Below are 57,671 nucleotides of genomic sequence, written 5' to 3' on the forward strand. Positions count from 1 at the left end.
AGGTCGGCGCGTGAGCGTCGCTCGACGCGGTCCGCGCGCACACACATCCCGCCACCGCGGCGGGCCGCGGCCGCGCGGCGAATTCCGCGGATCGGGGGTCCGCAACACCTCCTGCCAGAAGCCCGCCTCGTCCGCCGTGTCGGCGACGGCCGCGTGGAGCCGGTGCGACCAGTCCCGCAGCGAGGTGGGGACCGGCGGCAGCCCGGGCCGCCGGCCTGCACGCACCGCGTCCCACGCGGACGCGAGGTCGGCGAGCAGGATGCGCCAGGACACCCCGTCGACCACCAGATGGTGGGCCATGAGCAGCAGCCTGCCGTCCTGCTCGCGGCCGTTGTCGAACCAGACCGCCCGGAGCATGTCGCCGTGCCAGGGGTCGAGCAGGTCGCGCGCGAGGGCGGTCTGCTCGTCGAGGGCCTCCGGCGTCGCCGGCCCGGGGACGGTGGTCAACCAGTCGGTGACGTCGTGCCGGCCGGTCTCGCGGACCAGCAGCCGGGGCGTGTCGCGGTCGCCCGCGACCAGGACCGCGCGCAAGGCATCGTGCCGGTCCACCACGGCCTCGAGCGCCGCCCGCAGTGAGGGCAGGTCGGCCTCCCGGGGCACCCGCACCACCACGGACTGGTTGAACCCGCGCACCCCGTGCTTCCACCCGGTCACCTCGCCGAACCAGGCGAGGGCCGGGGTCGGCGGGACGAGCCCGGACGGCTCGGCGACCGGCTCGGCCGGGGCTTCCTCGGTGTGGGCGACGGTTGCGAGCTCGCGCGGGGTCCGGTGGCGGAACACATCGGTGGGTGACAGGCCGACCCCCGCCTCCCGCGCCAGCGAGACGACCTGGAGGGCCATGATGGAGTCGCCGCCGTGGTCGAAGAAGGATTCGTTCACGCCGAACCGCGGCACGCCCAGCACCTTGGCGAAGACCGCACACAGTGCCGTCTCGGCCTCGGTGACCGGCTCCGCGCCCTCCGTCTCGGGGTGCGCGAAGTCGGGCTCGGGCAGCGCGACGCGGTCCACCTTGCCGTTCGGGGTGAGCGGGAAGGCGTCCAGGACCACGATCGCGGCTGGGACCATGAAGTCCGGCAGCGAGCCGGCCGCGCGGCGCCGCAGGGCCGCCCGGTCCACGGTGGTGCCGGGCTCGGGCACCACGTAGGCGTGCAGCCGCGTCCCGCCGGCGGCGGCGACCACCAGTGCGCCCGCGACGGCTTCGTCGCGGGCGAGGACGGACTCGATCTCGCCCGGCTCGATACGGAAACCGCGGAGCTTGATCTGGGCATCGACGCGGCCGAGGTACTCCAGGGTGCCGTCGGCGCGGCGGCGGGCCAGGTCGCCGGTCCGGTACATCCGGGTGCCGGCCGGGCCGATCGGGCAGGGCAGGAACTTCTCCGCCGTCGCCGCCGGGCGGTCCTGGTAGCCGCGTGCCAGGCCGACACCCGCCACGTACAGCTCACCCGGTACCGAGGCGGGCACCGGCTGGAGCTCGTCGTCGAGCACGAACATCCGGGCGTTCTGGATCGGCATACCGATCGTCGGCTTCACGCGGCCGAACAGCGGCACGCTGCACGAGGCCGTCACCGTCGCCTCTGTCGGGCCGTAGGCGTTGAACATCCGGCGCCCGGCCGACCAGCGCTCGGCCACCTCGGGCGCGCAGTCCGCGCCGCCCACCACCAGCACCCGCAACTCGGGCAGCGGGACGTCGGGCAACGTCGCGACGACGACCGGCGGCAGCGCGGCGTGCGTGATCCGCTGCTCGCGCAGGAAGTCGTGCAGGTAGCCGCCGGAGAGCGTGCGGCCCACCGGGGCCAGCACCAGGCAGGCGCCCGAGGCCAGCGTGGGCCAGATGTCGGCCACTGCGGCATCGAAGCTAGGGGAGACGAACTGCAGGGCCCGGCTGCCGCGTTCGAAGCCGAACCGGGTGATGTGGTCGTCGACGAGGTTCGACAGCCCGGCGTGCGAGACAACGACGCCCTTCGGCCTGCCCGTCGAACCAGAGGTGTAGATGACGTACGCCGGGTGCTCGGCCAGCACCTCGCGTCCGGCCGCCGCGCTGCCGCCGCGCCCGGTCACCGCGCCGGTGCGGTCGATGACACAGGCCGGCCGGGAGTCGGCGATCAGCAGGTTCCGGCGCTGTTCCGGGTACTCCGGGTCCACCGGGACGTACGCGGCCCCGGCCTTCAGGACGGCGAGCATCGCCACCACGAGCTCTGGTGAGCGCGGCAGCGTGATCGCGACACGGTCCTCCGGCCCGACCCCACGCTCTGCCAGCTCACGGGCCAGTACCCCGGCCCGCTCGTCGAGCTGTGCGTACGTCAGGGTCTCCGGACCCGCGACCAGTGCGAGATCGGACGGGTGCGCGGCGGCCCGCTCCGCGACGGTCCGCGCGACGAACCGGATGCCCGGCTCCCGCGCGGTGTCGTTTCCCTCGCCGAGGACCACCCGTCGCTCCTCGTCGGAAAGGAGTGGCAGCCGGCCGACCGCCAGGGCGGGCCGGGCCGCGGCGGCCTCGGCGAACCGCAGGAAGCGGTCACGGTGCGCCCGCACCTCCTCCTCGGTGAAGTAGTCAGGGCTGGCGTCGCAGGCGATCCCGACGCCGCCCTCGGCCGGGCTCCCGATCCCGAAGGTCAGGTCGGGCGCGGGACCGGCCGACAGACTGTGCACGGTCACCGGGTGCCCGGCCCACGCGGTGGTGGGCAGCGCGGGCAGGAAGTTGACCATCGCGCCGAGCAGGCCGAACTCGTCCCCGGCGAGGCCGAGAGCTCGGGTGAGGTCCTCGTGCCGGAACCGCTGGTGGCGCAGCGCGGCCGTGAACTCCTCGCCCACCTGAACGAGCAGGTCGGCCAGGCTTGCCCCGGCCGGTACGGTGATCCGCAGCGGCACCGTGTTGCTGGCCATGCCCGGAGAGCGCCGTTCGCCCGGGGACGTCCGGGCCGCCACCGGCAGGCCCAGCACGACCTCCTCACGGGCGGTCATCCGGGCGAGGTAGGCCGCGGTTATCGCTGTGACCACCACGGGCCAGCCGGTGCGCCGCTCGCGGGCCAGGTCGCGCAGCGCGCGGACCGACTCGACGGCGAGTACGCCGGTGCGGCTGATCCGCTGGGGGTGGGCGTCGGCACCGGCCGGTGGGCTGGTGCGGACGGTGAGCCGGCTCGGCAGCGGCCGGTCGGCGAAGTGCTCGGTCCAGTACGCGGAGTCCAGCGCGTACTGCTCGGACCCGCGGTACACCGCGTCCGCCGCGGCGAGCGCCGGGAACGGCTCGAAGCGTCCTGCGCTGGGGGCCTCCCCGGCGGCGAGCGCCGAATACAGTTCGCCGAGCCGGCCGAGGACCATCGCGTACGTGGTCGCGTCGGCCGCGCAGTGGTGGTACCGCTGGTAGAAGAAGTGCAGGTCGGGCGCCAGGCGCAGCAGCGCGGCGCGGGACAGCGGGCCCTGTTCGAGGTCGGTGGGCCGGCGCAGATCCGCCCGCATCCAGTCCGCCGCGGCCGCCCGGGGGTCGGCGGCCGCGGTGAGGTCCACCAGCGCGAAGCCGTCCGCCTCATTGGCCGGGGCGGTCACCCAGGTGCCGTCCTGCTCTACGGCGCGCAGCCGCAGCACCCCGCACTCCTCGGCCAGCCGCCGCCACGCCTGCCCGAGCACCGCCTCGTCGACCGGGCCGCCGACCTCGGCGTAGCCCGCGATGACGAAGCGGCGCCCGGTGGCATCGAGGCGCTGCGCGGCCCAGGCACCGAGCTGTGCGGCCGACAGGCGCTCCGCCGGCAGGCTCATCGCTGCTCCCCGGCCTCGATCGCGGACCCCTCCAGGGAGCCCTCCGCCGACTGCGGCGGGAAGACCTTGCGGAAGGTGAAGGCTTGCGGGGTCGGCCCGTGCTCGCGCAGGTGCAGGAGCCGGGCATGCGCCTCCTCGACGGTGGGCACGGTCCAGGCCGGGACCCACCAGAGCACCTGGAAGGCCTCCGGCATGGAGACGAAGAACTCCTTGCGGCGCCGCATGAAGGCCGCGTGGTCCCCCTGGTAGACGAAGTCACGGAGGTCGTCCAGCGTCTCCCAGACGGAGAGGTTGACGATGACCCGCGAGTCGTCGGGCCACACCGCGTCCACCACCCGGCGCCCGTCCGAGGACCCGCCGAAGAGCCGCCACACATAGCCCTTGCTGAACTGGGCCTGGCGGTTGATCGGGTCGAAGTTCTCGACGAAGTCACGGAACCCGGGCGAGTCGACGGGCACCGCGGGCAGGCCGATGTTGACCTGGGCGATATGGAATTCGGCAGGCATGGGACTCCACTTTCGGACGGGGTCGGCGGCTGCCAGGCTCGCCGACGCTCCGGTATTCGGCCGGTGCGGCTCAGGGCACTGTGCGGCTCAGGGCACGCGGTGCTCGCCGGGCCGACCGGAGGCCGCGCCGACGAGATCCATGTGGGCCGGCGGCGCCGCGGCGGCTTGGCCCGACTGCCAGGTCCGGCCGACGAGCAGGGTGAGAGGCGGTCCGGTAGCGATGGTGGTCAGGAGCGCCATCGCGACGGGCCGAGCCGGACAGCCGGGACGAGACCGTGGCCGGGCGGTTCCGGGGGCCGGCCACGGCGCCAGGTCGTTGTTCATCCCACTCCCATGGGCCAGGACGCGAACTGCCGCCTGCCGTAGAGCAGTGGCGCCTCGTCGAACAAGGTGATGGCCTCGACCTGGCCGAAGACCACGGCGTGGGTGCCGACCACCTGGACGTCGCCCAGCTGGCACTCGGCCACAGCCAGCACGTCGTCGACGAGCCACGGCATACCGCAGTGCTGGGTGCGCTGCCAGCGCACCTGGGCGAAGCGGTCCACGTTCCGGGTCGAGAAGAGCCGGGCCGTGCTGGCCGCGCGGGCGTGCAGCAGGTTCACCGCGAACGCACCGCAGCGGGCCGCAACCGCCAGGGTCACGCTGGAGACCTCCACACAGACCAGCAGGGTCGGCGGGGACAGGGTCACACTCGTGAGGGACGAGCACGTCAGCCCCTGCGGCGCGCCGTTCTCCAGCGAGGACGTGATCACGGCGACACCGGTCGGGAAACTGCTCATCAGCGACCGGTACTCGTCCACGAACGGCTCGGTGCCGGTCGCGCCGGGGGTGCCGACGCGATCGGGCCCCGTCACGGCGTCGGCACGGAGCCGGGTGCCCGGTCCTGGCGCTCGCGCAGGCTGCTCAGGTACTCACGAGTGCCGGGCAGCGCCTTGGCCGGATCGGCCGCCTCGGCCGTCAGGGAGCATCCCTCGTCGAAGCTCTTGGACCTGCCGCCGATTTGCAGCCACCAGTCGGCGAGGTGGAAGCCGTCGGAGACGCGCGGCCGCTCGAACGGGTGGTGGAAGTGCGTGCCGTCGCCGCGCAGGTTCTCGAAGCGGATGCCGTGCTTGGCGGAGCCGGAGGCCGTCGGCATCCACTCCGTCTCGTCCAGGCCCAGGAAGTCGACGGAGTGCCGGACCGTACTGGAGGTCGCCTCGCCGACACCGATCGTCCCGACCCGGTTCGACTCGACCGGGGTGCCGTCCACCTTGTCGCCGAACGTGGCCTTGGGGTACGACGCGCTCATCCATCCGGATGTGCCGCCCCCCACGATCAGGACTGGATGAACCATCCCGTGCCTCCTTGAGAACGCGGAGCGGTTCGAGTGCCGAACCGACCCGACCACCCTGGAGGCCGCGGCTATAGCCGACCCATCGATGACCATGCGCTCCGCTCCGCACGCCGTCGGAGGCGCCCTGCGTTTCTCGCAACGAGCCGAAGTCGCTGATGTCCGGCGTGGACCTCCTGCGGCAGGCGGTAACCCACCGCCGAATGCAGGCGTTTGCGGTTGTACCGGAATTCGGTGTATTGCCGAAATGTCCTGCCGGGCAACGTCGGGCGTGCCGAGGGAAGCAGGTCGGCGGAAGCGGGCTGACGGTCGAGGTGGCGGCGGGCGGGCAAGCCGCCTTCCGTGCGGTCGGTGCGCTCGTCCGGCTGCCCGCCTCCGACCGCCCGAAGTCTTCCTGCGCGCCCTCGAGGCGGCCGGAGTTGGCGCTCATGTGGCGCTCCGGCCGCACGGAGAGCTCGGCAGCAGGGTGAAAAGGGTTGCTGACCTGCGGGTTCTGCGTGTCTCGCCATTCCGTACATCTTTCCGATGAAAGTGGAGTGCGTGGCGATTCTCGAACTGGCCGGTAAGGGCAACTGACCTGCGGTTTTGCACAGCCCGAGGTACGGAGCCTCAGCTGTTCTGGAAGCGGCGGGCCGCAGCCACGAGCTCGGTAGGCAGCTCGGGACCAGCACACGCGTGATCAATCAGCGGGTCCCGGTATGAGTCGTTCGGCAGGCGAGCCGGTCAGCCGTGCCCGCTGGGCGGCCTCGGCCGCGCGGAGTGCGAGCTCAGTCGACTCGTGCTTGATACCCCGATCGATCACGGAGGATACCCACATCCCCGAATCCGGCCGGGGCGTCGATGTCAGTGGTGACCACTAGTTTGGAGTCGCTGGAGATCGGCCGCACTGGCCGACCGGGCCTTTGGGGAGGGGTGGGCTGTGTCCGCTGCGCAGGCACGACAGTCGGGGAACACAACTTATCTGGAGCTGTCCCAGGAAAGCGGCGGTGCCCACAAGTTCTATGAGGTGACCGTCCAGGGGACCACCGTCTCCGTGCGGTACGGACGGATCGGTGTGGACGGGCAGCGCCAGACCTCCACCTTTCCGACCGTCGACAAGGCGGAGGCAGCGGCGGCGAAGAAGATAGCCGAGAAGGTGCGGAAGGGGTACGCGCCCGCCGTTCAGGGGCAGCGCGCAGCCCGCCCGGTGACGCGCCGTCAGGTGACGTCCGCCCCGTCCACGGCACGGGCGACGGCACCGGTGCTGTGGCGGTTCTCCACGGGCGCCTCGGCGTTCGGCATCCATGTGGACGAGGACCGCTGCTGGGTCGGCAACCAGCACGGCAGCGTCTACAACCTGAGCCATGACGGCGAGGTGCTGGCTCACTACTCCCTGCCCGACGGTGTGAAGTGCCTGGTGGCGGACGACTTCTGGATCTACGCGGGCTGTGACGACGGCCGGGTGTACGACCTCTCGGCGAAGGTGCCGTTCGCCGCTTACGAGATAGCGGCAGAGGTGGACATCTTCTGGCTGGACATCCACGCCGGCGTGCTGAACGTCTCCGACCGCAACGGCGGTCTGACGGTCATCGACCACGAGGACGAACTTCAGTGGTCACGCAACTCGTCCGGGGAACACGGGTGGATGGTGCGCGCCGACGACCGCGCCGTGTACCACGGGCACAGCCGCGGTGTGACCGCCTACGCGGCGGACGGCACCAGCCAGCTCTGGCACACCGCGACCAGTGGCAACGTGCTCTTCGGATGGCAGGAGGAGAACGCGGTCTACGCCGGGACGGGGCGGCGGGTTGTCCAGCGGCTCACCAAGTCCTCCGGGCGTATCGAGGCCTCCTACCAGTGCGACGCCGCGGTCTACTCGTGTGCCACGTCCCCCGGCGGGCGGTATGTCTTCGCGGGCGACTCCGCTTCCTCCGTCTACTGCTTCACCGCCGATGGCGCCCGGCTGTGGAAGCTCGGCACGGGTGGCGGCTCGGCGCTCTCCATGCAGTACCACGACGAAAGGCTGTACATCGTCTCCACCGATGGCTCGCTCGCCTGCATCGACGCGAGCGAGGCCGCGATCAACGCTGCTCAGTCGGGCACCGTCCCGGTCGCCGCGGACATCAAGCTGGCGGCTGCCCTGCCGACGTACGCACCGCTGACCACCGCCGCCTCCGTCGCCACGGTCAGTGCTGTCCCTGCGGCGGGGAGCGGAGTCGTCGTGGAGTGCTTCGACCAAGGAGGCCGGGTGCGCGTGCGTGTGCTCTCCGAGGGCTATGAGCCAGGTTGGAACGTCCAGTTCCCGCGTGCGATACGCCAGCCCGGCGCACGCTATGTGGTGGATGCGTTGCACTCCTCCTCGGGTGGCTTCTACCGAGTGCGCGGCGAGATCAGACGACTGGTGTGACCGCCGCCGGCGACCGCGCAGCCTGACAGCGAGGCGTGCCGTGGCCTCGGGTGAGGTCCGGGTGCGCCGGGTCCGGGCCGTCCGTCCTCGGGGCGTCCGCGGGGCTTGCTCGGGGCCTGGGCACCCCGCCTCTCCCGCCCCTGTCACAGAGCCGGCAGGCGCAGGGCGAGGAGGGCCACGTCGTCGGTGCTGCCGGGCGGCATGCGGGCGAGCAGCTGGTCGCACAGCGTGTCCAGCGGTGCCTGGGCGAGTGCGAGAGCGTGGTGGCGCAGCCCGCCCAGGCCGGTGCTGAGGTCGCTGCCGGGGACCTCGACCAGCCCGTCGGTGTAGAGCAGCAGCGTGGAGCCCGGTGGCAGGGACTGCGTGGCGTCGGGTCGGCTCGTTTCGGTACCCAGGGGGGCGCCGAGGAGGATTCCCTGTCCGGCTTCGAGGTAGCGCGCGTGTCCGCCCGGGGTGAGGAGGAGGGGCGGCGGATGTCCGGCGCTGGTCCACCGAAGTGTCCACGGCCCGGTGTGCGGGTGGCCTTCGATCCGGGCGAGGACGAGGGTGGCCATGGAGACGGTGGTGATGGCGGACATGGCGTCGTCGAGACGGTCGACGACGGCGCCGGGCGGTCCGGTGTGGTCCCAGGCCAGTGAGCGCAGGATGCCGTGCAGTTGAGCCATCCCGGCCGCCGCGGTCAGGTCGTGGCCCACGACGTCGCCGATGACCAGCGCGAGCGTGCCGTCCTTCAACTCGAACGCGTCGTACCAGTCACCGCCGACCTGGGAGCCGGCCGGGGCCGGCTGGTAGCGGGCGGCCAGCCGCAGGCGGCCGGGCTGGGGGAGTGGGGCGAGCAGGTTGCGCTGCATGGCCTCGGCGACGGCGCGCTGGCGGCCGAACCGCCGTGCGTTGTCGATGACCAGGCCGACCCGGCGACCGATGTCGCTCACCACCTCCAGGTCGGCGCTGTCGAAGGGGTGCGCCGGATCGGTGCGCACCAGCGTCAGGGCGCCGGTGATCTGGCGTCCGGAGCCCAGCGGCACCGTGATGACGGACCTCGCGCCCACCCTCCGCAGAAACCCGCTGTGTGCCGCGGCCAGGGGAGAGCCGGGTGGCACGGCCGTCCCGGTCTCGTCCTGAAGTACGGGCTCACCGCTGTTCAGTACGTGGACGAGAGGTGAGTGGTCCCCCTCCCCGGGATCGGGAAGCCGCTCGCGCCCACCCTCCAGCGCGATGTCCCGGCCCGCGGGACCGGTCACCGCCACGCGGTGGACCTGCCCGGAACCAGCCAGCAGGTCGATCGCCGCACAGTCGGCCAGACGGGGAACCAGCAGGCGGCCCAGCCGGGCGAGGGCCTCGTCCGTCTCCAGGGTCTGGCCCAGTACGTCGGTGATCTCCGCGACGAGCGTCAGCCGCTCGTTGAGGTCCTCCAGGGCGCTCGTGTAGGCCGCACGCTCCCGACGCACGCCGTGGTCGCCCGTGACGTCGGTGAACATCAAGGCAATGCCCTCGAAGGAGCCGCCGTCCCGCAGGGGAGAAGCGGACCAGGAGATCGTGATCAGGCGGCCGTCACCGCGCAGATAGCTGTCGCCCTCCCCGCGCGCGGCGGACTCCTCGGCCAGCGCCTGGAGCAGCGGGCACCGCTCCCGGAGGAGCGGGCCGCCGCCCGCGTCCCGGTGCAGCAGATCGTGCGCGTCCCTGCCGCGCATCTCGGTGGCGGCACGGCCCAGCAGTCGCTCGGCGGCCGGGTTGAGGGCGACGATCCGTCCGGCCGGATCCAGCACCATCAGGGCCGTGCTCAGCTGGTCGACGACCTGCCGCCAGAAACCCGGCTCGGCCGCCGGCCCCGCCCGACCCGCATCTCCCGCACCGGGCACCGCCCCTGCACCACGCACCCGTCACCACGCACCCTCCAGCCGTCGCGGCTCCGCACCGGAGACCGCGGGCACGTCAGGGAAACCGACACACCAGTGTCCGATGGTCTCCCGGCCGGAGCCCGCCCGCACGGCCGACACGACGATCCGTTCCCGCACCTCCCGGGTGCCCGCCCCACCGCACGGTCGCCGCCGGCGGCCGGAACGCCGCCCGGCGCGCCGGGGAGAGCCGTACCGCGGAGAAGGTCACGCCGGCCTCTGCGGGCGCGGCCCTGCCGGGTCAGCCGCTCTGCTCCTCGGCCGCTGCGAGCCGTGTCCCCCGATGCGTAGGCATGACCGTCGCCGGTGTGTCTCGCCTAGGCCGCTACTTCGTCAGGGGCGGAGCAGGAGTGCGGAAGGGGCGCCGCCGGTCTCGTCCTTCCCGGGCTCCGGGGTTCCGGTGCGGGCTCGTTCCGCCGTCATGAGCGTGGTCGCGGTCATGGACGGGCCGGTGTCCGCACTCGCGGCGGCCATCAGCCGGGCGGCCGAGAGGGGCCCGGTTTCCGGGGGGATCACCAGGAGGTCCCAGCGGCCCGTGGTGTAGGACAGCAGCAGGATCTCGTGCGGATCCAGCTCCGAGGTGGACCAACCGACCTTCAGCACATGGCCGTTGGCGGACATCCTGGGTGGCAGGACCGGCCAGTGGCGGGGGTTGACCGCGATACGGGTGATCCGTCCCCACAGCGGATCCAGCACATCCGCCAAGGCGGAGAGCTCGCTCGGCAGGTCACGTGAACGGGGCCACCAGGCGCCGTCCAATCCGGCGGCCCCAGGGGAAGGACTCACGGATTTCAGCGCGAGGCGCGCGGTCGGAACCCTGAAGGGACCAGACGGACCAGACGAACTGAAGGGGCTGGGGGGAGCGGGCCGTGGGGAGACACGAGGCGTGGTGGCGGACATTGCGCGGACCCGTCTCCGGACCCCTGCGCAAGGGCAGCCGCCCGGTGTCGTCGCTCACCAGGAACGGCACCGGCATCGGAGTCGGTGTGCGAAATGCTCCCGGTGACTCAACGCTACTCCGCGACGGCGTCGGAGGGACCGTTCCCGGACGCCGTCCCACCTCCGCCGGCGGCCCGCTGCCCGGACTGGCTGGTTTCGAGCCAGGAGCGTGCGGGTTCTGCCGTGCGGGTGGTGTCCACGGTGAGGTCGAGGCGGGTTCCTCCGTCGGGGCCCGCGGGATAGCTGCGCTGCTCCGTGGCGGCGAAGCAGTGGCGCAGTACCTCCGCCACCCTACGGGCGACCTCGGGCGAGGCGGCGACGATACGGACCGCGGCATACCCGTCCGAGGGTGTTTGCATGGACTGCACGGCGACCTCGGAGTTCGGTGTCCCGGTATGAGACGGACTCGGACTGGATCTTCCACTCTACTCCGGCATGTCCCGCGGCCCCGCAGACGACCGGGGGAGCCCCCGGCCTCTGCCGGACAGGCCCTGGCCGGAAACTAGGTGCGCAGCAGCCGTTGGGTGATCTCCCGGTACTGCCTCAGCGCGTCCCGGAGTTCGGCGGAGTCGGTCTCGGGGTCCCGGTCCTGCCAGCCCGTGCGGAGGACCTGCCGCAGCTCCGCAAGGGCGTTCGTGAGCTGGGCGGCGGCCTCGTCAAAGGCGCCCTCGGCCTCCGCCAGAGCCTCGCGCGGGGTGTCCGCGAAGGTGTTGACGGCATGTCCGAGGCGGCGCACGATCTCGTCCCGTTCTTCCGGGGGGAGCAGCGGCTCCGGGCCCGTGGTGCGGCGTCCGCCGGAGGCCGGGGACCGGTCCGCAGGCTGCTGGGCGCGTGTCTGGTCGTACATCGTCGTGTGTACCGCTTCCGTTGCGATGGGGGGGCACCGCCTGAAGACGCCCTCGCGTCACCTTCTCGACGGCCTGCTCCAGGCTTCCGGGGACCCGGTCGACCCTGCCCCTTCATGGCCTGGTCCTCGGTCGTCCTGCCAGTCAATGTCCGGCGACGACCGGTGTCAACGCGACGCCGGCCCGGGCGCGTCCGGCCGGCGGGCGCCGGTCGACGCACTCCTGGTATCCCGCGCACACGGAGTACGAGGGAGTACGTTGGGGGGAGCGAGGGTGCGTCGTGCCTACCGGCAGGTCGTCTCCAGCACACCACCCATCCCCCAGGGGCAGTCCGTGACCCCGGCCGCACCTCCTTTCCAGCGGCCTTCGCCCAGGTCAAGGAGTCCCGCCGTGCCATCCACTCCCATAGCCCCCGTAACCCCCACCGCCCCCGTGGCTCCGAGCCCGCCGGACACTCCCGCGCCGTCCCGGGGCTACGACGGCGTCTCGCCCTTCCCGCCGGACGGACCGGTGCCCGCGCGCGACGGCGGGGAGCGGGTGTACGTGACCGTGACGGCGGTGATCGTCGTCCTGCCGTTCGTGGCTCTCGGCCTGGCCGGCTGGCTGCTGTGGGGCCGTCTCGTCCACCCCGTCGACATCCTGCTCGCCGCCGTCTTCTACACGGTCACCGGCCTGGGCGTCACGGTCGGCTTCCACCGCGGTCTCACCCACGGCAGCTACCGTGCGGTACGTCCCGTGCGCATCGCGCTCGCGGTGGCCGGTTCGATGAGCTTCCAGGGCGACGTCATCGGCTGGGTCGCCACCCACCGCCGCCATCACGCCTTCACCGACCGGCCCGGCGACCCGCACTCCCCGTACCGCTACGGCACACACCTGCGCGGCCAGTTGCGCGGGCTCCTGCACGCCCACATCGGCTGGCTGTTCCGCAACGACCGGACTCCCGCCGACCGTTACGCCCCGGATCTGCTCGCCGACCCCGACATCCGTGCCGTCTCGCGCGCCTTCCCGCTGCTGTGCGTCCTCACCCTGGCCCTGCCGTTCGGGGCGGGCTGGGCCATCGGCGGCAGCTGGGTGTACGGCCTGACCGCCCTGCTGTGGGCGGGACTTGTCCGCATCGCGCTGCTCCACCATGTCACCTGGAGCGTCAACTCCCTGTGCCACATGATCGGGGAGCGCCCCTTCCGGACCCGCCGCCACGACCGCGCCACCAACCTGTGGCCGCTCGCCCTGCTCTCCTTCGGGGAGAGCTGGCACAACCTCCACCATGCCGACCCGACCAGCGCCCGGCACGGCGTCGACCGCGGCCAGATCGACCCGTCGGCCGCCGTCATCCGCCTCCTGGAACGCCTCGGCTGGGTGTACGACGTGCGCTGGCCGACGCCGGACCGGGTCGCCGCGCGTCGCGCCTGACGGCAACCACGCATCCATTTACGGCAGTTGGCAGGAGCCTCATGACCACCGCACTGCAACCCGCGCTTCCCTCCCACCCGGTCCTCCGCCTGCACCTGGCGCCCCACGGCGACCTGCCCAGGCCCATCGACGGAGCATGGTGGCCGCGCTCCTACGACCTCCTCGTGGAACTCCCGCGACTGCTGGCCGGGTTGCCGCACGACTGGGGCCATATCACCAGCGTCACCGTCAACGGGGCGGTGTGGTCCGCGACGCCGGGCCGGATACTCGTCTCCAACCAGGTCGTCCGACTACGCAGAGCCCTGGCGGCGAACGCCCCGCACACCGTAGTCCTGCTCGCCCCCGGCCGCGGACGCTGGGACCTTGTGGTCGTGCCCCCGGACACCGCCGAGGACGCCGCGGAATCGCTCATGGCGGCCGCGGCGGGTGACCTCGGGGACGACCCCGGGGATGACTTCGGGGATGACCTCGGGGAACTCTGACCCGGGCGCCGTGCCACCGCACCTCCCGCCACTTGCCTCGGTTCGCGAAAATATTTCGTAACCGAGGCATTTCCCTCGCTTGTCCCTGCCGTGAATCCCGTGTCAGTGTCCCGGCCAGCAGGCAGGCCGTCGGCAACGTGACGTACGAAAGCCTTTCGTACGAGTCCGTACGAGTCCGTACGACTCCGTACGAGTCTCCGATCTGCCTCGCTCACCGACGGTATGGGGAAACAAGAGAGGCACGACCATGCGGAGAACACCGGTCAGCGGACATCTCGAAAGCCCGCGCATTCGTCGCGTCGTGGCGTCCGCCGTCACCCTGGCGGCGGCCATGGCCCTTGCCGCGTGCGGGACTTCGGGACCGTCCGGATCGTCTGCGGACTCGTCCGCGAAGGGCCTGACGATGTGGGCGCTCAACGACCAGACGATCCTCAAGGAGTCCGTCGACGCCTACAACAAGGACCACCCGGACGCACAGATCACCCTGCGGCTGTTCGCGAACGACGACTACAAGCAGAAGCTGCGCGTGGCCTTCGGCGCGAACCAGGCCCCGGACATCTTCTTCAGCTGGGGCGGCGGGGCCCTCGACGACTACGTCAAGGCCGGCAAGGTCGACGCGCTGACGCAGGCCCAGGCGAACACGGACCGGTACACGCCGAGCGTGATGCAGAGCGCCACCTTCGACGGCAAGGTCTACGGCGTCCCCGCCAACGGCCTCGCCCCGGTCGTCCTCTACTACAACAAGAAGGTGCTGGCCGACGCGGGCGTCCAGCCGCCGAAGACGTACGACGACCTGCTGGCGGCCGTGAAGAAGCTCAAGGGCAACGGCGTCACCCCGCTCTCGCTCGCCGCGAACTCCAAGTGGCCGACGCTGATGTACCTGGAGTACCTGCTCGACCGGCAGGGCGGCTCGGACGTGTTCACGAAGATCGCCTCCGGTGACTCCGCGGGGTGGCAGGACGCGTCGGTCACCAAGGCCAACCAGTACCTCCAGGACCTGGCGAAGGCCGGTGCCTTCGGCGACAACGCCTCCTCCGTCAACTACGACCAGGGCGCATCCACGGCCCTCCTCTACACCGGCAAGGCGGCGATGGAGGTGATGGGCACCTGGGAGTACGCCAACATAGCCAAGGCCGCGCCGGACTTCCTGAAGAAGGGCGACCTCGGTTACACCGCCTTCCCGTCGCTGTCCGGCGGTGCCGGCGACCCGAAGAGCATCGTCGGCAACCCCTCGAACTTCCTGTCCCTGAACTCCTCGTCGAAGAACAAGTCGGCCGCCCTGACCTACCTCAAGGACTACGTCCTGGACGGCTCCCAGGTCGACGCCTACCTCGCCGCCGGCAGTGTGCCGCCGGTCAAGGGCCTGGAGTCGAAGCTGGCCGCGGTGAAGTCGTCGTCGGACAAGCAGTGGCTGACGTTCGTCTACGACCTGGTGCAGAACGCCCCGGGCTTCCAGCTCTCCTGGGACCAGGCACTGCCCTCCGACCAGGCGGACCCGCTGCTGACCAACACCGACAAGTCGTTCCTGCGGCAGATCCCGCCCGCCGAGTTCGGTGCGAACATGAGCAAGGCGGGGTCGTGACCACCGCTGTCGCCGCCGGCCGTAAGGCAGGCCGCCGTTCGAGCGGCCTCCTCATGGCCGCCCCCGCCCTCCTCCTCTTCGGCCTGTTCGGTCTTGTCCCCCTCGTCGGCGTGCTGGCGCTCAGCCTCGCCGACTGGGACGGCCTGGGCTCCGTCGGCTGGGCCGGCTTCGCCAACTGGGGCGACGTCCTGACCGACGGTGCGACCTGGCAGTCGCTCTGGCTCACCGTCAAGGTGATGGCGGTGAGCTGGCTGGTCCAGACGCCGATCGCGCTGGCCCTCGGCGTCTTCCAGGCGCCGAAGGGGAAGGTGCGGGCGCTGTTCGCCGTGCTGTTCTTCCTCCCGCTGCTGCTGTCCGCGGTGGCGATCGGCCTGACCTGGCAGGCGCTGCTCGACCCGGCGTTCGGCATCGGCGCCACGCCCGGCCTGCACTGGCTGGCGAAGCCGCTGCTCGGCTCGCCCGACCTGGCCCTGTACACGGTGATCTTCGTGATCGCCTGGCAGTTCGTGCCGTTCCACGCGCTGCTCTACCAGGCCGGGATACGGCAGATCCCCACCGCGCTGTACGAGGCCGCCGCCCTCGACGGCGCGGGACCGGCGGCCCGCTTCCGGCACATCACCCTGCCGCAGTTGAAGTACACGATGGTCACCTCCAGCACCCTGATGCTCGTCGGTTCGCTGACCTACTTCGACCTGATCTTCGTGCTGTCCGGCGGAACGGGCGGCCCCGGCACCGCCACCCGGGTCCTTCCCCTGGCCATGTACATCACCGGATTCCAGACCCATGACATGGGCCGGGCCAGCGCCGTCGCCACCCTCCTGGTGGTCTTCGGCCTCGGCCTGTCGCTGCTGACCACCCGGCTGTCCGGCTTCACCCGGATGGACAGCCGGCAGGAGGGCATGTGAGCACCACCGTGACCAAGGCCCGTGCCGCCACCGCACCGGACGACGTCCCCGCCCGGGACACGGCGACCCCCGGTCCGGTACGGCCCAACCCCGTACCCGGCATCCTCCGCCGCGCCCTCAGCGGCAGCGCCACGCTGGTGTGGACGGCGATCGTCGTCGTACCCGTCTACTGGCTGGTCGTCACCAGCCTGCGCAACCGCACCGACTTCACCACCGACAGCCCCCTGGCGCTGCCCGGCCACCCGACGTTCGACAACTACCGGACCGTGCTGGACGGTGACTTCACGACCTACCTGCTCAACAGCGTGGTCGTCACGGCGGGGACGGTGGTGCTCGCGGTCGCCTTCGCCCTGATGGCCGCGTTCGCGATCGTCCGCGGCGCCGGCAGCCGCCTGTCCAGGCTGTCGTTCCGGCTGTTCCTGCTGGGTCTGGCGATCCCGTTGCAGGCCGTGATCATCCCCGTGTACCTGCTGATCATCAGGATGCGGCTCTACGACAGCCTGCTCGCGATCGTCCTTCCCTCGGCCGCGTTCGCGCTGCCGATCACCGTGATGATCCTGGTGAGCTTCCTGCGTGACGTGCCCCGCTCGCTGTTCGAGGCCATGATCGTCGACGGTGCCGGCGACTGGCGCATGCTCTGGTCGCTGGCGGCGCCGCTGGCCCGCCCGGCCCTGATGACGGTCGCCGTGTACGACGGACTCCAGGTCTGGAACGGCTTCCTCTTCCCGCTCATCCTCACCCAGAGCGGCGACAAGGCCGTACTGCCGCTGGCGCTGACCCTCTACAAGGGCCAGTTCGGCATCGACGTACCGGCCACCATGGCCGCGGTGGTGCTCTCCACCCTCCCGATGCTCGCGCTGTTCATCCTCGCCCGGCGCCAGCTCGTCGCCGGCCTCACCGCCGGTTTCTCCAAATAACCAAGTAGCCAAGCAGCCCATACCACCGGGCAGTTCACCCCGTACGACGGCCGGGCCCGCGCCCGGCCCCGTCGGCATGCCCGCGCAACTCCCCGAGGAGTCGTGAATGACGACCACCATGCCCGACCACGGCGGCCTCCCCCAGGAGGAGGACGGCCGTCCCTGGACCGACCCCGCCCTCCCCGTCGCCGAGCGGGTCGAGGCACTGCTCGCCCGGCTCACCCTCGCCGAGAAGGTCGCGCAGCTCAGCAGCGCCTGGGAGGACGTCGAACCGGCCGGACCCGAGGTGGCACCGGGCACCAGCATCTTCGACCGGGTCGGCGACCTCGCCGAGACCGCCCGGCACGGCCTGGGCCAGCTCACCCGCCCGTACGGCACCCTGCCCCGGCCCGCCCTGGAACACTCCCGGGCACTGGCCGACCGCCAGCGGCAGGTCATGGCACAGAGCAGACTCGGCATCCCGGCCATGGCGCACGACGAGTGCCTGACCGGGTTCACCGCCTACGGGGCGACGATCTACCCCACCTCGCTCGGCATGGCGGCCACCTTCGATCCGGAGCTGATCCGGCGGCTCGGCGCGGCCATCGGCGCCGACATGGCCGAGGCGGGCGTCCACCAGGGGCTCGCCCCGGTCGTCGACGTGATCCGGGACTACCGCTGGGGCCGCTGCGAGGAGACCTACGGCGAAGATCCCTATCTGGTCGGGGAGATGGGCGAGGCGTACGTCATCGGTCTGCAGAGCGCGGGCGTGTACGCCACCCTCAAGCACTTCGCCGGATACTCCGCCTCGATGGGCGGCCGCAACCACGCCCCCGTCCACGCCGGCCCCCGCGAACTCCACGACGTCATCCTGCCGCCGTTCGAACGCCTGGTCGCCGCCGGTGTCCGGTCGGTCATGAACTCGTACGCCGAGATCGACGGCGAGGCCCCCGCCGCCAGCCGCCGGCTCCTCACCGAAGTCCTCCGGGACGCCTGGGGGTTCGAGGGCACCGTCGTCTCCGACTACTGGTCGCTGCCCTTCCTGGTGAACGCCCACCGGGTGGCCGCCGACCTGCCCGACGCCGGAGCCCTCGCCCTGCGCGCCGGGATGGACGTCGAACTGCCCGACCAGCGCGGCTTCGGCGACGCACTCGTGCACGCCGTGGAGCAGGGCGCGGTCGACGCGGACCTGCTGGACCGCTCGGTGCGCCGGGTGCTGCGACAGAAGGCCGAACTCGGGCTGCTGGACGCGGACGTCGACCCACGGTCCCCCGCCCTGCGCGCGGGCGAACTGGACCTCGACAAGCCGGGCAGCCGTGCGCTCGCCCTGGCCGTGGCCCGGTCGAGTGCCGTCCTGCTCTCGAACGACGGCACCCTGCCGCTCCCGTCCGGCGGCCGGATCGCGCTGATCGGCCCGTGCGCCGACGACGTCCGCACCATGTTCGGCTGCTACAGCTTCCCCAACCACGTCCTCGCCGGCCGCGACGACCTGGGCAACGGTGTCGAGGCCGCCTCCCTCCGCACCGCGCTGGCCGAGGAACTCCCCTCCGTGGAGTGGGAGTTCGCGATGGGCTGCCCGATCCGGGACGAGGACCGCTCCGGTGTGCCCGCCGCCGTGGACGCCGCGGCCGCCGCCGACCTCACCGTCCTGGTCGTCGGCGACAAGGCGGGCATGTTCGGCATCGGCACCTCCGGCGAGGGCTGCGACGTGGAGGATCTCCGGCTGCCGGGCGTCCAGGAGGAACTGGTCGAGGCCGTTCTCGCGACCGGGAAGCCCGTCGTACTGGTCGTCAGCAGCGGCCGGCCCTACGCCGTGGGCCGGTTCGCGTCCGCCGCCGCGGCCATGGTGCAGGTGTTCCTGCCGGGCGAGGAGGGCGGCCGGGCGGTGGCCCAACTTCTGGCGGGGAGCGCGAACTTCAGCGGCAAGCTGCCCGTGCAGATCCCCACCTCGCCCGGCGGTCAGCCGTACACCTATCTCCACCCGCCGCTCGGCGACCGGCAGAGCTTCCTGTCCAACCTCGACCCGACCCCCGCGTTCCCCTTCGGGCACGGGCTGTCGTACACGACGTTCGAGGTCGACCAGATGTCCGTGGATCGTGAACAGGTGCCCACGGACGGGGAGTTCACCGTGCGGGCGCGGGTGCGGAACACGGGGGCGGTCGCGGGCGCCGAGACCGTCCAGCTGTACACGATCGACCCGGTCGCCCAGGTGACCCGCCCGGTGCGCGCGCTACTGGCCTTCGCCAAGGTGGCCCTCGAACCCGGTGAGGGAGCGACGGTCCGGTTCCACGTCCACACCGACCGGCTGGCCTTCACCGGCCTGGCCGGCCACCGCATCGTGGAGCCCGGCGAGATTCTGCTGGAGGCGGGCTCCTCCAGCCTGGACACCCCGGTGCGGGCCGCGATCCGGCTGGTGGGCGAGGAGCGGGACGCGAGGGTGCTGCGGCAGCACGGGGTGCCGGTGACCGTCGAGAGGGAGTAGCGACGTGTACGAGAAGGCGGCGCCACCGGTGGCCGCCTCTTCGGCTGCGCCCCAGAAAAGCGGGGCGCAGCCCCGGCTTTTCAGGGGCGCGGGGAACTGCGCGACGAGCCACGACGCACCGGCCCCCTTTCCCCGCTGACCGGCTAGCCTCGGGTCCACTGCTGGGTCGCGTTGCCCAGCCCCGTCCACAGCTCCACCTTCGAGCCGTTGGGCGTCCCCCAGTCGGTGACGTCGATGACCAGGCCGTTGGAGCGGTTGACGACGGTGCCGTCCACGCGGAACGCCCACTTCTGGCTGGACTTCCCGTTGCAGGCCCAGAGGATGAGCGTGGTGCCCGTGGTCGTACCGTCGCCGTTCGCGGCCAGGCAGTTGCCCGAGACGCGCAGTTCGCCGGCCGTGGTCTGGGTGATGGTCTGGTTGGCGTTGCCCGAGCAGTCGTAGATCTGGACCTGGACGCCCGTCTGGCCGTTCGGGACGTCGAGGCAGCGGCCGGAGTAGGCGCCCTTCAGGGTGAACGTCGAGGCCGTGGGGAGCGGGTCCTGGACCAGCTGCCAGTCCTGTGAGCCGTCGGTGGTCGCCGCCGCCACGGTGACGGAGCCGCCCGCGGTCGAACCGGTCATGTAGAGGCCGGTGTTGAGGACCGAGCGGAGCTTGTAGTACCCGCTGGTCGAGGGGGAGGCGAGGGTCCACTGTTTGTCGGTGGCGCCGTCGTCGACCCACTGGGCGAGCTTCTGCCCGGCCGTCGCGGTGCCGGTCCAGATGGCGACCGAGCGGCCCCCGGCCTTGTTGAGCAGGGTCACGTTGCTGCCCTTGGCGGTCAGGTGCCAGCGCTGGGTGTCGGCGGTGGAGCCGGCCGCGAGGACGAGGTCGGGGGTGTTCCCTGTGAGGTTCGCGTCCTGGGTCTTGCCGGAGGCGGTGGTGAGGACCTGGCCGGTCAGCCGGTTGACGAGGCTGTAGTAGGCGCCGTCCGAGCGGCCGAGGTCGACCTCGGCGTACTTCACGGGGCCGACGCTGGTGCCGCTCCAGGACGCCTGGAGGATCAGGACGCGTCCCGTGCCGTCGACGTACTGCAGGTTTCGGCTGTATCCGGCGGCGACCGGCGTCTTGTACTCCTTCCAGGTGCCGGTGGACAGCCCGGACTCGTTGACCCAGACGTCGCCGCTGCCGGCCGCGTTGTAGACGATCCGGCCGTCCGGCATGGGCAGCAGGACCGGGCTGCCGCCGGTGGACGGGGCGGCCCCGCCCGAGGGCACGGGCAGCGAGGTGATGGCGGCGTCCGTGGCGGAGAAGAACTTCGTCGGGTCGTCGGAGATCCGGTAGCGGACGTTCGTCCCGCCGCCCCAGTACTCGTACGTCAGCAGCCACTTGCCGTCGGTCGTCGGGGCGATGGTCGTCATGCCCGGGCGGCCCCCGCCGATCTCCGTCTTTCCGCTGCCCATGCTCACCGTGGAGCCCGGGACGTCGACGACCGGGCTGCTCCAGGCCGAGCCGCCGGTGCCGTTCCAGGTGCGGTGGAGGAGGACCTGGCCGCCGGAGTCGGTCGCGGTGTCGTTGGCCGGGTCGAGGGTCGGGGCGCCGGTGGTGGTGTTGTAGCCGGTGTAGTCGTCCTCGTCGGAGTAGTAGGCGATGAGCTGCCCGTTGTGGGCGAGCAGGTGCGGCTCCCAGACGGGGTCGACCTGGGCGTGGGTGTTGGCGGTGGAGACCCGGCCGAGGCTGCCCGCGCTGCCGCCCTGCCAGCCGCCGGCGGCGATGATGTTCTGGAAGCTCCAGGTCGCGCCGTCGTCCGTACTGGCGTACAGGGCGAGCGCCACGTCCTTGCGGTCGCCGTCACTGGTGGGCGTCCAGCTGGAGTTGGCGGCCTTCTGCTCCTCGTAGTAGTAGTCGTCGCCCGAGACGATGCTGGCGAGCAGCAGGGTGCCGGCGCTCAGGGAGCCGACGCTCTGCGGGAGGACGTACAGGTACGGGTTGGTCCAGTTGCTCGTGTACTTCGCGTACGCGGAGTCGGTGGAGAGGTAGGCGGGGGCCTTGACGTCGGCGAGCTTCGCCCACGTCGTGCCGTGGTCGTCGCTCTTGTAGATCGGCAGCGTCTGGCCCACCGGGGCGCTCTGGCTGTTCTCGAACGTGGCCACGATCCGGCCGTCCGCCAGCTGGGCCGACTTCGGGTAGAGCACACAGGGGCTCTTGTTGCAGGCGGCGGTGTTGTCCGCCGTATACAGATTCGCGGGGCTCGGCTGGTACGCCGACGCGGCCGTCGCGGAGGCGATGGCGACTGCCACGCCCATACAGAGGGCCGTCGCCGAAGCGAAGGCCTTTCGCGCCCAGGATCTATTCAACGGCGTTCCTTTGCCACGGGGGTGCGGGGAGGAAGCCAGTATTCGCAGGCGGCGCGGCACTGTCACCGGCACATTGCGAAAGGGTTTCGCGCGGCGGCGGGTTACGAGGTATTGACGCGGTGGCGAACGGACGTCGAGGTCCGCACCACGAGTTCCGTGGTCAGCTCGATCCTCGAGGACGCGGGCGGCCGGCCCTGGGCGAGGTCCATGAGCACCCGGGTCGCCTCGCGTCCCAGTTCCTCGAACGGCTGGCGCACCGCGCTCAGCGGCGGGCAGGCCATGGCAGCCACGAGGGTGTCGTCGAAGGACATGACCGACAGGTCGCCCGGCACGGCGAGCCCTTGCTGCCGGGCCGCCTCCAGCACGCCGAGCGCCTGTGCGTCGCTGGCCGCGAAGACGGCCGTGGGCGGGTCGTCGGCCCGCAGGATCTGCAGGCTGGCGGTCAGCGCCTCGGCGTAGTCGAAGTCGGTCGCGCGGACGATCGCCGGATCGTAGGAGACCCCGGCTTCCTCCAGCGCGGCCCGGTAGCCGTGCACGCGGGCCGCCCCGGCCAGGGAGTGCGAGCGGCCGGCGACCATGCCGATCCGGGTGTGCCCCAGGTCCAGCAGATGCTGGACGGCGTCCCGGGCGCCGCTCCAGTTCGTCACGCCGATGCTCGGGATGTCCTCGGACGGCGCGCTGAGCGGGTCGATCAGCACGACCGGCAGCCGCTGCTCGACGATCCTCCGCTGGTCCTCCTCGGCCAGCATCGAGATCACGATCACCAGCCCCGCAGCGCCGAGGGCCACGCACTCCTCCAGCCACGCGGAGATCGACCGCCGGCTCGTCGTGCCGGTGACCACGTCGATGCCGAGTTCACCGGCCGCGTCCACGATCCCCCGGGCGACCTCCAGGGTGTACGGGCCGGACAGGTCGCGGAAGACGACGATGATCTGCCGGGGCGTCTCGGGATCCCGCTCCCACGGGCGGACGTACCCGTGCCGTGCCAGCAGTTCCTCGACCCGGTCCCGGGTCGCCGCGCCGACGTCCCGGCGCCGGTGCACCACCTTGGACACGGTGCTGAGCGAGACCCCCGCCTCGGCGGCGATGTTCGTGAGCAGGCCGTGCTGCGCCTCCTGCCGGCCCTTGCCTCGACCTGTCACCCGATGTCCGTTCCGTACGCCGCGCGTTGATGCGCCGGACGCATCGCGTACCTGGCCGCAAGCCCCGCCGCAAGGTAACGGGGGCCGGTACGGGGAGGCAAGACCGGTGACCGCCGCCCACGGCGAACCCGCCGGGTCTCCTGGTCCCGCTGCCCCTCGGGCATGATGAGTCCCCGCCGCGCGGGAGGGTGTACCAGAGGCGAGTGTGGCGCAGGTCACGGGAAGTCGGTGCCGGGTGCCGCACAGCTCAATGAGGTGAGCACTCCTATGCGAACCCGGATACGGGCCGGGGATTCGAGCGCGTTCGCCGAGCTCTTCGACGCGTACGCCCGCGCGGTCTACAACCATGCCTTCCGGCTGACCGCCGACTGGTCGACGGCCGAGGACGTGATGGCCGCGACCTTCATGGAGGCGTGGCGGCTGCGCGAGAAGGTCGATCCGACGGGTGGTTCCCTGCGGCCGTGGCTGCTCGGGATCGCCACCAACACCGCACGCAACCAGTACCGGAGCAACCGGCGCTACCGGGCGGCGGCGACGGCGGCCGCCGCGGCCGAGCTGTCGGTGCCCGACCACGCGGAGGAGGTGGCGGACCGGCTCGACGACCGGGAGCGCCTCGCGACGGCGCTCACCGCGCTCGCGTCGCTGCGCCGCCCCGAGCGCGAGGTCATCGCGCTGTGCCTCGGGGAGGGCCTGGACTACGAGGCCGCGGCGGAGGCCCTCGGCATCCCGGTCGGCACGGTCGCCTCCCGGCTCTCCCGCGCCCGCAAGAAGCTCCGCAAGCTGGCCGAGGCCGCGCAGGCCAGACATCAACCACCGTTCCAGCCAAGGCAGTTGAGGGATCCGGCAGCGGCAGCGGCGGCCGGGAAAAATATCGGAACAAGTCCCGGGAAACGGGAAGGCGGCCGCTCCGGCCGACAGACAAGAGGCGATCACGCACACGCGATCCGGCCCGCACAGGAAGGAAACCGATGAACGCGAACACGTCCCGGCAGAACGCTGCCGAACGGGACGAGGGCGACCGTCTCTTCGACCGGACGACGCGCGACCTGCCACCGGGCCGTCACCGGTTCCACAAGGAGCGCATGATGGCCCAGATTCACGAGACCCAGGCGGCGGAGCGCACCGCCGAGCACCCGGCGGGGCAGCCGGCGGACCGGGCACGGACCCGGCGGCTGCGGCTGCCGCGCCCCGCGATCGCCCTGCCCGCGCTGGCCGCCGCCCTCGCCGGGGTGGTTGTCGCAGGGGTGGCCGTCTCCGGTGGCGGCGACGGCGTCAAGGACGAAGGCGTCGCCACCGGACCGGCCCTGACCACCACTGTCGGCGCCGCGACCAGCAAGGGTGTACCGCAGCTGCTGGACCGGATCGCACTGGCGGCGGCCGACACGTCCCATCCGGACGTCAAGCCCGGCCAGTACGTCTACATCGAGTCCAAGTCGGCCGACACCTTCCTGAAGTCCACCGACGACGGGACCACCCTGGCCGGCCACGAGCTGCACACCCGCCAGGTGTGGAAGTCCGCCGACGGCACCAAGGGCTGGCTGATCGACCCGGCCGTCAACGACAGCCCCGAGGGCGAGACCCTGAGCCTGCCCGACGAACAGGGCAACACCCCGAAGGCAAACCTGAACGCTCCGTCGTACGACTACCTGGCCAGGCTGACCACCGACCCCGACGCCCTGCTGGCCAAGATCTACAAGGAGACGAAGGGGCAGGGGAACTCCCCCGACCAGGAGGCGTTCACCACCATCGGCGACCTGCTCGGCGAGAGCTACCCCCCGGCGGAGCTGTACTCGGCCCTCTTCAAGACCGCCGCGAAGATCCCCGGCGTCGTCGTCGTGGACGACGCGGTGGACGCGGCCGGCCGGCACGGTGTCGCGGTGGCCCGGCTCGACGAGACCAGCGGTCAGCGCGAGGAGTGGATCTTCGACAGGAAGAGCGATGTGTTCCTGGGCGAGCGCACGGTCCAGGTGAAGCGGAACACCGGCACCGAGGCCCTCATCAAGCCGGGCACCGTGACGTTCACCAGCGCCGTCATGATCCGCGCCGTCGTCGACGGCATCAAGCAGACCCCGTCCCAGACCGGCTGACCCATCCACGGTCTTGCCCCGGGAGACCCCTGGGTGAACAATCCGGGGGTCTTTCCTGAACGAGGCCGGAACCTGGCGGGCGATCTTTCCGTCTTCCCTCATCGGACAGGGTGTCGTCGTCTAGCAAATCGGCCGGGAATTGAGATCCATACCAACGCGGGGTCCTTCGCGAAGAAGCGACGGAACACCCCCCTCCCCGTGGCCTCGACCGGGGCTGAGACTCTGGGCCGTGGCGGGCGTCACGGCCCTCGGGTTCCTCCTGGCACTCGAGATCGCCGCACGACGCTACGGCCTGCCGGGGCCGATCACCAACCAGGCGCGGGAGGTGGTCTTCGCCCCCAAATCAGGCTTCCTGCTGTACGCCGGCCTGGCGCTGATGATGACGGTGCTCACCTGGCGGCAACGGTTCGCCGCCGCCGCTGCCGCGATCGGCATCGACATCGCCATCGTGGCGGTCCGGTGGGCACTGAGCGCCCAGGTGACCGACGGCCACCAATTCGGCAACGGCGCGCTGTGGGTGATCCTGGGCCACGCGGCCATAGCGGTCACCCGCCGCACCGGCCGGGAACGCGTCCTGCTGCTCAAGGGCGTAGGGCTGGGCCTGCTGCTGGTGACCGGACGCAAGACCGGCGACACCTGGCTGCTCCTCACCTCGAAGACCCGTCCGACGGTACTCGACCAGTACGTGGCCACCGCCGATCACGCGCTGGGCGAACCGTCGTGGCTGATGGGCAGGTTCGTCACCGCCACCGGTCCGGTCGGCTTCAACCTTCTCAACATCGTCTACGGCCAGCTCGCCGTGGCCGCCGTCGTCGTCGCGCTGTACCAGCTGCGCCACGTGGCGGCCGAACGGCGCTTTCCCCGTCATCACCTGGTGCGCACCTTCCTGGTGATCGGCCTCATCGGGCCGGCCGTCTACATGATCTTCCCGGTGGTCGGACCGGTCTTCGCCTATGGCACCGGCGTCGAGCACTGGTCTTCGGTCATCCTGTGGCCGGACGCGCCGCCCGGCGGGCACGGCTTCGACGGCGGCCACTGGGAGGTGGCCGACCTGTGGCCGCGGGCGACGCCACCCGTCGATTCCCCGCACCCCATGCCGTTCGACGCGTTCACCCCGCGGAACTGCATGCCCAGCCTGCACACGGCGTGGGCCGTCGCGATCTTCATCCACTCCCGGAGCGGTCCGCGCGTGCTGCGCTTCGCCGGCGCGTTCTGGCTGGTCGCCACGCTCACGGCGACGCTGGGATTCGGCTACCACTACGGCGTGGACCTCGTCGCCGGCGTGGTGTTCACGCTCACCATCGAGGCGGCGCTGCGCTCGTTCGACCGCGGCTGGGACCGGTCGGGTCTCCGGTTCGCCGCCTACGGCGTGACGGTCTTCGCCGCGCTCCTGGTGTCGTACCGCTGGCTGCCGTTGGAGATGGCCAGGCACCCGTGGGCGTCCGGCCCGCTTCTCCTGCTGGCGATGGCCTCGGTGGTCTACGGCTACCTACGGACCCAGCGCCGGCCCGTGGAAGAACCCCTCCTGACGCCCCGTCAGTCCGTGCGGCCCGGGGTGATGCGGTAGACCGGCAACGGCGGACGGGCACACCCCGCCGGGTGTGCCTCCGCCGGGCGGGTGCGGCCCTCTGCGCACGGCAGGCCGGTACGGCTGCGCCCAGACGGATTCCCGGTGCCGGAGTAGCGTGGAATTCATGGCCGAAGACACGCTGATCGCACATGAGTCAGGGACCTTCGAGATAGCCGGCAAGCAGGTGGCCCGGCTGGGCTTCGGGGCGATGCGGCTGACCGGACCCGGCATCTGGGGCGAGCCGGCCGACCGCGAGCAGTGCCGGCGGGTCGTCCGCCGCGCGGTCGAGCTGGGCGTCCAGCTGATCGACACCGCCGACTCGTACGGTCCCCATGTCAGCGAGGAGATCATCCGCGAGGCGATCCACCCGTACCCCGACGACGTCCTGATCGCCACCAAGGCGGGCCTCACCCGCTCGGGCCCGGACGAGTGGGCCCCGGTCGGACGGCCCGAGTACCTCCGGCAGGAGGTCGAGATGAGCCTGCGGCGGCTCGGCCTGGACCGTATCGACCTGTTCCAGCTCCACCGCATCGACGCGAAGGTGCCGCTGGCGGACCAGATCGGCGAGCTGAAGCAGCTCCAGGACGAGGGCAAGATCGTGGCCATCGGACTCTCCGAGGTCACGGTGGACCAGCTCGAGCAGTGCCGGCGGATCGCGGAGATCGTCACCGTGCAGAACCGCTACAACCTCACCGACTCCACGTCGGAGGACGTGGTCGACCACTGCACGCGTGAGGGCATCGGCTTCATCCCGTGGGCGCCCGTCGCCGCGGGCGAGCTGGTCGAGCCGGGCCGTCTCGTCGACACGATCGCCAAGCGGCACGAGGCCACCCCCGGTCAGGTCGCGCTCGCATGGCTGCTGGCCCGCACCGAGGTCATGCTGCCGATCCCCGGCACCTCCCGTGTGACGCACCTGGAGGAGAACGTCGGCGCCGCCCGGGTCACCCTCGACCCCGAAGAGGTCGACCAGCTCACCCGGGCGGCGCGCGAAGCGGCCTGAGCCACCGGTCCACGGGGCGTACACCGGCGGGCGTGGGTCGCGGCGTGTGCTTATGGTGGGCAGGTGACGGGCGTTTCGCCGTGGACGCGGGTGCGCTCCAGGCTCCGGGCGCAGGGGCCGACGGCGGCCCGCATTCTGGTGATCGCGGTGGTCTGCTGGCAGGTCGCGCTGTGGGCCGGTGCCGTTCAGCCGCCGGTGTTCGCCGCCATCGTCCCGGTCCTGAGCCTGCGCGGTGACTCCGCCTCCTCCCTGACCGCGCTGCTGCTGAGGATCCTCGGCGTGATGGCCGGAGTGGCCCTGGGCGTCACCGTGGTCCACTTCTTCCAGCCGACCACGGCCGTCCTTGCCGTCGTGATGGGCCTGGCCCTGCTGTGCGGGACTGTCATCACCTCCGGCACGGCACTGAACGTGCAGGTCGCGGTGACCTCACTCCTGGTCTTCGCCAACCCCTCGCCGGACTCCTACGGCTTCGCCCGGCTGTGGGAGAACGCGCTGGGCGGCGCGGTCACCGCCGTCCTCGCTCCGCTGCTCTGGCCGCGCAACCCCCACCAGGAGGCCGCGACACTGGCACGCGAGTGTGCGGGCGATCTGACGGAGGGCCTCGTACGCAGCACACACGCGATCGGCTCACCGGACGCCGCGTACGCGAACCGGGCGCACACGCAAGCGGAGGCGGACCGGCTGCCCGGCTACGCGGACAAGGCCCGGGAAGCGGAAAAGGCCATGCGGTTCAATCCACTTCGACGGCGCCAACGGACCGAGGTGACCGAACTGAGGGACCGGATCGACCGCACCGCCCAGGCCGCGCCTCATCTCCTCGCCCTGGCCGCCGAGGTGGACTTCTTCACCGCACGCGACGGACCCACCCCGGCCCTCTCCCGGGCCCGGACCGCCCTCCTCCCGGTCGCCGAGGCCACCGGACGAGCCCTGAAAGCCCTCCTCGAAGGACGGGACCCCCACCAGGACACGGCCACCGCCCGCGCCGCACTGGCCCGGTACAGGAAGGAGGACGTCGCTCCTGTGGCCGTACTGCTCCGCAGACCGTTCACCAAGATCCTCGACCTCTGTGACCGTCCCCGGAGCTGAGGACGGGCCGGAGGGGCCGTCGGCGCTCACCGAGGGGGCATCGTGTCCTCATGGCCCGGTGACAGCCCGTCCTGGTCGCCGGGTCCGGCGGTCCAGGTGATGTGCGGGGGCTCGACGCGTGCGTACCGGGGGCCGCCGTCCGCGTCGGTCAGCCCGACACGGCCGACCAGCAGGCCGTGGTGCGCGGCGGCGGCGAGTACGTCGGCGGGGACGGCGTCGAGCATGAGCTTGGTGCGGCGGAACATGGAGAAGACGCCCGAGTCGTCGACCGTGCACCAGGACAGGTACACGAACCGGCGGCCCAGGCGGTCCTGCACATATGGGCCTGTCACCTCGATGCCGGCGGGGGTGGCGGTCGCGGTGCACTCCAGGGTCCATGTCGCGGACGCGGCGTCGCCGGGCTGTGGTGCGAGAAGTTCGGCCGGACGGTCACGGCGTTGCACGGCGACATGGATGTCGGCGTACGCGGGGCCGTCGGTGCCGGCGGGGGCCGGGCGGGTGCGGCCGGGCAGGTCGACGGCGTCGATACGGATGCGCATACCGGCCATCATCCGCCCGCGGCCACCGTGCTGACCGCAGCCGCCCGCATCCGCCCGCGCTCGGCACGGTGGCCGGGAAGGTGGTCGCTGGGGGCCGTTCGTCGTTCTTCTCCTGGGCGAACAGCGGGGCCATGGGGGCTGGGCCGCTCGATCCGGTGCTCATGTGGTGCGGCCGAGTACGTCGTCGACGCTTCGGGGCTCGGTGCGGGGCTGCTGGTTGAGCTTGTGGCGCTCGATGGAGGATCGCCGGTAGACCTCCTTGCGGACCCGCATGATGTTGCCCAGGGGCGCGTGCTCGGCGGTGACCCGCCAGGGCGTGAAGGACAGCGAGTCCATCTTCTCCAGGTTCTCCGGCTCGGAGATGTCCTGCTGCGGCAGCCGCAGCTTCGCCACGGTGAAGGCCGGCGAGAGCTGCTCGGGCCACTCCACGGTGGTGTCCTCCACCGGCATGCGCTCCAGGTCGGTGCAGAGCTGGACCTGGATGTCGAAGACGTAGGGCCCCTCCTGCAACTCTGCTTGCAGGGCCGGCCGGAAGACCTCCGCCGCCGAGGTCGGGTCGAGGGTGCGCCGGACCACCCCGGCGGCGGACGTCGGGTCGGGGGTGATGCGCACCTTGGCGATGTAGTCGCCGTGCCGGACCGCGCCCATCGTCCAGTAGCTCGACAGCAGTATGTTCACCGGAGGCGTCTTCGACAGGCGCAGGAAGGCCAGGAACTCGTCCCACGCCCAGTTGTCCTGGTCCAGCGTTCCTTTTCCGGTCACGAATTCGGTGTAGAAACGATGTGCTCCGGGGCGGCCCTGGGAGAAGTAGGCCGGCGCGTTCAGGAACAGCTCCTGGATGAACAGGTAGTGCTCGACCGTGTTGCAGAAGAAGACCGGTCCGTTGATGTTGGCGTAGTCGAAGGTGCCCGAGTCCGGTTCGTCCTCCAGCAGGGTCGGGCCGGGGATGCCGAACATCTTCAGTGCCAGTCCGGTGGCGGCGCCCAGTCGCGCGTCGGCTCCGGCGTGGGGCGAGCCGTTGGAGAAGCGGATCAGCGCGTCGTGGGTTCCCGGGGTCGCGTAGATGCCCTGGGCGTACTCCGGAGGCAGCCCGTCCAGGATCTCCACCTCCCCCCGGACCAGCCCGTAGCCCTTGGCATGGGCGTCGCGAAGGGCCCGCCCGGTGCCGCCGGCCTCGACGGACTCGGCGATGTAGCCCTCGGTCTTCTCGATCACCGTCTGCACGTCGCGGTCGAAGTTCGGGGCGTAGTCTTCGACGTCGGGCGTGTAGCGGACGAACTGTGCTGCCATGGCTGCGGCCTCTCCTCGGAGAGCGTGATCGGACCTCAGGGGCTTGGAGCGGCTGTCAGCCCTCCAGTTCGGCGAGCCAGCGCAAGGCACGCAGCCCCGGCACGAAGCAGTACTCGCCGCCGCGTGTGACCACGAAACTGGGCAGGTTCTGCAGGCGACGCCGGACCGGCTTCTCCGGGATGGTGACGCTGCCGGTCCCGCCGTGGTGCCCGGCCACCGGGTCCTGCTCGCCGGGGTAGCCGATGAAGTTGCCGTCGTTGACCCACTCGGCCTTGATGAACTCGAACTGCCGTTCCAGGTGGGCCCCGAGGAACACGCCGACCAGGCCGCGGTCGGCGCCGTCGTCCTCCAGCACGCCCTCGGGCAGCGGCGGGCCGTAGGTGGTGCCGCGACGGATGAGGCGGTGCATCCGCGCGTCGCCGATGATGGTGGCGTCGCGGGGGTTGGTGCGCCGGATGTGCGCACCGGCGGGGCACCGGTAGCCCCGGTCGTCGTTCTCCCGGTACAGGAAGTTGTTGACGCGGTGCGGATCGGCAGCCAGTTCCGGATCGTCGTGCTCCGGCGCCAGCGCCAACGGCGCCCCGCTGGGCCAGCGCCCGACCATCTTCGCCGCGAGAAGTGCCTCATCCTCGGCGCCGGCGCTGTTCGCGCGCAGGTAACGGCGCCAGGCCGCCACGTTGGTGTGGACCTTGCGCACGGCCGCGTAGGTGCCGTTGCGCCCCAGCACATCGGGGCTGGGCATGGGCGGCAGATTGCCGGTTTCGTCGGGGTAGCCGAGGATGAACTCGCCGGCCTTGATGGGGGCTTCCTGCGGGTTGGAGCCGGGCAGTCCGACGCCTTCGATGTTCGGATGGCTGATGCCGTCGCGGAATCCGAAGGTGGTGCGCCCGGTCGGGAGCTGGTGGACCTCCTGCTGCCAGATCACCTCGACACCGGGCGTGTCCTCGTAGGCGGCACGGGCCCGCGCCAGCTCCCTGTCCAACTGCGCCGCATCCGAGGAGAGGGCGCTCAACGCGATATGGACGTCGCCCGTTCCGAACGGTGCCTCCCAGTGGGCCGGTGCGCTCTCGCCCACGTCGCCGATCAGCTCCGCGCGCGCGGCCATGCCCTCGCGGAACGCCTGCGGAAAGCTGTCCAGCGACTCCTGGGGCGCTCCCAGAGCTTTCAGCCCCTGGTAGGTGAGCGCCACAGCCACCCAGGCATCCTGGCTCCGGTCCTTGCCGGGCAGGCCACCCGAGGCAATCGGGAGCAGCCGCCGCAGCAGGTCGCGCCCGGCATGGCGGTCATCGACACGCAGGAAGACGAACTCCCCCTGATAGGGCACGGGCCGTGGGCGCAGTGCCCCGCTCTGGACGTCGTCGATCTCCACGCGTACGCCGACCGCGCTGCTGCTGTCCGCGGGGTTCATGATCGCTTGTGCCTCCACATCGGTCTCTGCCTGGGCAGCCCTGCTGTTGGCGGCCCGCGCCCGCCGACGCGGGCCACCGAAGTTCGGGTCGGTCCTTGGGGTCGGCCGTGTCCGGTTCTAGGCCGAGGCTTCCTCCAGCAGCTTCTGGAAGGCCGGCGTGGACACCAACTCCGCGTTGGCCGGGTTCTCCAGCGCCGCCCGGAACTGGGGGGTGTCCAGCACCTCCTGGAACGCGTCGTCCACGCGGTGGTCCTTGTAGATCTGCTGAACGGTCAGGTCGGGATAGGCGCTGACGAAGACCCCCGCGGGCTCCTGGTGGGCGACGAACCAGTCCTTCGCCCCTGGGTCGGTGACGCCGGGGAACCCGACGCTGTGCGAGAAGACCCTGTCGAAGCGGTCCCCGACCACCGTCTTGGCGAAGTCGTCGATGTAGTTGTCCCAGGAGCCGTCGAAGACGCTGGCGAACATGAACCGGGTGTCGTTGTCGAAGATCACATGCCGTGCGTCGTGCAGGGTGCCGATCTGGCGCACCGCCGCATGGACCTTCTCGTCATCCGCCGCGGCGGAGAGCGCGGCGAGGTCCTCACGCAACGCGTCCGCATGGCCCGGCTTGATCTCGGTGAAAACGGTGAACTCACTGCAGACCCCATCCGACCTGCCCGGGCGCTCGGGGTGAGCCGGTTGGGTTGCACCTGTCGTCGCAGTCATCGTGGAACTCTCCTGCCACGGATCGGTGCGAGGGTCACCAGGAGCCTGAACATGAGGCACCGTCGCCCTCACACGTCAATCGTCACCGCGAGCCCTCCGCCTCGCATCCCGGGCCCGGGCACAGTGGTCGGCAGCTCCCGAGAAGCCCCCGAGAGGCTCCCGAGGACAGACCCGGCCGGGCGCAGGAAGATGGAACGGCGGGACGTGCCGAGTTGGTCGTACGTCGTCTTCGTTCTCGGGCAGCCACTTCCGCACGCCCGTGAAGACAGTGGCGCGGCCGGTCGCACCCCGGCCCAGGCACCGCCGAGGCGGTCGAGGGCCCCTCTCGCGCCGAGCCCCGACTCGACCGGATCGCCCCCTGACCCCCGCGGAGGCAACCATGGGCAAAGTTCTCGGTGACGTATTGGGTTTCGCGGCCGCCGTCGCGGTCAGCCCGCTCCCGATCATCGCCATCATCCTCATCCTCGCCACGCCCAGGGGCCGTCTCAACGGCGTTCTCTTCACCGTCGGCTGGATCCTGGGACTCGCGATACTGGGCGCGGTGATGCTGGCGATCGCCTCCCCGGCGGGTGCCTCCACCCACAAGCACCCGGCCACCTGGGTGGGAGCCCTCAAGCTCGCCCTGGGCCTGTTCCTCGTCCTGTTCGGCACCCGGCAATGGCACCGGCGTCCGAAGGATCCCTCGCAGGCCCAGCTGCCGAAGTGGATGAGCGCGATCGACCGCCTCACGCCGGTCAAGATCTTCGCACTCGGGCTGGCCCTGGCCGCGCTCAACGCCAAGAACGCCCCGTTGACCATCGCCGCGGGCGCCGCGATCGGCTCGGCCGGAATACCGGTCGGGCAGCAGATCGGCTCCCTGGCGATCTTCGTCGTGGTCGCCACCCTCGGCCTGCTGGCGCCGCTGGGAGTCTTCCTCCTCGGCGGAGAGAAAGCCAAGACCACGCTCGGCAACTGGAAGGACTGGGCAGCCCAGCACAATGTCGCCGTGATGGCCGTCCTGTTCTTCGTCCTCGGGCTGAAGCTGCTCGGAGACGGCATCTCCATCCTCACCTCCTGACCCGCCGGTCAGACGTACGGCTTCGGGTCCGGCAAGCGGAGCGCACTGTGGGCCGTGTGCTGGCTGGGGATTCCACGAGGACGGCTGCCGTTTCGGCGTCGAGGCCGCCGCGGCGCTGGGAGTGCGCTGGTGAACGCCGTACCCGCTCTCTACTCGTGCACGATCGGGCACGTGCGGACCACTCCCTGGCGATACGCGCTGCGCCACCGCACGTACATGTGGCTCATCGACCCCGACAGACCGCCCCACCTGCCCCTTCCGCTGCGGCCGTTGGCCCGTTTCGACCCACGCGCCCACTTCACCGGCGACCGGCCCTCGATCCGGGCCGGCCCGGCCGACTTCCTCGCCGGTCACGGCGTACACCTGGACGGCGGCCGGGTGGTGATGCTCACCCACGCGCGCATGCTCGGACACGTGTTCAACCCGCCCACCCTGTGCTGGTGTCACGGCCCCGCCGGGGAACCGCGCCGTGCGGTCGCGGAGGTGCACAACACCTACGGCGGGCGGCACTGCCACCTGCTGCGGCCGGACGCGTCCGGGACCGCGCGCACCGCGAGGGAGTTCCGCGTCTCGCCGTTCTTCCCGGAGGCAGGTGCGGGCAACGCGGCTGACCCGCCAGGGTCCGCTACCGCCCCCGCGACGGCGGGGTCGCCGGGCCGGCCGGCTTGGCGAGTTCCGCGGCGAACTGCGCTCCGGTGAGCAGCGCCAGATTCGACAGCCACAGCCAGACGAGGAAGACGACGCTGCCGGAGAGCGAGCCGTACAGCCTGCTGTAGGCGTCGAGCGTCGTGGCGTACGACGAGAAGCCCGCGGAGACGGCCAGCCACAGTGCGGCGGCCAGCGCGCCGCCGGGCAGGCTGTGCCCGCGTCGGCGCGCGCCCGCCGGGCCGGTGTGGAAGACGACCACGACCAGGAGGGCGACCAGGCAGAGCAGCACGGGCCAGCGCAGCAGGCTCCACGCCCAGGCCGCGGTGGTGTCCATGCCGAGGATCCGGCCGACGGCCTCCGCGAGCGGCCCGGTCAGCAGCAGGGTGAGCGAGCCGACGAGGAGCAGGGCGAGCACCACGAGCGCGGTCAGCACGATGCGGTGCGCCTTGCGCCAGGTCGAGCGCCGGTCCTCGACGCGGTGCATACGGTGCAGGGCGCGGCGGCAGACGGCGAGATAGCTGGAGGCCGACCACAGTGCGCTGGCCGTACTGGTCACCAGCAGCGGCCAGGCCGTGCCGTCCGTGTCCAGGGCGTGGGACAGGACGGCGTGCAGGTCGGCACCGGAGTCGGCCGGGGCGTACGCGGCGACGTGGCCGATGAACTCCTCGGCCGTGTCCGGGCTGATCAGACCGAACGCCAGGACCATCGCCAGCAGGGCGGGGAGCACGGTCAGGATCGCGTAGTACGTCAGCGCAGCCGCGTAGTCCGTGATGTCGTCGTTCCACAGGGACACCGGCGTGCGCCGGAGCGCGGGCCACCAGGCGGCGGGCTGCTGGAACACGGCGGTGCGGCGGGCCCGGTCGGTGTACGGCTCAGTGGACATGCGGTATGCGATGCGAGGCGGCACTCAGACGGACCCCTGTGTGTGTCGTGTACGGCTCCGCCGCCCTGGCGGCTACCGCCATCATCCCGCGGAGGGCGGGCAGCACGGTTACCGGGGGCGTGGCGGGTCCCAGGGCGGGCCGTCGTGCGGCCCCGGCAGTGCCGCCGGACACGGCCGTCGTCTTCCGGGGCGGTCCGCCCGGTTGCGCCCGAGCGCCACCCGGCCCACCAGCTCCTCCAGCTCAGGCCCGTTCGAAACGGGGGAGGACGATCAGGCTTCGGGGATGGCGCGGCCGTAGTTCGCGAGGGTGACGTTCTCCGGTTCGGGGCCGCCGCGCCGGCCGGTCTCCAGGGCGTCGAGGGCCTTCAGCTCGTCCGCTGTGAGTTCGAAGTCGAAGATGTCGATGTTCTCGGCGATCCGGTGACGCCTGGTCGACTTGGGGATCACGGAGCGACCGTGCTGAACGCCCCAGCGGAGCAGCACCTGGGCCGGGCTCTTGCCGTGTGCCTCGGCGATGCCGGTGACGAGGGCGTCCTCCAGGACGCTCCTGCGGTTCTCGCCGTATCCCGGGTAGAAGGTGATCCCGCCGATGGGGGACCACGCCTGGTTGAGGATGCCGTGCTCGTCGTCGAAGTCGAGGACGGCACGCTGCTGGAAGTAGGGGTGGATCTCCAGCTGGTTGACGGCGGGGACGACGGCGGTGGCGTCGAGCAGCGCGGTCAGATGGTCGACCATGAAGTTGCTGACGCCGATGGCCCGGACCTTGCCGTCGGCCAGGAGCTTTTCCAGCGCGCGGTAGGCCGCGAGGGTCCTGTCGAAGTCCGACGGCAGCGCCTGGTGCAGGATGAGCAAGTCGATCCGGTCGACGCCGAGTTTCGCGGCGCTCTTGTCGAAGCCGTGCAGGGTCTCTTCGTACCCGTAGTCGCTGATCCAGATCTTCGTCTCGACGAAGATGTCGTCGCGGGGTACGGCGGATTCGCGGATGGCCTGGCCGACCTCGCGTTCGTTGCCGTACGCGGCGGCCGTGTCGATGTGCCGGTAGCCGAGGTCGAGGGCGGCCGTGACGGCCGCCCTCGTCTCGTCGGGCGGGGTCTGGAAGACGCCGAGTCCGAGCGCGGGCATCGGGACGCCGTTGTTGAGGGTGAGGGTCTGCATCAGGGTGTCCTTTCGTGGTGTGGGGGACGGGGTGGGGACGATGAGGGCCGAGACGGTCACTTACGCCGACGCGAGCAGGACGGCGGAGCCGGTCGGTGCCGCGCCTGGGCGGGCCGCCATCTCGGCGCCGGTGTGTCCGGTGGAGACGGCGGCGTCCACGGCGGTCAGGGTGCTCAGGCTCAGCGCGCTGCCGGTCCGGTGGTTCCGGAGATCGACCGGACCGTGGACGAGGTGCCGTCGAGGCATATGAGTGCTGCGCGCACGGTGTTCCTTCGGGTCGGTTCGGAGTCGGGATCCGGGGTCGGTTCCGGGTGGCCCTGCCTCGGTCCTCTCCAGGAAAGCGCATGCGGGACCGCGGGTGGGAGGCACTGCTTTTCCAGGTACTCGCAGTACCTCGCAGGTCGTGGCACACGGACCTACCGTGGAGGCGCCGGCACAAGATTCACGCCGATCAGGAGGAGTTCCCGTGTCCCTGGCACCCGCCGAAGCCACCGTCCACCTCGCGTCATGTCCGTCGGCAGCGCCGTGGCACACGCCTGGGGAGTCCGATCATGGCCGGCGCTGACAAGAAGGGCCTGGCCGCCGAGGTCCGCGACTTCCTGAGCACCCGGCGGGCACGGATCACCCCGGAGCAGGCCGGACTGCCGGTCTACGGCGGGAACCGCCGCGTCGCGGGCCTGCGTCGTGAGGAGGTCGCCCTGCTCGCGGGCATGAGCGTGGACTACTACGTCCGTCTCGAACGCGGAAACCTCTCCGGCGCCTCGGACTCGGTGCTCGAAGCCCTCGCGCACGCCCTGCGGCTCGACGAGGCCGAGCGCACCCACCTCTACGACCTGGCCCGTGCGTCGACACCGCCGGGCCGGCGGGCCACGGTGACCTCGTCCCGGGTGCGGCCCACGATCCTGCGGCTGCTGGAGTCGATGACCGGGGTGCCGGCGTTCGTGCGCAACGCCCGGTTCGACATCGTGGCCGCGAACGCCTTGGGGCGCGCGCTGTACGCACCGGTCTTCGAATCGCCGCTGTTCGCCCAGCGGGGGCCGGTCAACAGCGCCCGTTTCATGTTCCTGGACCCGGCGAGCAAGGATTTCTGGGTCGACTGGGACAAGGGGGCCGACGACTCGGTGGCCTTCCTGCGCACCGAGACGGGCCGGGCACCGCACGACAAGGCGCTGACCGACCTGATCGGAGAGCTGACGACCAGGAGCGACGCCTTCGCGGCCCGGTGGGCCCGCCACGACGTGAGGTTCCACCGCTCTGGCGTGAAGAACCTCCACCACCCGCTGGTCGGGCCTCTCGCCCTGCCGTACGAGGCGATGGACCTGCCGTCCGACCCCGGCCTCCGCCTCAACTTCTACACCCCCGAACCGGACTCTCCGGAACGGGAGGCCCTCGGCCTCCTCGCCAGCTGGACGACCACCGGCACGGTCGCCCCCTCCGGAACCGACTGACCAAGCGAACCACGCGAACCAACGAACCACGCGAACCAAACGGACCACGCGAACCGCGAGAACCAGGAGAACCCCTCCATGCAGTACCGACCGCTCGGCCGCACCGGCGTCCAGGTCAGCCCGCTCTGCCTGGGCGCGATGATGTTCGGGCCCTGGGGCAACGAGGACGAAGCAGACTCCGTACGGATCATTCACCGCGCCCTCGACGCGGGCATCAACTTCGTCGACACCGCGGACGTCTACTCCGTCGGCGTCTCGGAGGAGATCGTCGGCAAGGCGCTCAAGGGCCGGCGCGAAGAGGTGTTCCTGGCCACCAAGTTCTTCATGCCGATGGACCAGGACGACCCCAACCAGCGCGGCGGCTCACGGCGCTGGATCATCCGCGCGGTCGAGAACTCCCTGCGGCGCCTGGGCACCGATCACATCGACCTCTACCAGGTCCACCGCCCCAGCCCGGACACCGACGTCTCGGAGACCCTCGGCGCGCTCTCCGACCTCGTCCACCAGGGCAAGATCCGTTACCTCGGCTCCTCCTCGTACTCCGGCTCCCAGATCGTCGAGGCCCAGTGGGTCTCCCGGGAGCGGCATCTGGAGCGGTTCGTGACCGAGCAGCCGCCGTACTCGATCCTGGTCCGCGGCATCGAGGAGGACGTGCTGCCCACGGTGCGACGCCACGGCATGGGCACCCTCACCTACAGCCCCCTCGCCGGCGGCTGGCTCTCGGGCCGCTACCGCAAGAGCGCTTCCGAGGGGCCTGCCTCGGCGGCACGCCCCCGGGCCCGCTTCGACATGGGCGCCCCGGCCAACCAGCGCAAGCTCGACGCCGTCGAGCAGCTCGCCGTCCTGGCCGAGAAGGCCGGACTCACCCTCATCGAGCTTGCCGTCGCCTTCGTCGTCAACCACCCGGGCGTCACCTCGGCGATCATCGGGCCGCGCACCATGGAGCAGTTGGCGGCGTTCCTGCCCGCCGCCGACGTCACGCTCCCGGCCGACGTGCTCGACGCCATCGACGAGATCGTGGCCCCCGGGGTCACGGTCAACCCGGTCGACAACAGCTACGGCGACTTCGAGCTGCGGCCCGACCAGCGGCGTCGTTGACGCGATGCCCGCCCGCAGGGCCTGAACCCCCAGGGGGCCCGGGGCTCCGGGAACACCTGGTCACAGGGCGACCGTCGCGTGCATCTCCCAGATGAGGATTTCGGCGGGGGCGATGGCGCTGATCCGGCGGCCGCCGGTGGCGGTGAAGCGTGCCGCGTCGCCCTCGTCGAGGGTGCCGGTGCCTTCCAGGTCCACGGAACCGCGTGCGACGAACAGGTGCAGGTAGGGCGCCTCGGGGAGGGTCACCTGCTGTCCCGGGCGCAGCCGGGCCGCGTGCAGGGCCGCGTGCCGGTTCTGGATCCGGATGGCGCTGGCGTCCCGGTGCCTGTCCATGCCGGACGCGACTGTGACCAGTCCGCCGGTCAGCAACTCGGCGTCGATTTCGAGCTGTTCGTAGCCCGGGGTGACGCCGGCCTCGTCGGGTACGACCCACATCTGGACGAAGTGCACCGGGTCGGTGGGGCGTTCGCCGGCCGACCGGTAGGAGTCGTTCTTCTCCGAGTGCAGGATGCCGGTGCCGGCGCTCATGCGCTGGGCCAGGCCGGGGTAGATCACGCCGGAGTGGCCGCTGGAGTCCTGGTGGACCAGGGAGCCCTGCAGGACCCAGGTGACGATCTCCATGTCCTGGTGCGGGTGGGTGTCGAATCCTGTGCCCGGTTGCACCAGATCCTCGTTGTTGACCAGCAGCAGGCCGTGGTGGGTGTTGGCCGGGTCCGGCCGGTGGGTGCCGAGGGAGAAGGAGTGCTTGGAGTCGAGCCATGACAGCCGGCTGGTCAGGCGTCGGTCGGCACGTCGCACGTCCACCGTGGGTGTCAGCACTGCGCTCATCAGGCGCTTCCTTTCACGCAGAGATCCCGCAATGATCAGCATTCAACGTTCACGGTACTCCCGAATCGCGTGAACGTTCAACTGGTGGCGGGTGGGGGTGGGCTGGGTGCCGTGCGTAACGACTTCCTTCGGTCCATTCTCGGCGCGCCGTAATAACTTGAGCACTAAAGTTATCGAGCGTTGAAGTGTCGTTCGTGCCTGGCCCGGTCGGCGACAGAGCCCCGTGCGACGGGCCCTGGCCCGAGCGCTAGGGGATGGCCAGTTCCGCCCAGATGGTCTTTCCGGACGCGGTGTAGCGGGTGCCCCAGCGCTGGGAGACCTGGGCGACGAGGAACAGGCCGCGGCCTCCCTCGTCGTCACGGCGGGCGCGTCGCAGATGAGGCGCCGTGTGTGCGTTGTCGGAGACCTCGCAGAGCAGACTGCGGTCCCTGATCAGCCGTAGCAGCACGGGACCGGTGGCGTACCGGATGCTGTTGGTGACCAGCTCGCTCACCACCAGCGCGGCGGTGAAGGACAGTTCGGACAGCCCCCAGTTCTCCAACTGGCGCTCGGTGTCCGTGCGGGCGTCCGCCACCATGGCCGGGTCCGGCGGCAGTTCCAGGTCCGTCACGCGGTCGGCGCCGAGCCGCCGGGTGCGCACCAGCAGCAGCGTGGCGTCGTCCGCCTGGGGTCCGGGCGGCAGGGTCGACATCGCCCGGTCGCACAGTTCCTCCAGCGGGCAGCGCTGCCAGGTGAGCACGTGGGCGAGACGGTCGATCCCGCTGTCGATGTCGGTGCGCCGGTCCTCCACGACACCGTCGGTGAAGAACGCCACCACACTCCCGTCGGACAGGCTCAGCTCGACGTTCTCGTACGGCAGGCTGCCCAGCCCCAGGGGCGGCCCCGGCGCCGGCGCGGACAGGGCCACTGAGCCGCTCGCGTCGGCCACGATAGGCGGGGGATGACCGGCGCTCGCCCAGACGCAGCGGCCGCCGACCGGGTCGTAGATCGCGTAGAGGCAGGTCACGCCGAGGGCCTCGTCGCTCAGCCCGTCGGCCTCGTCGGGTTCCGCGTCCTGCCCGACCAGGCCGTCCAGCCGGGTCAGCAGCTCGGCCGGGTCCAGGTCCAGCAGAGCCAGGGTCCGTACGGTGGCGCGCAGCCGGCCCATGGTCGCGGCCGCGTGCACACCGTGGCCGACCACGTCGCCGACGGTCAGCCCCACCCTGGCACCGGACAGCGGGATCAGGTCGAACCAGTCGCCGCCCACCCCCACCCGGCTGTCGGCGGGCAGGTAGCGGTACGCCACCTCGACCGCGCTCTGCTCGGGCAGCCGCTGGGGCAGCAGGCTTCGCTGCAGCACCAGGGCGGCCGCGTGCTGGCTGGTGTAGCGGCGGGCGTTGTCGATGCCCACGGCGGCCCGCTCGGCCAGCTCCACCGCGAGCGTCTGCTCCTCGGGCCCGAAGGGGTCCGGGTTGTTGCTGCGCCGGAAGGTGGCGAGACCGAGGACCGCGTCGCGGGCGAGCAACGGGACGAAGAGGTCGGTGTGCCGGGCGGCCGGGACCCCTTCTCCCGGCGGCGGGGAGGCGCCGACGACGGGGCGGTTGGTGGCCAGGCTCAGCGCCTGCGGTGACGACGGCGGATAGGAGACCGGGCTGGTCCGGAACTCCTCCGGGGTACGGCCGTGCATCCGCAGCAGGTTGTGCCCCGGTGCCGAGCGGGTCGGCGGCTGCCGTCCCTCGATGACCGCCGGCGGCAGATCCACCAGAACCTCGTCGGCCAGCTGCGGCACCGCCACGTCGGCCAGCTCCGCGGCCGTACGCCGCACGTCCAGCGAGGCGCCGATGCGCTTTCCCGCCCGTACGAGCAGCGACAGCCGTTCCTGGGCGCGGTAGCGGTCGGTGATGTCCAGGGACTCCTCGAACAGCCCCAGCGGTTCGCCCCTGGCGTCCACCAGCCGGTAGTACGAGCACGACCAGACGTGCTCGCGCACCGGGTCGGCGGGGGCGCGCCCGCGATAGTGCATGCCGAGGACCGGTTCGCCCGTCTTCAGCACCTGCTCCATCACCTGGTCCTCGTCCGGAGGGTGGTGGCGGGAGATGAACTCGCCCTCGGGAAAGAGATCCGCGGCGGGCCGGCCGACGTACGCGGCGACCCCCGCCAGCTCCTGGTCGGTGGAGACGTTTCCCCAGACGACGCGCATGTCCGTGTCGAAGATGGTCAGACCCACGGAGGACTCGGTCGCCAGCCCCTGCAACATCGCCAGCTGCGCCTCCCAGCCGCGCAGGGCCGTCAGCTCAGCCGCGACCACCACGGTCGCGGCGACACCCTGGTGGGTGAGCGGACTGAACGTCACGGCGGCGCGCAGGGTGTGTCCGTCCCGGCAGCGGAGGTCCAGGACCGTGCTGCGGGGGCGGCGCGCCCTGCAGAGAGCGGACAGTCGCGGGCCCGGGGCCGCCGCCAACAGCCGGTCGGCCGACCAGCCGAGCACTTCCTCGGGCGAATGTCCGAGGAGACGCTGGGCCGAGATGCTCCAGCCGGAGACGCGGCCCTCCGCGTCCAGCACGGCGGTGGCGGCCTTGGCGAGGTCCAGAGGACTGTGGAATTCGACGTTGGCACCATTCGGAAAACGATCCATGGCACCGCTTCCCTTCGTGCTCACTCAGCATCCCGTGCCGCACGACGGACTACAACCGCACGCACCGGCGCGGTCGGCGCCGTGATGTGCCGTCGACCGGCTGCGGCACCGTCGTGGCTGGTCGCAGGGCCGGCCCGGGGAAACTCACGCACGAGCAGATGCTCGACGAACTCGGTGCCGGCCGGGTACGGCCGCCGACCTGATCGCAGGGGCACGGCGCCGCGAGCGGCCCGGTGGGCGCCCCTCAGCCGCCGGTGCCTCCCTCCGCGGTGAGGGCGTCCCGGAGCTGCGCCCTGGCCGTGATGCCCAGCTTGGGGAAGATCTTGTGCAGGTGGTAGCCGACCGTGCGCGGTGAGAGATAGAGCCGTGCCGCGATGTCGCGGTTGGTCAGGCCCTGGGCGGCCAGTTCGGCGATCTGGCGTTCCTGTGGGGTGAGTTCACCGGCCGGGGCGGTGGCCCCCGCCGTACCCGCCGCCCGCAGTTCCGCCGCCGCCCGCTCGGTCCAGGGGCGGGCGTCCAGCCGCTCGAAGCACTCCAGCGCCGCGCCGAGATGCCGGCGGGCCTCGGCACCGCGGCGGCGCCGGCGCAGCCACTCGCCGAAGTCGAGGTGGGCCAGCGCCTTCTCGAACGGCCAGCAGTCGGTGCCGGAGCCGTCGAGAGCGGCCTGGAAATGCCGCTCGGCGTCGTCGGTGTCGGTCAGCAGGGCGGTGGCCCGGTGCAGTACGGCGGCCAGCCGCGGGGAGGGGTCGGGCTTCAGCTCCTGCGTCACGCCGTCGACCACCGTGCGCGCGTCGTCCGTCCGCCCGGCGCGGACCGCGGCGGCGGCCAGGTCGCCCAGGTAGTAGAGGGAGGCGTGGTAGTGGACGGGGGCTGGGCGGAAGTCGCGGGTGAAGGCGGCGCGCAGCTGCTCGTAGGCGCCGGCGTGGTCCCCGGCGACGAACGCGGCCATGCCCAGGGCGTGCCGGTGCCGGACCTGGAGACTCAGGGACTTGCGCAGGTCCACCCCGCGTACGGCCTCCGCCGCCTGGGCCCGGGCCGCCGCCGGGTCGCCCCGCAGCGCGCACAGCGTCGCCCGCAGGATGCGGGCGCCCACCGTCACGTTGTCGGCGCCCGCCTCCGTGGCCATCCAGAACGCCTCGTCGGCCGCCTCCTCGGCCGTCGCCCACGAGCCGTTCTCGAACAGGGCCAGGGCGAGTGCCTGGGTCACCGTCGCGTTCGTACCCGCGCTGCCCGCGCGGCGCAGGACGTCGATCGTGCGGCCGAGGACGCGTACGGCCTGCTCGGTCTCGTCCAGGATCCACGTCGTGCCGCCCACCGCCGTGAGGTTCCCGAGGCTCTCCTCGCGGGCCAGCTCGGCCAGCCCGTCCGCCAGGTGGCTCATGAGCAGCGGCCGTTCACGATGGGGGTCGACGACGGCCAGGGCCCACGAGCGGCCGGCCGGATCGCCGTCCCCGTCGATCAGCTCGCCGATCCGGCGGAGTTCCGCGCGGTGGTGGGGCGCGCCTGAGTTGTAGACGGATGTCGCGGCCGTGCTCAGGGCGCCCAGGGCCAGGCCCGGAACCGAGGCGGCGGTGGCCTCGGCGACGCCCAGCAGCAACGCCAGCGCCTCCTCGTGGCGGAGCGTGACCCCGAGGGCCCAGCCGCCCAGCAGCGAGGCCTCGGCGCGCAGCCGGGGATCCTCGGTCAGACCGCCGACCCGGCCGCTCATCTCGCCGACCCACTGCGGGTACCCGGCGAACATCGCCGACTGCGCGGCCGTCAGCAGCCGCCGGGCGCGCAGCCCCGGATCCGGTGTCAGCTCGGCCGCGCGTTCCAGCGCGGTCGCGGCCGCCGCGTAACCGCCCCGGCTTCGGGCCCGCTCGGCGCTCTCCGCCAGAGCGTCGGCGACCTCCGCGTCCTGGCCGGTCGCCGCGGCGGCCAGCTGCCAGGCGCGGCGGTCCGGCTCCCCGGCGAGCGCCCCGGCCAGGGCGAGATGGGCCTGCCGGCGCTCGTGGAAGGAGGCCGCGTGGTACACGGCCGAGCGGACCAGCGGGTGCCGCGGCAGCACCCGGCCGTCCGCCACCCGGACCAGCCCGACACGCTCGGCCGGGTCCAGAGCCCGGACGACGTCCAGCTCCGGGGCGGCCCGGATGAGGTCGGTCAGCTCCGCCGTACCTGCCGCGGCCACCAGCAGCAGGGCCTCCCGGGTGGGCGCGGGCAGACCGGGCAGATCGGCGGCGAACAGGTTCTCCAGCCGCGCGGTGAGCGGAAGGGCCGCACCCCCGGCACCGCCTGTGCCTCCGGCACCTCCTCCGGCGCCCGCCGCTCGCCCCCGGGCCAGGGCACGCGGCAGCTCGATCAGGGCCAGCGGATTGCCGGCCGCCTGCCGGAGGATCTCCGCGCGCGCCTTGCCGCGCGGTGGATCCGGCTGCGCGTCCAGCAGCTGCCCGGCCGCCGTCCGGCTCAGCGGCCCCACGGTGACCTGCGGGAAGTCCCGGTCGAACCGGGCCGGCACGCCCTCCTCACGGGCGGCCAGCAGCAGCACCACCGGCTCGCCCTCCAGCCGGCGGGCCAGAAAGGCCAGCACGTCCACCGAGCCGAGGTCCAGCCACTGGGCGTCGTCCACCAGCAGGAGCAGCGGCCGGTGCGCGGCGGCCCCGGTGATGAGCCCGAGCACTCCGACGCACAGCGACAACTGGTCCAGTCGCAGTTCGTACTCCGCCGTCCCCGGGCCGAAGGCCTGGTCCAGAGCCTCCCGGTGCGCCGCGGGCAGACCGTCACCGGGCAGCAGCGGATGCAGCAGCTGGTGCACGCCGGACAGACCGAGGCCGGTCTCGCCCTCGCTGCCGCGCACCCGCAGGACGCCGAAGCCCAGCGCCCGCCCCCGCTCGGCCGCCCGGTCCACGAGGGTGCTCTTGCCCGCCCCCGGCTCCCCGGTCAGCACCAGCACCTGGGGGCCGCCGCCGGCCACCGCCCCGAGCAGCCGGTCGAGCCGGGCCAGTTCGGCGGCCCGGCCCAGGACGACCGGATGGGTGGGACGGTCGGTGCCGGTGTGCATGAGCGGTCCTTGTCTCAGAGATCGTCAGAGGCCGTCAGAGGCCGTAGGGCTCCTGATACGGCAATCCTGCCAGCGGCGGTCTGCGCGGCAGCGGCCGCGGGTGACTGGTCATGTGACAGAAGCGTGGCTGCGCGGTCGCCCGGACAATGGCTCTGGCCAGGGAGAACGTCCACCGCCACGGGAGTACGTGCATGACGGTCCAGTCACCTCAGCAGTCCGCGATCGCCGCCGAGGCCGCCGTTCTGGGCCGGGACGGCGAGATCGAGCGGATCCTGCGGTACGTGACAGGCGAGCCCGGCACTCCCCAGACCCTGCTGGTCCTCGGCGAGGAGGGGATCGGACGTACGGCCCTGCTCCGGCGCGTCCGTGAACTGGCCGCCGGCCAGGGCGTGGCGGTGCTCTCGGCGCAGGGCTGGGCCGGTGACCCACGGCATGCCCGTGCCTGCCTGCAACAGCTGCTGGCGCGGCCGGTGCCGGCCGAGGTGGCCGCCCTGCCGGCCGTGTCCCAGCGGGTGCTGACGGCCGTACTCCACGGGGACGACCGGCCGGACGAGGGAGAGCTGCGGGCGGCGCTGACCGCGCTGCTCGACCGGCTCGCCGCCGCCCGGCCGGTGCTGGTGTGCGTGGACGACGCCGACCTGTGCGACCGTGCCACCGTGGAGGCGCTGTTCGCCGCCGCCCGGCTGCTGGCCGGCCGCCCGCTGACGGTGCTGCTCGCCGCCCGCCACGAGACCGCCCTGCCCGGCCTGCCTCCCGGCGCCGAGATCCTGAGCCTGGGCCCGCTGGACGACGCGTCGGCCGCCGCGCTGCTGGACCGGCAGCCCGCGCCGCCCAGCGGCCGGCACCGGCTGGAGATCCTGGCGGAGGCCGAGGGCAACCCGCTGGCCCTGGTCGAACTGAGCCGCAGCGTGCCCGGCCCCGCGGGAGCGGTGCGGCGCGCGCCCGCCGAGCCCGTCTTCGGGGTACGACTCGACGCGCTCCCCGCCGGCACCCGGCGCGCCCTGCTGTACGCGGCGGCCGCCGGGCCCGGCGAGACCGTCGCCGCCGTCATGACGGCCCTGGACACCGGCGACCTCGCGGTGTGGGCCCCGGCGGAGGCCGCCGGACTCGTCTCGCTGGTCGAGGACCGGCTCGTCTTCCGGCATCCGCTGGCGCGGTCGGCCGCGTATCTGCGGCACCCCGCGGGGGAGCGCCAGCAGGCCCACCGGGACCTCGCCGAGGTCGCCGTACTGCCGGAGGACAGGGCCCGGCACCTGGCCGCCGTCACCGTGGGCGCCGACGCGTTCGTCGCCGCCGGGCTGGCGACCTCCGCCTGGCGGCGCGGCGACGCCGTACAGGCCGCCCGGGCCCTGGAACAGGCGGCCCGGCTCAGCCCGCGGCGGCCGGAACACGCCCGTCGGCTGGCCGAGGCCCTGACGGCCGCGCAGGCGGTGGGGGACCCCGGCTGGGTACGGGACCTGTACGGCCGGCTCCTCCGGGAGTCCGCCGAGCCGGAGTCCGTCTGTGTCGCGGCCGGCGCCCTGGCCTCCGTCCTGTGCCACGAGTCCGCCCAGCGGGAGGCCTTCGAGCTGCTGGCCGCCGCCTCGGAGCACTTTCCCCGGATCGGCCGCCCGCTCGCGCTCACCCTGGCGGGCCTGGCAGCGGCCGTCGCCGCCCAGTCCGGACTGCCCGAGCACCGGGCGGCCCTGCCCGCACTCCTCGAACGCGCCCGCCGGGCCGACGGGGGCGGGTCGGGGCACCCTGGAGTGACCGGGCCTCTGGGCCGGCTGAGCGCGCCGGGGGATGACGGGGGCGGGGCAGGACTGCCCGGAGCGAACGGGCATCTCGGTGATCTGGACGTGCCGGGCACTCAGCGGGCTGACGGGGGCGGGTCGGGGCACCCCGGTGCGGCCGGGCGTCTGGGCGAGCTGGACGTGCCGGGGGGCGATGGCGGCGGGTCGGGGCACCCCGGAGTGACCGGGTCTCTGGGTCAGCTGGACGTGCCGAGGCACCCCGGTGCGGCCGGGCGTCTGGGCGAGCTGGACGTGCCGGAGGGTGAGGGCGGCGGGGCGGATCACCCCGGTGCGGCCGGGTCCCTCGGGCGGCTGGACGCGCCCGGTACCCGGCTGGCCATGGAAGCGCTGGTCGCCGTTGTGGCCCGGCCCGAGACCGCCACCGGTGCGCTGCGCGCCCTCGGCCGGCCGCCCCGCGCACCGCTCGGCGGTCCGGACGCGCCGGCCGGCCGGCTGGCGGCCGCCGCGGTGGCCCACCACGCCGACGAGGCCGACCTGGACCTGGGGCAGTCCCGGCTGGCCGACGAGCGGCTGCGCACCGCCCGTGCCTTCGGCCTGCGCGGCTGGTCGGTGCTCGGCCTGGTGGACACCCTGCTGGCCGTCGGCCGGTTCACCGAGGCCCAGACCGTGCTCCAGAACGCCATGACCGAGGCGGCCGTGCTGCGCCTGCCACGCCTGCGTGCGGACCTGGAGACCCAGGCGCTGACCCTGCGGGCGCTGCGCGGAGCCCTCCCCGACGAGCCCTGGCAGCTCACCCCGGCCGTCTGGCGCACCGTCTCCCTGGACGAGAACCGGGCCACCCACGCCCGACTGCTGCGCGCCCGCGGCCTCGCCGCCATGGCCCGCGGGCACTGGGACGACAGCTGGCGGCAGCTGCGCGAGCTGTTCACCGCCGACGGCTCGCCGCTGCACCCCCTCCTGTCGCCCCGGAGCATCGCCGAACTCGCCGTCACGGCGCAGCGGACCGGCCGGCCGGCCGAGGCCCTGCCGATCCTGAAGCGGGTGCGCACGGAACAGGGGGACCGGCCCAGCACCCGGATGACGCTGCTGCTGCACCACGCGACCGCCGTGCTCGGCCCGGACGAGGAAGCCGAGGAGCACTTCCAGCTCGCCCTGGTCAACCACGCGGCGAACCGCTGGCCGTGGGAGTGCGGCCACGTCCGCCTCAACTACGCCCACTGGCTGCGCCGTTGCCGCCGGACCCTGGAGGCGCGCGGGCAGCTGACCACGGTCCTGGAGACCGCCGAACGCCTGGGCGCCGGCCCCCTCGCGGCCGCCGCCGGCCGCGAACTGCGCGCCAGCGGAGCCGCCCCCGCCCCCGAGGCAGGCGGCCCGCTGGCGGAGCTGACGGCGCAGCAGCGGCAGATCGTCCAGCTGGTGGCGAGTGGCCTGTCCAACCGGGAGATCGGCGAACGGCTCTTCCTCTCCCCGCGCACGGTCGGCTCGCACCTCTACAAGGTGTATCCCAAACTCGGCATCAGCAGCCGCCATCAGCTGCGCGACCTGGTGCAGGGCCGGTGAGGGGGGCCGGCGGGCCGGACGGAGGCGCGCCCATGAGGCCCGGAGCGGCGGGGACGGCCGTCGTCCTCGACCGGGTGGTGCAGCGCCTGCTCACCGCCTCCGCCGCCCCGCCCGCCCTCGACGACCTCGGTCCGGACACGGCACGGCGGGCGCTGCGCGAGACCCAGGCCGACCGGTTCGGGGACTTCGACGTGGACGCGGCCTTCCAGGCGGCCCCCGTCGGCCCGGCAGGGCTGCTCGGCTTCTGGACCGTCCGGCCCGCGTCGGCCACCGGCCCACTCCCGGCCCTGCTGTACCTGCACGGCGGCCGGTGGACGCTCGGGGACGCACAGACCCACGCCCGCCTCATCAGCGAACTCGTCACCGGCGCGGGCGTGTGCGCACTCGTCCCCGAGTACAGCCGCACCCCCGAGGCCCGTTACCCGCTGGCCCTGGAGGAGTGCTACGCCCTGCTGACCTGGGCGGCCGACCGGGCCGGTGAACTCGGCCTGGATCCGGGCCGGCTGGCGGTGGCGGGCGACTGCGCCGGGGCCACCCTGGCGGCCGCCGTGACGATGCTGGCGAAGGCCCGGCGCGGGCCGCGGATCGCCGCGCAGCTGCTCTACTACCCGCTCACCGACGCCCGCTGCGACAGCGCCTCCCAGCGCCGGTTCGCCACCGGCTACCTGCTCACCCGCCGGGCGCTGCACGCCTACTGGGCCCGGTACGTCCCCGATCCGGCCCGGCGCGCCGAACCCACCGCGGCACCGCTGCGGGCCCGCACGGAGCAACTGGCCGGACTGCCACCGGCCCTGGTCGTCACCGCCGAGGCCGACGTGGCCCGCGACGAGGGCGAGCTGTACGCGCGCCGGCTGGCCGAGGCCGGTGTCGACGCGCTTTCCGTGCGCTTCCTCGGCACGATCCACGACTTCGTGGCACTGCACGCCCTCGCCGACAGCGTGCCCACCCGGGCCGCGATCCTGACCGGCTGCGCCTTCCTGAGCGCCCGGCTGTCCTGACGGGCACGGTACCGGCCGACAGCCGGGCGAGAACCGGCTGAGGACCGGCTGAGGACCGGCTGAGGACCGGCACAGGACCAGTCGGCCGACTGATGCGTCGACGCCCCTCACCCGGCGAAGCTGACGTCATGCCAACCGCGATCGGCTCCTACGAGGAGAGACGCCGGCGTCCGACCGCCTCTGCGGGTACCCGAGCCGGGGTCCTTCCGACCGTCTCGGCGGGTACCCGAACCAGGGTTCTGACCACCCGTTCGGTGCCGCCGGGCGAGAGCCTGGACTACTGGCACGATGCCGTGTTCGACACCCTGGTGGGGATGGACATCGCCACCGCAGGCGGCACCTACGACGCGACCCTGCGGACCGACCGACTCGGGGATCTGCAGGTCACCACGGTGGAGGCCGACCCCGGCCAGGTCCACCGGGCGCCGCGCTTCATCGCCCGCGGCGACGGGCACCAGGTCTTCGTCGCCGTCCAGAGCACCGGCCGGGCCCGGGTCGAACAGGACGGCCGCAGTGCCGAGTTGCGCACCGGCGACATCGGGTTCTTCGAGACCGTACGCCCGTTCCGCACCGCCTTCCCGGAACGCTTCCGGCTGAAGATCTTCGCCGTTCCGCGCCGGCTGCTGGAGCTTTCGGAGGCCGACGTGCGGCGGCTCACCGGCCGTGCAGTACGCCCCAGCGGCGGACTCCCCGCGCTGCTCGCGCCCCTGCTGGAGCGGCTGGCGGACACCTCCGAGTCGTATGCCACGCCGACGGCCGAGCGGCTGGCCGGAAGCGTCATCGACCTGGTCGCCGCCACCGCGGCGGACCAGCTGGGGGAGGACCCCGCCGAACTGCCGGGCGCCGACGGCGTCCTGCTGCTGCGCGTCAAGACGTATATCCGCTGGCAGCTGTCGGACCCGGAACTCACCCCGTCCGTCATCGCCGCGGTCCACGGCATCTCGGTCCGCTCTCTGCACCGGCTGTTCCGGACCGAGAACACCACGGTGTGCCGGTGGATCCGCGAACTGCGCCTGCACGAGTGCCGCAGGGAACTCGCCGCCCGGCCGGCGGGCGCCGTCGACCTGGGCCAGGTCGCCCGCCGCTGGGGCTTCACCGGCTCCGCCGGGTTCGGCAAGGCCTTCCGCAGCACCTTCGGGCTGTCACCCACCGACTGGCTGGACCGGGTCCGGGCGGACGGGACGCCATGCTGACGGCGGTGTCCTGCGCGGTCCCGGACCCGGCACCCGGCGAGCGTCCCGCGGCCTGGCAGCGGGCGCTGTCGGAGATCTTCGTCGACCTGGAGGTCACGGTGGCGCCGGGCCGTCCCTGGACGGGCGAGCTCACCTCCCAACGCCTGGGCGCCCTCCAGATCGCCACCGAGGAGTCCGGCCCCGGAACCGTCCTGCGCAGCGCCCGCGCGGTGGCCGCCGACCCGCGCGGCCACATCCTGGTCCGCCGGCAGCTGGCCGGCACCGCCCTGCTGTTCCAGGACGGCCGCACCGCCGAACTCCGCCCCGGTCGGCTGGCCTTCCATGACGCCCGGCGCCCGTTCCGGATCGTGCTGCCGGAGCGCCAGCGGGCGCGGATCCTCATGGTGCCCCGTGCCCTGCTGCGCCTGGAGGAACGGCGCCTGCACGCGCTGACGGCCACGGTGGTGGACGAGGCAGGAGGGGGCGCGGCGGCCCTGCTGCTGCCGCTCCTCGACGGACTCGTCGACGAGGTCGGACGGACCGGCCCGGCCCGGCGCGAACAACTCGCCCGCACCGCGGCGGAGATCCTGGCCACCGTCGCCCTCGACCAGGCCGGCCGGCAGCCCGAGCCGGCCCTGTGGGAACGGATCACCGCAGCGCTGCGGACCCGGCTGGGCGAGCCCGGACTCACCCCGCAGGACATCGCCGACCAGCACGCCATCTCGCTGCGCTATCTGCACCTTCTCTTCCAGCGCCACGGAATCACCGTCGGCGCCTGGCTGCGGACCCGGCGGCTGGAGGCGGCCCGCGAGGAACTCGCCCGGCCCGGGTCGGCCCACCGGCCCATCGCCGCGGTGGCCGCCCGCTGGGGCTTCACCAGCCCCTCCCACTTCAGCCGGGCCTTCCGGGAGACGTACGGCATGTCACCGGCGCAGTGGCGGCGGACGGCCGCCGAGAACGCCCCCGGGTCGCGGCCGGACCTCCTAACCTTTCCGATGAAGGCCGGATCGAACTGATGGCCCGAGTGACGATGGAGCACGTATGACCGACGAGGCGATGGGTGACGACGTCTACCAGCCGGACGGTTCGGAGGTGCAGGACGACGCGGGTCTGCTGGACGCGTCGGACACCCTGGACTACCGGGCCGGCGAGGAGGCCCTGGACGAGGGCTACTCACCGCCGGAGCGGCCCTGGGCCGTGGAGCACACGGGCGTCACGGCTGCGGAGGGACAGCGCGGGGAGACTCTCGACGAGCGGCTCGCCGAGGAGGTCCCGGACATCGCCGTCCTGGAGGGCGACGACATCGGCGACGCCTGGGACACGGACGGCGAACTCCTCGACGACGAGGTCGGCGACGTCCGCGCCGGACGGCTCGTCGCACCGGACGAGGGCGCCCACGAGAACACCGAGACCGACCTGTTCGCCTCCGACCGTGGCCTGGACGGCGCCGGGGCGTCGGCGGAGGAGGCCGCGATGCACGTGGTCCCCGACGCCGAGACCTTCTGACGGCTCCCGCACGTCCGGGCACCTCGCGGCGCCGAACCCCGCCGCGAGGTGGTGCCGGTGTCCCGTGGGGCCGAGGCCGGTGTCCTGCGGGCGGCACCGAGAGGCCGCGTGCGCGCGGCGCCGGTCTCCCGTGCGCGCCGAGCCGTGGATCCGTGCGCGTGGCGCCCTGCGCGTGGGTCCGTGCGCGTGGCGTCCTGCGCGTGGCGCCGGCCGGAGTGCCGGGTCAGGTCATGTGCCGCAGCAGGGCCGCGACCGCGGCCGGGGGCTCGCCGGGCGGGCGTACCACCATCACCTTCCAGCTCGGCGCGTGACGGGTGAAGCGGTAGGTGATCAGGTCCGGGAAGCGGTGGGCGACGGTCGGCGGCATGATGCAGACGCCGAGGTCGTTGCGGACCAGTTCGGACGCGGCCACGATGTCGTTGACCTCGAAGGTCGCGGTCCGTTCGACGCCGGCCGCCCGGAACGCGCGGTCGGCCGCGTCGCGGATGGCCCAGCCGGGGGTGAACTCCACCTGCGGCAGCTCGGCGATGTCGGCCAGGTCGACCGTGCCCTCGGGGCCGCTCGCGGCGAGGCTCCGGCGGGGCGAGGCCACCAGCACCATCTCCTCGTGGGTCAGCAGCCTGGTCACCAGCCCGCGCTGCTGCTGGCGGTCCAGCGCCACCACCGCCAGGTCCACCGTGCCCTCGCGCAGCGCCTGCCGGAGGTCGACGACCGCGGCCTGCCGCAACCGCACCACCACCCGCGGGTGTTCCGCCCGCAGCGCGGCCAGCGCATGGTGCAGGTTCGCCCAGACCCCCTGCATCGTGCCGACCGTCACCCGGCCGCGCAGCTCCCCCTTGGCCGCGTCGACCGCCTCGCGGGCCAGCTCGGCGGCGCGCAGCGCCTGCCGTGCCGCCGGGACGAACGCCTCGCCGGCCGGGGTGAGCCCGACCCGGTGGGTGGTCCGGGTGAACAGCGCGGTGCCCAGCTCGCGTTCGAGCGCGCGGACCGTGCCGGAGACCGCGGACTGGACCACGTGCAGCCGCCGTGCCGCCGCCGTGAACCCGCCCGCGTCCGCCACCGCGACGACGACTTCCATCTGCCGTAGGTCCATCATCCGCTCCCGCCGGCGCAGCGCCCCGCCTCGGCAGGGCGGCGATCTTCGCTGCATCCTAGGCAGCCGCCGGCTCCCGGCGGCGCGCACCGGGGGAGTGTCGGCCGGGCGCTCGGCGGGGAACCGGACCGGTGGTTCCCCGGTACGGGCCGCACGGCCCTACGCCGGACGCTTCGCGCTCTGCCGCCGCTCGGTCAGCCAGTACAGCAGCGCCAGCACCGGCAGGACCGCCCCGAAGAGGCTGACCGCGCTCCAGCCGCCGGCCCGGTAGGCGATCGAGCCGAGCTGCGAGCCGAGGGCGCCGCCGATGAAGAAGATCGCGATGAAGGCGCTGTTGAGCCGGGCGCGGGCGAGGGGGTCGAGCTGGTAGACGGTGTGCTGGCCGAGGATGAGGCTGGTCTGGACGGCCGCGTCCAGTACGACGGCCCCCAGGGCGATCAGGAGCACGCTGTGCTGACCGAAGCCGGCCATGACGAAGGCCAGCGCGCCGAGCGCGAGCGCGGCACCGGTCATCCGCCGGGTCAGTCCGTGGTCGGCCCAGCGTCCGGCGAGCGGCGCCACGGCCGCGCCGGCCGCTCCGACCAGCGCGAACACACCGACACCGACGGCGGAGTAGTGGAAGTACGGCCCGGTCAGGAGGTACGAGACGGTGGTCCAGAAGGCGCTGAAGGCACCGAACATCGCGGCCTGGTAGAGGCCGCGGCGCAGCAGCGCGGGATGGGTGCGCACCAGCGCCGCCGTGGAGCGCAGCACATGGTGGTACGGCACGGACGTGGTCGGTGCCTGCCGGGGCAGGGCCAGCCGCAGGGCCACGCCCAGCAGGGCCATCAGGACGGCCGAGCCGAGGTAGACGACCCGCCAGCCGGCGACGCCGGAGACCAGGCTGCTGAGCGTGCGGGACAGCAGGATGCCGGTGAGCAGGCCGCTCATCACCCGGCCGACGATCCGGCCCCGGGCGTGGTCGGGCGCCAGGCTCGCGGCGAACGGCACCAGGATCTGCGCGACCACCGAGGTGGCACCGCTGATCAGCGAGGCGATCAGCAGCATCGGGAAGCCGGTCGCGAGACCGGCCGCCACCAGGGCGAGTGTGGTGACCGTCAGCAGGGCGGTGATCAGGCTCCGCTTCTCCAGCCGGTCACCGAGCGGCACCAGGAAGAGCATGCCGATCACATAGCCGACCTGGGTGAGCGTGATCAGCGCACCCGCGGTGGCCTCGCTGATGTGGAAGACGCCGCGCAGCTCGGACAGCAGTGGCTGGGCGTAGTACAGGTTGGCGACCGTCATGCCGGAGGCGACGGCGAACAGCGCGATCAGCCAGCCCGGCACCCCGTGGGCGGGCTCGGCGGCGGGCTTCCGGCGCGGGGAGCGGACTTCGGACGACGACTGGGACACGGGGACCTTCCTCACAGGAGTGACTCTCATCGTGCACAGCGCTCCACCGCCCGCCATGCTTCCCTTCGCACGGCGATGGATCGGGATGTCAGCCATCTCCGTCCCAGATGACCGTCCGCGCACCGCGTCCGAGCGTGCGCTGCGGGGTGGCCGGAAGTGCGCTCGGGGACAACTGCCCGGTGCGGCGGGCTCCTACGGTGAGGCGTGACGGCGCCGGAACGACCGGTGTGCCCCACGCAATTCCAGGAGACTCGCATGTCCGAAGACTTCACGCCCGTCAAGCCGGTGCTCGAACCCGCCGCCCAGGCCTTCGCCGAGGCCACCGCCAACCCGCCGTACCTCTTCGACCTCGCCCCGGCGGAGGGCCGCAAGGCCGTCGACGAGGTGCAGTCCGGCGAGATCGCCAAGCCCGCCGTCGACGAGGAGTGGATCACCGTCTCGGGCGGCCCCACCGGCACGGTCCGGGCCCGCATCGTGAAGCCCGCCGGCGCCACCGGCACCCTGCCGGTGATCATCTACATCCACGGGGCCGGCTGGGTCTTCGGCAACGCCCACACCCACGACCGCCTGGTCCGCGAACTGGCCGTCGGCGCCAACGCCGCCGTGGTCTTCCCCGAGTACGACCTCTCGCCCGAGGTGCGCTACCCGGTCGCCATCGAGCAGAACTGGACCGTCGCCCGGTGGGTCGTGGAGCAGGGCACGACCAAGGACCTGGACAGCACCCGGATCGCGGTGGCCGGCGACTCGGTCGGCGGCAACATGACGGCCGCGCTGACCCTGATGGCCAAGGAGCGCGGCGGCCTCCCGCTGCTCCAGCAGGTGCTGTTCTACCCGGTGACCGACGCCGGCTTCGACACGCCTTCCTACCACCAGTTCGCCGAGGGCTACTTCCTGCGCCGCGACGGCATGTTCTGGTTCTGGGACCAGTACACGACCGACGAGGCCGAGCGCGCCCAGATCACCGCGTCCCCGCTGCGCGCCACCACCGAGCAGCTCACGGACCTGCCCCCGGCCCTGGTCATCACCGGCGAGGCCGACGTGCTGCGCGACGAGGGCGAGGCGTACGCCAACAAGCTCCGCGAGGCCGGTGTGCCCGTCACCGCGGTCCGCTTCCAGGGCATCATCCACGACTTCGTGATGCTCAACGCCCTGCGCGAGACGCACGCCGCCGAGGCCGCCATCTCGATGGCGGTACGCACCCTGCACGCGGCCCTCCACACCGCCTGATCCGGGGCGCGGTGTGAACACCGGCGAGCCGTCGGCAGCGCCCGACGGCCACCCGCACCTCAGGCACCTCAGGGAACAGCTGACCGAGCACCACCGCCGGGTCCGGGCGGAACGCGAGGAGGCCGAGCCGGCGGAGGCGATCGGCTCCGCCGCCTTCGACCTGGGGGCCGACATCGCGCACCCCGTCCCCGACCCCACGGCGGCCGGATACGACGTCGACACGGACCTCGGCGCCGACCCGCGCCGCCCGGCCCCGCCCGACCCCCGTCCGCCCCTGGACAGCCGACAAGGAACTCCCATGACCGACCCCGCACCCACCGTCGTCCTGGTGCACGGCGCCTTCGCCGACGCGTCCAGCTTCGCCCGGGTCATCCCCGAACTGCTCGCCGACGGGCTGAAGGTGCTTGCCCCGGCCGTGCCCAACCGCAGCCTGACCGGCGACGCCGCCTACATCGCCTCGGTGGTCCGCGCCATACCCGGCCCCGTCGTCCTGGTGGGGCACTCCTACGGCGGTGCCGTCATCACCGTCGCCGGTGCCGAGGACAACGTGAAGGCCCTCGTCTACCTGGCCGGCTACGCCCTGGAGGAGGGCGAGAGCCTCGGCGAGCTGCAGGGCCGGTTCCCGGACTCCGAGCTGGCCTCGGCACTGGTGTACACGCCGTTCCCGGTCGAGGGATCGGCGGAGCCCGGCACCGACGTGACGGTCGACACCGACAGGTTTCCCGCGATCTTCGCCGCCGACGTGGACCCGGAGCTGGCCAAGGTGCTCGCCGTCTCCCAACGGCCCCTGGCCGGCGCGGCCTTCGCCGAGCCGGCCCCCGTCGCGGCCTGGAAGGCCAAGCCGTCCTGGGGCCTGGTCTCCTCCTCGGACCGCACCATCAACCCCGACGTCGAGCGCTACGGCTACGAGCGCGCCGGCATGACCACCATCGAGGTCGACTCCTCCCACCTGGTCATGCTCGCCCACCCCGGGAAGGTCGCCGACCTGATCCAGGAGGCGGTCAAGAGCCTCATCGCGGAATAACCCCGCGAGGGCGATACAGAACGGGCCGCGCACCGGTGCCCACCGTGCGCGGCCCCGGTCGTCGGGTTCGAGGAGCAGTTCGACACATCGGTAGGCTGCGTCACCATGACGCGCGCCTGGATCCTGCCGATGCTGTTCGTGCTCTGCGGATCAGTCATGGGGACCGGCCTGATCCTGCGGGGGAGCCCCTCCGCCGCCGTGGCCGTCCTGCTGGTGTTCGTGCTGGTCGCGGGGGTGAACTCACCTCTCGTGTTCCCGCGGTCGATCGGCGCGCTGGAGGCAGCTCGCCGGAGCGCGGCCGACGGCCGGCCGGTCGTCTTCTGGCGGCCGGGCTGCCAGTACTGCATACGGCTGCGCTTCCGGCTGGGCCGCGGCGCACGGCAGGTGCACTGGGTCAACATCTGGCGCGACCCGGCGGGAGCCGCCGCGGTGCGGGCGGCCAACGAGGGGAACGAGACCGTGCCGACGGTCGTCGTGGCGGGCCGGCCGCACACCAACCCCGACCCCGCATGGGTGCGCGGACAACTCTCCCGTCCGGCGTGAAGGACAGGCCAGGAGGCCGTCTCGGCCGAACCTAGCCCTCCGGGGCCGGCTTCCAGTCCTGGGCGAGGAGGCCGAGCAGTA

47 protein-coding genes and 1 pseudogene (1 of these 48 cut by a window edge) are annotated in these 57,671 nt (G+C 72.4%); 24 read left to right on the forward strand and 24 right to left on the reverse strand.

The window, feature by feature from the left end:
- From ACWGJB_RS42805 to ACWGJB_RS42825, 5 genes are all read right to left on the reverse strand, one after another.
- Positions 1–3,753: non-ribosomal peptide synthetase (locus ACWGJB_RS42805; protein WP_453385436.1), on the reverse strand; the 3,753-nt coding region annotated here is incomplete at its 3' end.
- Positions 3,750–4,259, reverse strand: coding sequence for a DUF3291 domain-containing protein (locus ACWGJB_RS42810; protein WP_453385437.1), 510 nt, complete (start codon positions 4,257–4,259; stop codon positions 3,750–3,752). The genes ACWGJB_RS42810 and ACWGJB_RS42805, both read right to left, overlap by 4 nt.
- Positions 4,260–4,346: 87 nt before the next feature.
- Positions 4,347–4,499 carry a hypothetical protein gene (locus tag ACWGJB_RS42815; RefSeq protein WP_453385438.1) on the reverse strand — a complete coding sequence of 51 codons (153 nt, stop codon included), beginning with the start codon at positions 4,497–4,499 and terminating at the stop codon, positions 4,347–4,349.
- Positions 4,500–4,579: 80 nt separating this feature from the next.
- Positions 4,580–5,113, reverse strand: a complete 534-nt coding sequence (locus tag ACWGJB_RS42820) for a flavin reductase family protein (RefSeq protein WP_453385439.1) — start codon at positions 5,111–5,113, stop codon at positions 4,580–4,582.
- Positions 5,110–5,592: a tryptophan 7-halogenase gene (locus tag ACWGJB_RS42825; protein WP_453385440.1), complete on the reverse strand. Its 483-nt coding sequence runs from the start codon at positions 5,590–5,592 to the stop codon at positions 5,110–5,112. The genes ACWGJB_RS42820 and ACWGJB_RS42825 overlap by 4 nt, the downstream gene beginning before the upstream one ends.
- A 916-nt stretch (positions 5,593–6,508) precedes the next feature.
- On the opposite strand from ACWGJB_RS42825, the gene ACWGJB_RS42830 reads away from it, so the two are divergent.
- Positions 6,509–7,975 (forward strand): WGR domain-containing protein, encoded by a 1,467-nt coding sequence (locus ACWGJB_RS42830; RefSeq protein WP_453385441.1) that lies wholly within the window; start codon positions 6,509–6,511, stop codon positions 7,973–7,975.
- A gap of 143 nt (positions 7,976–8,118) precedes the next feature.
- Here ACWGJB_RS42830 and ACWGJB_RS42835 read toward each other — a convergent pair whose 3' ends face one another.
- From ACWGJB_RS42835 to ACWGJB_RS42850, 4 genes are all read right to left on the reverse strand, one after another.
- Positions 8,119–9,834 carry a SpoIIE family protein phosphatase gene (locus tag ACWGJB_RS42835; RefSeq protein WP_453385442.1) on the reverse strand — a complete coding sequence of 572 codons (1,716 nt, stop codon included), beginning with the start codon at positions 9,832–9,834 and terminating at the stop codon, positions 8,119–8,121.
- Between the two features lie 369 nt (positions 9,835–10,203).
- Positions 10,204–10,656: a DUF5994 family protein gene (locus ACWGJB_RS42840; protein WP_453385443.1), complete on the reverse strand. Its 453-nt coding sequence runs from the start codon at positions 10,654–10,656 to the stop codon at positions 10,204–10,206.
- Between the two features lie 227 nt (positions 10,657–10,883).
- Positions 10,884–11,168: a hypothetical protein gene (locus ACWGJB_RS42845; RefSeq protein ID WP_453385444.1), complete on the reverse strand. Its 285-nt coding sequence runs from the start codon at positions 11,166–11,168 to the stop codon at positions 10,884–10,886.
- Between the two features lie 143 nt (positions 11,169–11,311).
- Positions 11,312–11,656 (reverse strand): hypothetical protein, encoded by a 345-nt coding sequence (locus tag ACWGJB_RS42850; RefSeq protein ID WP_453385445.1) that lies wholly within the window; start codon positions 11,654–11,656, stop codon positions 11,312–11,314.
- Between the two features lie 403 nt (positions 11,657–12,059).
- On the opposite strand from ACWGJB_RS42850, the gene ACWGJB_RS42855 reads away from it, so the two are divergent.
- The 6 genes from ACWGJB_RS42855 to ACWGJB_RS42880 all read left to right on the forward strand — a co-directional run bounded on the left by ACWGJB_RS42855 (position 12,060) and on the right by ACWGJB_RS42880 (position 19,411).
- On the forward strand, positions 12,060–13,064 hold the full coding sequence (locus ACWGJB_RS42855) for a fatty acid desaturase (protein WP_453385502.1): 1,005 nt from the start codon (positions 12,060–12,062) through the stop codon (positions 13,062–13,064).
- A gap of 41 nt (positions 13,065–13,105) precedes the next feature.
- A complete protein-coding gene (locus tag ACWGJB_RS42860) occupies positions 13,106–13,546 on the forward strand; it encodes a DUF5994 family protein (protein WP_453385446.1) in 441 nt (146 codons plus the stop codon).
- A 301-nt stretch (positions 13,547–13,847) separates the two neighbouring features.
- Positions 13,848–15,128 (forward strand): extracellular solute-binding protein, encoded by a 1,281-nt coding sequence (locus tag ACWGJB_RS42865; RefSeq protein WP_453385447.1) that lies wholly within the window; start codon positions 13,848–13,850, stop codon positions 15,126–15,128.
- Between the two features lie 53 nt (positions 15,129–15,181).
- The gene (locus ACWGJB_RS42870; RefSeq protein WP_453385503.1) at positions 15,182–16,033 is read left to right on the forward strand and encodes a carbohydrate ABC transporter permease; all 852 of its coding nucleotides are present in this window, start codon (positions 15,182–15,184) and stop codon (positions 16,031–16,033) included.
- Positions 16,030–16,950 (forward strand): carbohydrate ABC transporter permease, encoded by a 921-nt coding sequence (locus ACWGJB_RS42875; protein WP_453385448.1) that lies wholly within the window; start codon positions 16,030–16,032, stop codon positions 16,948–16,950. Before ACWGJB_RS42870 ends, ACWGJB_RS42875 begins: the two co-directional genes overlap by 4 nt.
- 106 nt (positions 16,951–17,056) lie before the next feature.
- Positions 17,057–19,411, forward strand: coding sequence for a glycoside hydrolase family 3 N-terminal domain-containing protein (locus tag ACWGJB_RS42880; RefSeq protein ID WP_453385449.1), 2,355 nt, complete (start codon positions 17,057–17,059; stop codon positions 19,409–19,411).
- Positions 19,412–19,554: 143 nt separating this feature from the next.
- Here the strand turns inward: ACWGJB_RS42880 and ACWGJB_RS42885 are convergent, their stop codons facing one another.
- Complete coding sequence (locus tag ACWGJB_RS42885) at positions 19,555–21,693, reverse strand: RICIN domain-containing protein (protein ID WP_453385450.1); 2,139 nt, start codon at positions 21,691–21,693, stop codon at positions 19,555–19,557.
- Positions 21,694–21,845: 152 nt separating this feature from the next.
- A complete protein-coding gene (locus ACWGJB_RS42890) occupies positions 21,846–22,886 on the reverse strand; it encodes a LacI family DNA-binding transcriptional regulator (protein ID WP_453385451.1) in 1,041 nt (346 codons plus the stop codon).
- Positions 22,887–23,153: 267 nt separating this feature from the next.
- Between ACWGJB_RS42890 and ACWGJB_RS42895 the strand changes: the two genes are divergently transcribed.
- The 5 genes from ACWGJB_RS42895 (at position 23,154) to ACWGJB_RS42915 (ending at position 28,629) form a co-directional block, all read left to right on the forward strand.
- The gene (locus ACWGJB_RS42895; RefSeq protein WP_453385452.1) at positions 23,154–23,858 is read left to right on the forward strand and encodes an RNA polymerase sigma factor; all 705 of its coding nucleotides are present in this window, start codon (positions 23,154–23,156) and stop codon (positions 23,856–23,858) included.
- Complete coding sequence (locus ACWGJB_RS42900) at positions 23,855–24,973, forward strand: CU044_5270 family protein (protein WP_453385453.1); 1,119 nt, start codon at positions 23,855–23,857, stop codon at positions 24,971–24,973. Before ACWGJB_RS42895 ends, ACWGJB_RS42900 begins: the two co-directional genes overlap by 4 nt.
- Positions 24,974–25,202: 229 nt before the next feature.
- Entirely contained in the window at positions 25,203–26,540 is a 1,338-nt protein-coding gene (locus ACWGJB_RS42905; protein ID WP_453385454.1) for a phosphatase PAP2 family protein, read from the forward strand.
- Between the two features lie 127 nt (positions 26,541–26,667).
- Positions 26,668–27,543, forward strand: a complete 876-nt coding sequence (locus tag ACWGJB_RS42910; protein ID WP_453385455.1) for an aldo/keto reductase — start codon at positions 26,668–26,670, stop codon at positions 27,541–27,543.
- 63 nt (positions 27,544–27,606) lie between these two features.
- Positions 27,607–28,629, forward strand: a complete 1,023-nt coding sequence (locus ACWGJB_RS42915; RefSeq protein WP_453385456.1) for an FUSC family protein — start codon at positions 27,607–27,609, stop codon at positions 28,627–28,629.
- Between the two features lie 26 nt (positions 28,630–28,655).
- Here ACWGJB_RS42915 and ACWGJB_RS42920 read toward each other — a convergent pair whose 3' ends face one another.
- The 4 genes from ACWGJB_RS42920 to ACWGJB_RS42935 form a co-directional block, all read right to left on the reverse strand.
- A complete protein-coding gene (locus tag ACWGJB_RS42920; RefSeq protein WP_453385457.1) occupies positions 28,656–29,168 on the reverse strand; it encodes a DUF5990 family protein in 513 nt (170 codons plus the stop codon).
- Between the two features lie 159 nt (positions 29,169–29,327).
- Positions 29,328–30,458, reverse strand: coding sequence for a catalase family protein (locus ACWGJB_RS42925; RefSeq protein ID WP_453385458.1), 1,131 nt, complete (start codon positions 30,456–30,458; stop codon positions 29,328–29,330).
- A gap of 55 nt (positions 30,459–30,513) precedes the next feature.
- Positions 30,514–31,866: a Dyp-type peroxidase gene (locus ACWGJB_RS42930; protein WP_453385459.1), complete on the reverse strand. Its 1,353-nt coding sequence runs from the start codon at positions 31,864–31,866 to the stop codon at positions 30,514–30,516.
- Between the two features lie 117 nt (positions 31,867–31,983).
- Entirely contained in the window at positions 31,984–32,574 is a 591-nt protein-coding gene (locus ACWGJB_RS42935) for a hypothetical protein (RefSeq protein WP_453385460.1), read from the reverse strand.
- 379 nt (positions 32,575–32,953) lie between these two features.
- On the opposite strand from ACWGJB_RS42935, the gene ACWGJB_RS42940 reads away from it, so the two are divergent.
- Both ACWGJB_RS42940 and ACWGJB_RS42945 read left to right on the forward strand, forming a co-directional pair.
- Positions 32,954–33,631: a GAP family protein gene (locus tag ACWGJB_RS42940; protein WP_453385461.1), complete on the forward strand. Its 678-nt coding sequence runs from the start codon at positions 32,954–32,956 to the stop codon at positions 33,629–33,631.
- A gap of 129 nt (positions 33,632–33,760) precedes the next feature.
- Positions 33,761–34,225 (forward strand): annotated as a pseudogene (locus ACWGJB_RS42945) (DUF1365 family protein); the annotation flags it as partial.
- Positions 34,226–34,256: 31 nt separating this feature from the next.
- Here ACWGJB_RS42945 and ACWGJB_RS42950 read toward each other — a convergent pair.
- From ACWGJB_RS42950 to ACWGJB_RS42960, 3 genes are all read right to left on the reverse strand, one after another.
- On the reverse strand, positions 34,257–35,162 hold the full coding sequence (locus ACWGJB_RS42950; RefSeq protein ID WP_453385462.1) for a YihY/virulence factor BrkB family protein: 906 nt from the start codon (positions 35,160–35,162) through the stop codon (positions 34,257–34,259).
- A 270-nt stretch (positions 35,163–35,432) separates the two neighbouring features.
- On the reverse strand, positions 35,433–36,317 hold the full coding sequence (locus ACWGJB_RS42955) for an aldo/keto reductase (protein ID WP_453385463.1): 885 nt from the start codon (positions 36,315–36,317) through the stop codon (positions 35,433–35,435).
- Between the two features lie 60 nt (positions 36,318–36,377).
- Positions 36,378–36,563, reverse strand: a complete 186-nt coding sequence (locus ACWGJB_RS42960) for a hypothetical protein (protein WP_453385464.1) — start codon at positions 36,561–36,563, stop codon at positions 36,378–36,380.
- Between the two features lie 305 nt (positions 36,564–36,868).
- Here ACWGJB_RS42960 and ACWGJB_RS42965 point away from each other — a divergent pair, with 305 nt between their 5' ends.
- Together ACWGJB_RS42965 and ACWGJB_RS42970 are read left to right on the forward strand one after the other, a co-directional pair.
- On the forward strand, positions 36,869–37,765 hold the full coding sequence (locus tag ACWGJB_RS42965; RefSeq protein WP_453385465.1) for a helix-turn-helix transcriptional regulator: 897 nt from the start codon (positions 36,869–36,871) through the stop codon (positions 37,763–37,765).
- 78 nt (positions 37,766–37,843) lie between these two features.
- A complete protein-coding gene (locus tag ACWGJB_RS42970; RefSeq protein WP_453385466.1) occupies positions 37,844–38,863 on the forward strand; it encodes an aldo/keto reductase in 1,020 nt (339 codons plus the stop codon).
- 60 nt (positions 38,864–38,923) lie between these two features.
- Here ACWGJB_RS42970 and ACWGJB_RS42975 read toward each other — a convergent pair whose 3' ends face one another.
- The 3 genes from ACWGJB_RS42975 to ACWGJB_RS42985 all read right to left on the reverse strand — a co-directional run bounded on the left by ACWGJB_RS42975 (position 38,924) and on the right by ACWGJB_RS42985 (position 45,342).
- Positions 38,924–39,691, reverse strand: a complete 768-nt coding sequence (locus ACWGJB_RS42975; protein WP_453385467.1) for a pirin family protein — start codon at positions 39,689–39,691, stop codon at positions 38,924–38,926.
- A gap of 247 nt (positions 39,692–39,938) precedes the next feature.
- Positions 39,939–42,305: a SpoIIE family protein phosphatase gene (locus tag ACWGJB_RS42980; RefSeq protein ID WP_453385468.1), complete on the reverse strand. Its 2,367-nt coding sequence runs from the start codon at positions 42,303–42,305 to the stop codon at positions 39,939–39,941.
- Positions 42,306–42,549: 244 nt separating this feature from the next.
- Entirely contained in the window at positions 42,550–45,342 is a 2,793-nt protein-coding gene (locus ACWGJB_RS42985) for an AAA family ATPase (protein ID WP_453385469.1), read from the reverse strand.
- A 191-nt stretch (positions 45,343–45,533) separates the two neighbouring features.
- Between ACWGJB_RS42985 and ACWGJB_RS42990 the strand changes: the two genes are divergently transcribed.
- The 5 genes from ACWGJB_RS42990 to ACWGJB_RS43010 all read left to right on the forward strand — a co-directional run bounded on the left by ACWGJB_RS42990 (position 45,534) and on the right by ACWGJB_RS43010 (position 52,311).
- The gene (locus ACWGJB_RS42990) at positions 45,534–48,635 is read left to right on the forward strand and encodes an AAA family ATPase (RefSeq protein ID WP_453385470.1); all 3,102 of its coding nucleotides are present in this window, start codon (positions 45,534–45,536) and stop codon (positions 48,633–48,635) included.
- Positions 48,636–48,667: 32 nt separating this feature from the next.
- Positions 48,668–49,633, forward strand: a complete 966-nt coding sequence (locus tag ACWGJB_RS42995; RefSeq protein WP_453385471.1) for an alpha/beta hydrolase — start codon at positions 48,668–48,670, stop codon at positions 49,631–49,633.
- 128 nt (positions 49,634–49,761) lie between these two features.
- Positions 49,762–50,826, forward strand: a complete 1,065-nt coding sequence (locus ACWGJB_RS43000; protein WP_453385472.1) for an AraC-like ligand-binding domain-containing protein — start codon at positions 49,762–49,764, stop codon at positions 50,824–50,826.
- Positions 50,820–51,821, forward strand: a complete 1,002-nt coding sequence (locus ACWGJB_RS43005) for a helix-turn-helix domain-containing protein (protein ID WP_453385473.1) — start codon at positions 50,820–50,822, stop codon at positions 51,819–51,821. Before ACWGJB_RS43000 ends, ACWGJB_RS43005 begins: the two co-directional genes overlap by 7 nt.
- 25 nt (positions 51,822–51,846) lie before the next feature.
- Positions 51,847–52,311, forward strand: a complete 465-nt coding sequence (locus ACWGJB_RS43010) for a DUF5709 domain-containing protein (RefSeq protein ID WP_453385474.1) — start codon at positions 51,847–51,849, stop codon at positions 52,309–52,311.
- A 223-nt stretch (positions 52,312–52,534) separates the two neighbouring features.
- On the opposite strand, the gene ACWGJB_RS43015 is transcribed toward ACWGJB_RS43010, so the two are convergent.
- Both ACWGJB_RS43015 and ACWGJB_RS43020 read right to left on the reverse strand, forming a co-directional pair.
- Positions 52,535–53,389, reverse strand: coding sequence for a LysR family transcriptional regulator (locus ACWGJB_RS43015; protein ID WP_453385475.1), 855 nt, complete (start codon positions 53,387–53,389; stop codon positions 52,535–52,537).
- A gap of 174 nt (positions 53,390–53,563) precedes the next feature.
- On the reverse strand, positions 53,564–54,796 hold the full coding sequence (locus ACWGJB_RS43020; RefSeq protein ID WP_453385476.1) for an MFS transporter: 1,233 nt from the start codon (positions 54,794–54,796) through the stop codon (positions 53,564–53,566).
- A 255-nt stretch (positions 54,797–55,051) separates the two neighbouring features.
- On the opposite strand from ACWGJB_RS43020, the gene ACWGJB_RS43025 reads away from it, so the two are divergent.
- The 3 genes from ACWGJB_RS43025 (at position 55,052) to ACWGJB_RS43035 (ending at position 57,590) form a co-directional block, all read left to right on the forward strand.
- Positions 55,052–56,023, forward strand: coding sequence for an alpha/beta hydrolase (locus ACWGJB_RS43025; protein ID WP_453385477.1), 972 nt, complete (start codon positions 55,052–55,054; stop codon positions 56,021–56,023).
- Between the two features lie 298 nt (positions 56,024–56,321).
- Positions 56,322–57,047: an alpha/beta fold hydrolase gene (locus ACWGJB_RS43030; RefSeq protein ID WP_453385504.1), complete on the forward strand. Its 726-nt coding sequence runs from the start codon at positions 56,322–56,324 to the stop codon at positions 57,045–57,047.
- A gap of 105 nt (positions 57,048–57,152) precedes the next feature.
- Positions 57,153–57,590, forward strand: coding sequence for a glutaredoxin domain-containing protein (locus ACWGJB_RS43035; protein WP_453385478.1), 438 nt, complete (start codon positions 57,153–57,155; stop codon positions 57,588–57,590).
- 31 nt (positions 57,591–57,621) lie between these two features.
- Here the strand turns inward: ACWGJB_RS43035 and ACWGJB_RS43040 are convergent, their stop codons facing one another.
- Positions 57,622–57,671, reverse strand: the 3' portion of a protein-coding gene (locus tag ACWGJB_RS43040; RefSeq protein WP_453385479.1) for a GNAT family N-acetyltransferase. Its footprint extends 493 nt past the window's final position; only the last 50 of its 543 coding nucleotides appear in the window; the start codon falls outside the window, past its right edge; it ends in the stop codon at positions 57,622–57,624.

Source organism: Streptomyces sp. NPDC054813, assembly GCF_053611365.1.

Coding starts and splice junctions, on each gene's coding strand:
- ACWGJB_RS43005 (WP_453385473.1), top strand. CDS start 50,820: ATGCTGACGGCGGTGTCCTGCGCGGTCCCGGACCCGGCACCCGGCGAG.
- ACWGJB_RS42955 (WP_453385463.1), bottom strand. CDS start 36,317: ATGCAGACCCTCACCCTCAACAACGGCGTCCCGATGCCCGCGCTCGGA.
- ACWGJB_RS43015 (WP_453385475.1), bottom strand. CDS start 53,389: ATGGAAGTCGTCGTCGCGGTGGCGGACGCGGGCGGGTTCACGGCGGCG.
- ACWGJB_RS42845 (WP_453385444.1), bottom strand. CDS start 11,168: ATGCAAACACCCTCGGACGGGTATGCCGCGGTCCGTATCGTCGCCGCC.
- ACWGJB_RS42960 (WP_453385464.1), bottom strand. CDS start 36,563: ATGCCTCGACGGCACCTCGTCCACGGTCCGGTCGATCTCCGGAACCAC.
- ACWGJB_RS42825 (WP_453385440.1), bottom strand. CDS start 5,592: ATGGTTCATCCAGTCCTGATCGTGGGGGGCGGCACATCCGGATGGATG.
- ACWGJB_RS42920 (WP_453385457.1), bottom strand. CDS start 29,168: ATGCGCATCCGTATCGACGCCGTCGACCTGCCCGGCCGCACCCGCCCG.
- ACWGJB_RS42935 (WP_453385460.1), bottom strand. CDS start 32,574: ATGACTGCGACGACAGGTGCAACCCAACCGGCTCACCCCGAGCGCCCG.
- ACWGJB_RS42880 (WP_453385449.1), top strand. CDS start 17,057: ATGACGACCACCATGCCCGACCACGGCGGCCTCCCCCAGGAGGAGGAC.
- ACWGJB_RS43030 (WP_453385504.1), top strand. CDS start 56,322: ATGACCGACCCCGCACCCACCGTCGTCCTGGTGCACGGCGCCTTCGCC.
- ACWGJB_RS43025 (WP_453385477.1), top strand. CDS start 55,052: ATGTCCGAAGACTTCACGCCCGTCAAGCCGGTGCTCGAACCCGCCGCC.
- ACWGJB_RS42995 (WP_453385471.1), top strand. CDS start 48,668: ATGAGGCCCGGAGCGGCGGGGACGGCCGTCGTCCTCGACCGGGTGGTG.
- ACWGJB_RS42930 (WP_453385459.1), bottom strand. CDS start 31,866: ATGAACCCCGCGGACAGCAGCAGCGCGGTCGGCGTACGCGTGGAGATC.
- ACWGJB_RS42910 (WP_453385455.1), top strand. CDS start 26,668: ATGGCCGAAGACACGCTGATCGCACATGAGTCAGGGACCTTCGAGATA.
- ACWGJB_RS43010 (WP_453385474.1), top strand. CDS start 51,847: ATGACCGACGAGGCGATGGGTGACGACGTCTACCAGCCGGACGGTTCG.
- ACWGJB_RS42965 (WP_453385465.1), top strand. CDS start 36,869: ATGGCCGGCGCTGACAAGAAGGGCCTGGCCGCCGAGGTCCGCGACTTC.
- ACWGJB_RS42900 (WP_453385453.1), top strand. CDS start 23,855: ATGAACGCGAACACGTCCCGGCAGAACGCTGCCGAACGGGACGAGGGC.
- ACWGJB_RS42850 (WP_453385445.1), bottom strand. CDS start 11,656: ATGTACGACCAGACACGCGCCCAGCAGCCTGCGGACCGGTCCCCGGCC.
- ACWGJB_RS42810 (WP_453385437.1), bottom strand. CDS start 4,259: ATGCCTGCCGAATTCCATATCGCCCAGGTCAACATCGGCCTGCCCGCG.
- ACWGJB_RS42925 (WP_453385458.1), bottom strand. CDS start 30,458: ATGGCAGCACAGTTCGTCCGCTACACGCCCGACGTCGAAGACTACGCC.
- ACWGJB_RS42895 (WP_453385452.1), top strand. CDS start 23,154: ATGCGAACCCGGATACGGGCCGGGGATTCGAGCGCGTTCGCCGAGCTC.
- ACWGJB_RS42985 (WP_453385469.1), bottom strand. CDS start 45,342: ATGCACACCGGCACCGACCGTCCCACCCATCCGGTCGTCCTGGGCCGG.
- ACWGJB_RS42940 (WP_453385461.1), top strand. CDS start 32,954: ATGGGCAAAGTTCTCGGTGACGTATTGGGTTTCGCGGCCGCCGTCGCG.
- ACWGJB_RS42970 (WP_453385466.1), top strand. CDS start 37,844: ATGCAGTACCGACCGCTCGGCCGCACCGGCGTCCAGGTCAGCCCGCTC.
- ACWGJB_RS42870 (WP_453385503.1), top strand. CDS start 15,182: ATGGCCGCCCCCGCCCTCCTCCTCTTCGGCCTGTTCGGTCTTGTCCCC.
- ACWGJB_RS42950 (WP_453385462.1), bottom strand. CDS start 35,162: ATGTCCACTGAGCCGTACACCGACCGGGCCCGCCGCACCGCCGTGTTC.
- ACWGJB_RS42980 (WP_453385468.1), bottom strand. CDS start 42,305: ATGGATCGTTTTCCGAATGGTGCCAACGTCGAATTCCACAGTCCTCTG.
- ACWGJB_RS42815 (WP_453385438.1), bottom strand. CDS start 4,499: ATGGCGCTCCTGACCACCATCGCTACCGGACCGCCTCTCACCCTGCTC.
- ACWGJB_RS42975 (WP_453385467.1), bottom strand. CDS start 39,691: ATGAGCGCAGTGCTGACACCCACGGTGGACGTGCGACGTGCCGACCGA.
- ACWGJB_RS42990 (WP_453385470.1), top strand. CDS start 45,534: ATGACGGTCCAGTCACCTCAGCAGTCCGCGATCGCCGCCGAGGCCGCC.
- ACWGJB_RS42860 (WP_453385446.1), top strand. CDS start 13,106: ATGACCACCGCACTGCAACCCGCGCTTCCCTCCCACCCGGTCCTCCGC.
- ACWGJB_RS43035 (WP_453385478.1), top strand. CDS start 57,153: ATGACGCGCGCCTGGATCCTGCCGATGCTGTTCGTGCTCTGCGGATCA.
- ACWGJB_RS43000 (WP_453385472.1), top strand. CDS start 49,762: ATGCCAACCGCGATCGGCTCCTACGAGGAGAGACGCCGGCGTCCGACC.
- ACWGJB_RS42885 (WP_453385450.1), bottom strand. CDS start 21,693: ATGGGCGTGGCAGTCGCCATCGCCTCCGCGACGGCCGCGTCGGCGTAC.